The organism is Muricomes intestini (assembly GCF_004346165.1).
GTDB lineage: Bacteria > Bacillota > Clostridia > Lachnospirales > Lachnospiraceae > Muricomes > Muricomes intestini.
In genome coordinates this window covers 230687-288357 of the sequence record NZ_SLZZ01000002.1, presented here as the reverse complement: position 1 = coordinate 288357, position 57671 = coordinate 230687, and the positions used below count along the sequence as shown (strand labels likewise).

The following is a 57671-nucleotide window of genomic DNA, read 5'->3' as shown; positions in this document are numbered from 1 at the left end:
ATTAGACCTTATAGATGAAATGTTAAAAAAGGCAGAATAGAAGATGACGCCTTTTTTAGCTGTTATGTATTAATGATGTAAATGGAGGTTATGTATGAATGAATTAACAAGGAAACGCTGCGAACAGCTGATTGATAACCGTGATAAGGTGAAATCTGTGTTTGCATGGGACGGAGGATTGATTCAGCTTTGTTGTGCGGGCATCTATTCAGAAAAGGGGAAAAATGTGGATGTAGCAGAATTAAAACGGAGCAAGGAACTGCTGAAGGAGAAAGTTGGCATTTTTTCAAATTTCAGAGGTACTGCACGTTCTCCGATTGCTTCCATGCTGGCAGTCAGCGGCAACCCGGAGGGGACTTTGGATAAAGGTCTGAAAGTATATGAATTGTTAAAAAAAGAGTTCTGGAGTTCAAGCTACCTGCCGCTGGCCGCCATGGTCCTTGCACGAATGGCAGAGCCGTACCAGTATAAACAGATAGCTGTAAGAACCAGAGAGATTTATAACCGAATGAAAGCCGAACATCCATTTCTGACATCAGGTGAGGACAGTGCCCTCTGCGCTCTGATGGCTTTGTCTGAAAAAACAGATGACGAGTTGATTGAGGATATAGAATCCTGTTATCAAATTTTAAAGGGAAATTTTTTGACCGCTAATTCGGTACAATCACTTAGCCATGTACTGGCATTATATGAGGGTACGGCACAGGAGAAATGCGATAGAACTATGGCACTTTTTTATAAGCTCAAAGAATCAGGGCGCAAATATGGAACAGAATATGAACTTCCAACCCTTGGAGTCCTCGCTATGACAGGTGCAGATCTTGATGAGGTTGTCCTCGAGATGGCACAAATTGATGATTGGCTGTCCGGGCAGAAAGGTTTCGGGTTATTTGGCAGCGTTACAAGAAAACAGAGGCTGATGTATGCAGGCATATTGGCGGAAAAGGATTACATCGAGGATAGTACACTGCAGACAGCGGCAGTAAATGGAACCATTGCTGTAATTATAGCCCAGGAGGCGGCTATGTGTGCGGCAATAGCGGCCAGCAGTGCAGCGGCTGCAAATAATGGATCATCAAATTAATCTTGCAGAGGAATTTGAGATAGAATGGGGAACCGAATAGATGACGGAAGAAAAATTAAGTGAACTAAGAAGTGGATTTGATACTGCATTTATAAATGGAACTTTATCTTCTAATTTGGCGTACAAACCACAATTTGTATCAAATAATCACAAAGAAGGGAAGAAGGTTCTATCTTCCATTGAAGATGAACTTCTGGTATGTGATTGTTTCCAAATTAGTGTGGCATTTATTACGAAGGGTGGAATTACACCACTTTTACAGACTCTCAAGGAGCTTGAAAAGAAGGGGATTCCAGGGGAGATTCTCACAACAAATTACTTAAATTTTAGCGAGCCGGCTGCTTTGGAAAAGCTCAATGAGCTGCAAAATATAACATTAAGAATGTATGATGTGGAAGCAGCAGATGAAGGATTCCACACTAAGGGATATATCTTTAAAAAGGAAGAAATTTATAGGATTATTGTTGGAAGTTCCAACATAACAAGTGCTGCGTTGACAAGCAATCGGGAGTGGAATACCAGATTAATTTCTACAGAACAGGGCGAGTTTGCACAGGAAATTGTGAAAGAGTTTCGGGAGCTTTGGAATTCTGATTATGCATTGGAATTTGAAGACTTCTATGAGATGTATAAAGAGCAATATAAAATCATTGAACGCCAGAGACAAATTGCCCGAAAAGATGAAATCCCTTCTATTGAAAAGTATAAATTGAAGCCCAATTCCATGCAGGTGGGATTCATAACAAACCTCAGAAAGATTTTAGAAGCAGGTGAGGAAAGAGCCTTGTTAATATCGGCAACAGGTACGGGTAAGACATATGCCTCTGCCTTCGCCATGCGTGAACTGGGATTCAAGAGAGTGTTATTTCTTGTACATAGAGGACAGCTTGCAAGACAAACAAAAAAATCCTATGAACGTGTATTTGACAAGTCTGTATCTATGGGATTATTGGGAGCCGGCTTCTATGATTATGATAAGGATTATGTGTTTGCAACAGTTCAGACATTAAATCGTGATGAACATCTATTGCGGTATAACCCTGAAGATTTTGATTGTATTATTCTAGATGAAGCACATCATAGTTCTGCAGATATATATCAGAAAATTATGGATTATTTCATACCGAAACTGTGGCTGGGAATGACGGCGACTCCTGATAAACGAGATGATAGGATTGAGGACAGAAATATTTATGAAATTTTCCATTATCAGATTGCGTATGAAATTCGTTTGCAGCAGGCAATGGAAGAAAATATGTTGTGTCCGTTTCACTATTTTGGCATCAGTGATATATTAGTCTTGAAAGATAAGGAGCTAAAATTAAAGAAGCTTTCAGCAAAGGATTTTAGTCAGCTAGTTAGTGATCAGCGTGTAAAGAATATCATAGAACAGGCTGATTATTATGGATATAGTGGGGATCGTGTTAAAGGTTTAATTTTTTGCAGTAGGATTGATGAATCTGAGGAATTGTCTGTAAAGTTCAATGAAGCCGGTTATCGAACAATAGCTCTAAATGGAAATGCTTCTGAGAATGAACGTGCAAAAGCCTTTGAGCGATTAGCCATGAACGAGGAAGACTCGACGGAAGAGATGCAGCCTTTGGATTATATTTTTTCAGTGGAGATACTTAATGAGGGCGTTGACATTGTGGAAGTGAACCAGGTGATCATGCTTCGGCCAACAGAATCTCCGATTGTGTTTATTCAACAGTTGGGAAGAGGCCTTCGTAAAGCAGAAGGAAAGGAATATGTGGTTATTCTTGACTTCATTGGAAATTACACGAATAATTTTATGATTCCCATTGCTCTATCTGGTGACCGTACGTACAATGCGGATGTTATCCGAAAGTATGTAATCAGTGGAAACAGCACAATTCCAGGGGCTTCTACTGTACACTTTGACGAGATCGCAAAAGAAAAGATCTTTGATTCAATTGACAAGATTAAGGGTATGCGTGCAATTATTAAGGAGAGCTACATTTCACTGAAAAATAGACTTGGCAAGGTTCCATATCTTATAGACTTCTATGAGCATGGTGAAGTGGATCCTCTGGTTATAATTAGAGAATATAAAACTTATCAGACATTTCTGGAATCCGTAGAAAAGGAGACATATATTGGGGAAATTACAGAGCAGGAAAAGCTGACTTTAGAATACTTGTCCAAAACTATTTTAAGTGGAGTGAGACCCTATGAGCTGGAGATCCTTAAACAATTTTTCAATCAAGAGGAGATATCTGTAGACAAATTGCAAAGGGACTTCAAATCCGAATACGGGTTTAACATAGATTTAAAGTCTATCAAAAATGCTGTGAGCGTATTACAAGGACATTTTGTAAGTAAAGAGGAAGAATATCAAAAGTATTGCCACATCGATATCCTTCGATATAATAGAGGCTCAGCTCTTCAAAGAATGCAAAGTTATGCTGACCAATTACAGCACAGAGAGTTTTATAAGCAGCTAAAGGATATAGTTTCAGTGGGACTACATAGATACAAGGATAAATACTCAACGGGAAAGGTTGAAGAAAGTCCATTTGTTCTTTACGAAAAATATTCCAGACGGGATGTAAGTTTGCTTATGAACTGTGAGAAGGATCTCTCTTCTATAATGTATGGGATGAAACGAATAGAAGATGATGTTTTCATTTTTGTCACATATCATAAGGTCGAAAGTGAGGATAAAGAGAAACTTTATCCAGAAGGAAAACCAGACTATGCGGATAAATTTGAGAACAATAAGCTGTTTCGCTGGGATTCTCAAATTGGAAAGGGATTAGACAGTTCATACATGAAGGATGTATTGACAGCAAAGAATAAGCATCTTATGGTAACGAAGAGCGATATAAAATCAAAAAAATCTTCTTATTACTACATGGGAGAATTTGACGTAGTTGATACAAAAGAAGCACAGAAGACAAATAACAAAGGAAAACAGCAGGTAATTACTAAGGTAACAATGAAAATGCACCATGCAGTTCGAGAAGACCTGCTTCGTTATTTTGAGAGCGGATTAGAAAAAGAAGGAGAAACGATAAGATGAAAACAGTGAGAGTCGTAGCAGCTATAATCGAAACCGACGGAAAAATATTTGCTACCCAGCGGGGATATGGAGATTTAAAAGGCGGCTGGGAGTTCCCGGGAGGAAAGATTGAGGCGGGAGAAACACCTCAACAGGCGCTTAAAAGAGAAGTTATGGAGGAACTGGACGCTGAGGTTTCAGTCGGTGACCTGATAGATACGATTGAATATGATTATCCTACTTTTCATCTTTCCATGGATTGTTTCTGGTGTAAGATAATATCGGGAGACTTAGTTCTCAAGGAACATGAGGCCGCAAAGTGGTTATCAAAAGACAGGCTGGAATCTGTGGAATGGCTGCCGGCTGATATTACGTTAATTGATGCAATACGGGAGAGCATGTAATTTGGATAATTTATTTGCAAGATAGCTGCTATGGGCGAGTTATTGGATATAATCTCATGGATGTCAAGTACAAGCAGCACGCCATTGGATATATGTTTTTTAATCATATGCCAATGGCGTGCTGTCTTTTATTTACTTCTCCTAACCATTAACCTCTTTTTCTACGGCTTATGATAATTGCTACTGTTGTTCCGAGTGCCAGAGCTGCCGTTCCGGCTGCCAACGGAATTTTTGTGTTATCCCCTGTCTTTGCAGCTTTTCTGTTGTTCTTCGCTGTGGTATTTGTACCGGATATGCCATTTCCTTTGCTGTTTGTATTATCTCCATTCTGGTTTTGAACGGGAGTGTTTCCGGGGTGTTGCGGATTCTCCGGCTCTTGTGGATCTTCCGGTTCCTGAGGTCCTTGCGCCTTTTCTACGGTTACAGTGCATTCTGCTTTTATGTTCTGATCTGCTTCAGCCATTGCTGTAATGATTGCTGTTCCTTCAGCTTTTGCTGTTATGTTTCCCTGTGTATCTACCGTAGCTATGTTCTTATCACCTGATGCGAAAATTATGCTTTTATTCAATGCATTTTCCGGCAAAACAGTTGCTGTAACAGCCGCTGTTTCTCCTTCTTTTAATGTCAGCTCTGTCTTGTCCAATGTAATGCTCTGGGGTTTCACTTCTGTTTCTGTATAAGGAACATCTGCTTTATACATGGTAAGATAATCCAGATTTATACCGCCTGTATTTCCGTTGTCAACTATATATGCAATAAGATTTTGTCCCTCTTTTAATGCCAGTCTCTTTGAGCCTGTAAAGTATTCATTCCATCCAAGACTTGTCTTGTCCATCTGGAGAGTATCTGCTTTTTCTCCATTTACATAGATAGACATACTTGCCCGTGAAGGAAGCTGATTGGTTGCTCCGTCTGTGGTCGCGTTGTTTTCAAATTCCCCATAGGCATACCGCATTCCTACGATATAATCCCCTGGTTCATTTACATCCACTACAAAATTCACCGCCGCTCCTATTGTGTTCGGGACATGTACATAGCCGTTTCCCTGGTGGTTATAGTGGGATGATTCCGCGTAAGCTCCACCTTCTAGAACTGCATTTTCTGCCTGATACATAGTTCCCTGCCCTGGATCTCCTGACGGAAGTGCCATTTTTGTGTTTGGGGATGCAGGTGTTCCAAAGTCCGGAGTTCCGTCTTCATTCCATGTAAATGGTTTTATGCTTACCTGTCTCCAGGAATTTCTCCCAACTGCCTTATAGACTCTGGAATGATATACCATCCAGTCTTCTGTACCGTCTGCGGATTTCACGAAGGACGCACGTGCCGGACCGGATACAGTGGAGTTAGAAGTAAAGACATCTCTTTTTGCTTCCCACTTATCTACGTCTAATAATTCTTCTTTACTGTTGCCATTAAAACAGAGCAGCGATAACCGGTATCCATTACTCTGATAATCACCCTCCGACATGGTTATAAAGAGGTTGCCGTCTGCATTTTTTAATGCTCTTGGGCCTTCACCGCCGCCGATTGGAAGCATATCCCGGTCTTTGCTTACTGTCCACGGGTTGTCCATTTCTACAATGGCAGGGCCCGCCGGCTGATTTGATCCCAGTGTTCCCCACACGAGGAAAATTGAACCATTATACTCAAACGCCGTAATGTCGTTTGCTCCGTAGATTACACTATCTTCGCCACAGTAAAGTGGACCCATGGGTGATAAATATGTCCTAAGCTTTTCGCCTATGGGTGCAGGTGAACATACCGCTGTGTACCTGGTTGGTGATTTTGATTATGAGACGGGCAAGTTTGATTATCATGTAAGCGGTGAGATGGACTGGGGACTTGATTATTATGCACCGCAGTCTTTCCTTACACCGGACGGAAGGAGAGTTATCGTCGGGTGGGCCAATGAGTGGGAATGGATGCCGGCGTGGAAAGACTGGGGGCCGACATACAAGGAAGGCTGGTGTGGTTCTTTCAATATTCCAAGAGAAGTGTGCATGAAGGAAGATAATACATTGCAGTTTCTTCCAATAGCAGAGGTGGAAACTATACGGGAAAGTCCGGAGCATAAAGATGTACTTGTGGTGCCAGAAAAAGAGACAGAACTGACAGCCGGAGACGGAGTGTGCTTCGAACTGAAAATGAAGATAGATCTTGAGAAAACAGATGCTGATAAGCTGGAATTAAGTCTGCGCTGTGGAGAGGGCAGGAAGACAGTATGCTTGTTTGACTTCAGGAAAGCAGAATTGAGTGTGGACAGAAATGCGGCAGACGGATGGAGCAGGGGGATTTCAAGAAGTGTGATGTATCTGAAAGGAAAAAAGGAACTGGATGTGCACATTTTATCTGACCAGAGTTCTCTGGAAATCTTTACAGACCAATATCAGAATAATCATTCTAACAACATATTTGCGGGAGATGCGCAGAATAAGCTGCAGCTTCGGGCAATTGGGGGCAGTGCGCTTATTAAAGATATGGAAACCTATGGATTGAATAATTGATATTGAATTGACAGGAGGATTAATTAATGACAGATAAGAATTATTATAATGTAACGGAATGGAATGTTGGTAATCCGTATGAGGATATTGGGGAAGTAATTAACAGTATCATTGCGGATATTAAAAGCAGGCAAACAAAGTCTGATATCAATGAAGGAGGAAAACCGGGTGCAGTCATCTATATTCCGTCAGGTGATTATCACCTTACCACTCAGGTAGTTATAGATATCAGCTATCTGAGAATTGTAGGTTCCGGACATGGTTTTACATCTTCGAGTATCCGTTTTAATACTCCGAAAAGTGAATGGGCAGACTGGCATGAAGTGTGGCCGGGAGGAAGTCGTATACTTGTGGATAGTTCTCTTAAGGCTGGAGATGAGGAATCTGCGGGAGCAGCATTTTATGTTAAGCGGAGTGGAGACCCCCGCATAAGTTCGGTAGAGTTTGCTGATTTTTGTATTGATGGTCTACATTTTCTGGATGATGGTTCAGGAGAAAACAATCCGGAAAATACCTATGTGAATGGAAAAACAGGTATTTATGTTGCAAGTGCAGGGGACTCATTTCGGATTACAGGAATGGGGATTGTGTATTTGGAGCATGGAGTTACTATTTATGATGCAGACGCACTGGCAGTACATGATAATTTCATAGCTGAATGCGGTAACTGTATAGAACTCAGAGGTTCAGGCCAGGCTTCAAAAATAACCGATAACTTGATAGGAGCCGGTTACAAAGGGTATTCCATTTATGCACAAAATTTCGGAGGACTATTGATTACGGCGAATAATATTTTCCCACGGGGTGCAAGCAGTGTCCATTTTTCCGGCGTGGTACGTTCTAGTATTACGAGTAATAGATTCCATTCATTTTACCCGGGTATGCTGGAATTTAGAGACAATTGCTCAGAAAACCTGATTGCTTCAAATCATTTTCTACGGGATCATGAACCCTGGCCTCCTATGCAGAAATATGATAATGGTTTAGATGATTTATATGGTCTTTTGTATATTAGCGGTAATAATAATTCTGTGATTGCTAATCATATTTCGGAGACAATAGATACGCAGTACATCAGACCATCAGGTACGGCACCTGTGATTATACATGTTGTTTCGGGAAAGGGGAATTATATTTCTAATAATCATATTGTGGCAACAACCGAGGCATCGAAGGTACAGGATGCAGCAGACGAGTCTTGTTTCTCTGCGCAAGTAGGAGCGCTGCTGACGATTGGTAAATTGGAGACTCTTGAGGTTACAACAATTCTGGTGGAAAAGGAATCATATCAAAATACGATTCTTGATTCGGGAAGTGAAGAACAGGTCGTTTTGGACAGATCTGTAAATGCATTCAGAGCCACTCCGACTCCCGGAGTATAATATTTTCAAGCCATCATGGAGGAATTCTCTGTAGTGGCTTTTTCTGTAAAAACTTGTATGAATAATTAAGTTCACATTGATGGTATATGCACATCATTTAATCCGGTAATTCTTACGATATTCTGCCGGCGTCATCCCGGTTTCTTTCTTAAAGGTCTGTGAAAGATAGGACTGAGACGAGAAACCGGTGAGTGATGCAATCTCAATAATCGAATAATTGGACAGCGCCAGCAGCTGTTTGACGTTCTCAATTTTTACATTGCTCCAATATTTCATCGGTGAAATACCGAAACTTTTCTTAAAGCGGTGACTGAGGTGATATTTATTCATATGAAAGTATGTCGCCAGCTTATCCAACGATAGCTCATCCTTAAAGTTAATGTCAATATAGTGTCTGATAACCTGAATTGCCGGGTCATCGTCTATTTTACGCTCCCTGCCTGCTGTGATGGTGATTTTCTGCTCCCGCTCTATAATCAGAAACAGAGTCTGGACAAGGTTATTTAAAATACGTATACTGTTGAGTCTGGGGTGGGTAAATTCTTCATAACTCTGGTAAAAATAATAAGTATATTCTCTCTTATTGTCATTGAATTTAAAGTAGGGAATCTCTGGTTTGGAATCATGCACAATCTCAAAACCGCTAATCCCGATGACAAAATATTCCAGCGGTGTTTCATAGTCGGAAATCTCAGTATGTTCTGCTTGTGGTGAAATATAAACCAAATCATTTTTTTTGACCTTAGTCTCCATGTCATTAATAAGAAAAGAGCCTGTTCCGCCGGTAATGCAGAATATTTCGGAAAAGGGGTGGGTATGTTTAAAATGCAGCCATTGCTTCGTCTTTCGATCGGATCGATTAACGTAAACAATATTTGTCTGCTCAATGGGGTCTGTCATAAAAAAGCTCCTTTTATAAATATTGATTTTATAACAAGATATATAACATAATTAGCAAAAAATTATAAGATTTATGTGATTTCATATCTTATAATCAAATTATATAAAATAAATGGAGGTAAAGCAATGAAAAAGAAATTACTAGTGGGACTTTTATCTGCAGCAATGCTGAGTACGATGCTTACTGCCTGCGGCAGCGATAAGAAAAATGCCGGCACAGATGAGAGCGGAAAAAAGGAATTGAACGTTGCTGCTTTGGAGGGCGGCTATGGCAAGGACATGTACAATGAGGTCATCAAAGCTTTCGAGGAAGAGAATCCTGATGTCAAAGTTAATCTGACAATCAGTAAGAGTATTGAGGATGAAATTACGCCCAATATGAAAGCAGGAAAATATCCGGATCTTATGGTTCTCGGCCAGGGGCGTGCAGCCGGATTAACAGAATCACTTATCAAGGACAAGTCAATAGAAGATGTCAGCGATGTTCTGGACATGACGGTTCCGGGAGAAGACGTTAAGGTTAAGGACAAGCTTATTGACGGTATTGTGGGCAATCTCAACACGAACCCTTACGGTGATGATAAAACGTACCTGATGCCCATGTACTATGCACCGACAGGTTTGGTATATGATCAGCATTTACTGGCGGAAAACAACTGGGAAGTACCGGCTACATTTGATGAATTCTTTAAACTCGGCGATGAAGCAAAGGCCAAAGGAATTGACCTGTTTACTTATCCGACAGCCGGATATATGGATTCCTATTTCTTCGCAATACTGGCGAATGTCGGTGGCCTTGACTTTTATGATGATGTGATGACTTATGAAAAAGACATATGGAAATCTGACAAGGCAAAAGAAATTCTTGATGATACAGCAAAACTGCTTAGTCAGTACACTGCCAAGAGTACGGTCGGCAATGCTAACGAGCAGGACTTCACCAAAAATCAGCAGTCTATCCTGGACAACAAGACTATCTTTATGCCAAATGGTACATGGATCGTCGGTGAGATGGCTGACGCTCCGCGCAGCGACGGTTTTGAGTGGGGCTTAATGCCGCTGCCGGCAGTCAATGAAGGTGATACCCGTTACATTACAACATCAGTTGAATCAGCCTGGATTCCGTCGGAAGCAAAAAATATTGATCTGGCGAAAGAGTTTATGGCATTCCTTTACTCTGATAAAGCAGCTGAGATATTTGCCAAATCAAATGCAATCCAGCCGATAACCGGTATTACGGATAAGATTGAAGGCGAGACAAAGGCGTTTTATGAGATTTATAATGAAGAAGGTGTGGAGGCTTTAGTCGGCGGATTTGCCAGCACTGCACCGGTTGAAGGGGTTAACATTAAGGAAACCTTATTTGATTCGGCAAACAGTATTATTTCCGGCGATAAAACTGTTGAACAGTGGCAGGAAGAGCTGAACGCCGCCAGTGAAAAACTAAGCGAAGCGAAAGAATAATAGTCCCAATTGAAGTGAAGAAGGAGAGACGATGAAAAGGAATCATTCAAAACGAAAAAAGAGTAATCTGCGCTTTATCATCCTGTGTACAGCACCGGCTCTGCTGGCCTATATCGTGTTTATGATTGTTCCGACGATTAATGTGTTTCGGATGTCATTGTTTAAATGGAGCGGGTTTTCAGCAAATAAGCAGTTTGTCGGATTGGACAACTTTAAAATCCTGCTGGATGACCAGAACTTTATCCGCGCATTTCAGAACACAGTACTGCTGCTGGTGGTTGTAACGTCCGTGACAATCGTGTTAGCGTTGTTGCTGGCAGCAATCATGTCGACGAGCAGGGCGAAAGGGAAGAACCTTTACCGTTTTATCATTTTTATCCCGAATATTCTTTCGGTGGTGGTGATTGCAGCAATCTTTTCAGCAATATATGATCAGGAACATGGTCTGCTAAACGGGTTGCTGAACCTTCTTCACTTAAGCAGCTGGAAGCATATGTGGCTGGGTGATCAGAAAATTATTATTTTTAGTGTTGCCGCTGCAATGGTATGGCAGTCAGTGGGGTATTACATGGTCATGTATACCTCCAGTATTGCCAATGTTCCTGACAGCCTTTATGAGTCGGCGGCACTTGACGGGGCGACACAGAGCAAGCAGTTTTTTTCAATAACACTGCCGCTAATCTGGCAGAATATCAGAAGCTCATTGACATTTTATATCATCAGTTCAATCAATTTAAGTTTTGTACTGATTAAAGCGATGACGGGAGGAGGTCCTGACGGGGCTTCGGAAGTACTGCTCAGCTATATGTACAAGCAGGCCTACACAAATTCATCCTATGGTTATGGAATGGCTATTGGAGTGGTGATCTTCCTGTTTTCTTTCCTGCTGTCGCTAATTGTTAATCAAGTGACGAAGCGTGAAACACTGCAGTATTAGACGAGACGAGGGAAAAATGAAGAGTAATAAATTATTTAAGATACTGTCATTTATTCTAGTGACATTAATTGTATTATCGATTTTCGTGCCGGTAGTATGGGTGTTTCTGGCTTCGGTAAAAGAAAAGGGCGAGTTTTACGGCAGTCCATGGACAATGCCGGCCGGTATCTACTTTCAGAATTTTATAGATGCGTTTAAAGAAGCGAGGATGGGCGAGTACTTTTTGAATTCGGTCATCGTAACAATTCTTGCGCTGGCGATTAATCTGGTGATCTCAGTGCCGGCGGCCAACGTAATCTCACGCTTCGAATTCAAGGGGCGGGGAGTATTGAATACCTTTTTTATGGCCGGATTGTTTATTAATGTAAATTATATTGTAATCCCGATTTTTTTGATGCTGGTTAACGGCGACCGGGCGCTGGCTGAGCTTATGCCAAACGGATTTTTTATCAACAATATTTTTGTGCTTGCGCTGGTGTATGCGGCAACAACAGTGCCCTTTACTATCTATTTGCTGGGCGGGTATTTAAAGACAATTTCATCCACTTATGAGGAGGCCGCACGCCTCGATGGTGCAAGTAATTTTCAGGTGATGACACGGGTGATTATACCGATGGCTAAGCCGTCGATTATCACCGTCATCCTGTTTAATTTCCTGTCATACTGGAATGATTATATTATTTCGCTGACGTTGATGCCGGGAGAAAAGAGAACCCTGCAGGTGGGGTTATTGAATTTAATGACAGCCCAGAAGGCGGCTGCCAATTATGGACGTCTATATGCCGGAATGGTAATCGTTATGGTGCCGGCGCTGATTTTTTATGCGCTGATCCAAAAACAGATGATTGCAGGGATGGCCCAGGGCGGATCGAAAGAATAGGTTTTTAGGAGGATTTTGCTTTGAGTTATGGACGAGTAACTATACCGGGTGAGGAAAATTATTATAATGAAACTATGGCGGTTGCCAGGAGGTGGAAAGCTGATGCCATTCGTGACTGCGATGGCACCAAACTTGACGATGAGTTAAAGCAAAGCGAATTGAAGATCTACAACGCTTATTTTCCAACGAGAGCCCAGAATCAATTTATCAGGGAACATATGGAAGAATGCCCGCAGATTTATCTGATGTCGAAGCGGACACTGGCAACAAGGAGCAAGCTCACCATTGCCTTTATGGATGAGTACTATCAGAAGCAGCTGGTACCAAACTACCATGATGACCCGGCGAAGTACTGGGAAGTTATCGACCGCACAGACGGTACGGTTGTACCAAAAGAAAACTGGTCACTGGATCAGGAAGAAAACTGTGTTACAATCAGTGATGCGGCGCTTTTTCATGAGTACACTGTGTCATTTTTGGCTTATATTATCTGGGATCCGGTGGAGATGTATAATCATCTGACGAATGACTGGGGCGATAAGGAACATGAGATTCCGTTTGATGCTCTGCAGCCGCATTCACATGAGTTCATTCTGAAGACGATGAAAGAATGGCTGCAGGATAATCCGGAAATCGATGTCGTCCGTTTTACCACCTTTTTCTATCAGTTCACGTTGGTGTTTAACCAGTACGGTAAGGAAAAGTTTGTGGATTGGTTTGGCTATGGTGCCAGTGTATCGCCGCGAATGCTGAAGCGATTTGAAAAAAAATACGGTTATGCCATGCGGGCCGAGGATTTTGTGGATGAAGGCTATTACAATTCAGCCTTTCGTGTGCCCTCTGCGTCGCTGAAGAAATACATGGATCTGGTTCAGGATTTTGTCACCGGCATGGTCCGGGAGCTGACGGATCTGGTCCACGAAAGCGGCAAGGAAGCAATGATGTTCCTCGGTGACCAGTGGATTGGCACAGAACCATACGGAAAATATGCCCAACGGATGAATCTTGATGCAGTCGTCGGCAGTGTCGGTGACGGGACGACCTTGAGGATGATTTCCGATATACCAAATGTGAAGTATACAGAAGGACGTTTTCTGCCGTACTTTTTTCCGGACACCTTTTATGAGGGCAATGACCCCAGCATTGAGGCACGGGCAAATTGGGTGCAGGCCCGCCGGGCAATCCTGCGCAGTCCAATTGAACGTATGGGCTATGGCGGCTATTTAAGTCTGGCGGATAAATTCCCCAAGTTTGTTGATACTGTGGCTGAAATCACGGAGGAATTCAGAGGCATTCATGATAATATGCAGGGGACACGTGCCTATTGTGGGCTGAAGGTGGCAATCCTAAATCACTGGGGCAAGCTTAGAACCTGGCAGGCCTTTACTGTTGCCCATGCTTTGTATTGTAAAGAAGCGTACTCTTATTATGGGATTTTAGAATCATTAAGCGGTATGAATGTGGAAGTGGAATTCATAAGCTTTGACGACGTTCTGGAAAATGGCATCGACGAGAGCATTGATGTTATTATAAATGCCGGTGCTGCCGGTACGGCTTTTTCCGGTGGTGACATTTGGAGCCAAACCAGACTTTCGGAAATTCTCACCGCCTGGGTAATGAACGGCGGCGGTCTGATTGGTGTCGGTGAACCATCAGCTGTTGATTTTCAGGGACGTTTCTTCCAGCTGGCAAGTATTCTCGGTGTCGATGAAGAGCGTGGATTTTCCCTTTCCACCGATAAGTATTTTAAAACCATGAGTGACCGGCATTTTATTACTGACGGGATAGAGTATTTTGACTTTGGTGAAACTGTGAACAGCGTGTATGCCCTTGATGAAGCAACAGAAATCCTTGAATATTCCAATGACGAGGTTCATCTGGCAGCAAGGGCAGTCGGAGCAGGACGGACTGTTTACATAGCCGGTTTACCGTTTTCCTTCAGCAATGCACGGCTATTGATGCGTAGTCTCTATTTTGCAGCCCATAAAGAAGAAGAGATGCTTAACGGCTATTCAGAAAATATAAACTGTGAAGCCAGTCTCTATCCGGATGTGAGTAAGTACTGCATTGTAAATAACTCAGATGAGCAGCAAGAAACAAAGGTTCATTTTGGCGGACAGGTGATTAATTTAACCTTACAGCCGTATGAAAGTATATGGGGTGATATGAATGTCGGAATCAATTAAAGCAAAATTAAATGTATTAATTAATCTGGTTGTTTTTTTGGTCTGCTTTGCATTGGTTATCTATGGACGGCAGACCATCGGATATAAGTATCTCGGTATTCAGCTAATCGGACTGGCAGGTATCCTGATTCAGATTTGGAACTACAATCGAAAATTCAATTGAGGAGACAGATAACGTGGACATTAACTACGCAGTATCAATAAAGCCGTCTGAGCGCCAGCTTGCCTGGCAGAAAATGGAGTTTTATGGTTTTATTCATTTTGGCATGAATACAATGACTGACCGGGAGTGGGGGCTGGGTTATGAGGATCTGTCACTGTTTAATCCTCAGCACTTAGACTGCCGGCAGTGGGTACAGGCAATGAAAGCAGCCGGAATGAGAGGGGCAATCTTAACCTGCAAACACCATGATGGATTCTGCTTATGGCCAAGTAAATACTCAAAACACACTGTGGCTCAAACGCCATGGCAGAATGGACATGGTGACGTGGTAAAAGAAATGTCCGAAGCCTGCTGTGAGGAAGGTCTTAAATTTGGCATTTATCTCTCACCATGGGATCGTACGGAAGCGAGTTACGGTGAAGGCAAAGCCTATGACGACTTTTATGTCAGACAATTGGAAGAACTGCTGACCGGTTATGGCGACATTTTTGAAGTATGGTTTGACGGCGCCAACGGCGAAGGGGCAGACGGGAAAAAGCAGGTTTACGACTGGGAACGCTATTATGACACTATCCGTAAGCATCAGCCGGAAGCGGTTATCGCTGTCTGCGGGCCTGATGTCCGATGGATTGGAAATGAAGCCGGACAGACAAGGGCAGAAGAGTGGAGCGTCGTACCAAGTGCGCTGCGGGATGTTGAAAAGGTTGCCGAAAAGTCACAGAAGGTTGACGATGGAAAATTCTCACGCAAGCTTACTTCCGGTGAAGAAAACCTGGGAAGCCGGGAAGTGCTGGCTGAGTATGAAGGCGAATTAGTCTGGTACCCGGCTGAAGTCAACACCTCGATCCGCCCCGGCTGGTTCTATCATCAAAATGAGGACAGTAAAGTCCGGACAGGGGATGAATTGTTCGAATTGTACTGCTGCTCGGTCGGCGGGAACGGGACATTTCTTCTGAACCTGCCGCCGACACCGGAGGGGATGATTGCACCTGAAGATATCCGGGAACTGGAACTGCTGGGCAACAGACTTAAGAACCTCCGCAGCAATGATGAAGTTATTGCCGCAGAGGTGGAGTTTTCATCGGGCAGGACAGATAAAGCGGCACTTGATGATGAAAAAGATATATACTGGCAGCCGACAGCCGATGATAACCGGCCACAGATTACCTTACATTGGAGAAAGCCGGTTTCGTGCAATATCATCATACTCAAAGAGTATATAGCCGACAGCCAGCGAATTGAAAAATGCCAGATTTATTACCGCACAGACGGCCGGAGAAAAATGCTTGTTGAATGCGGTACAATCGGCTATAAACGGATTCTCAGGTTTGATAGAGTAGAAACCGGTGAGATAACCATCACTTTTCCAGAATATCGGATTTATCCGACAATCTCGGGGGTGCAGGTGATAAATGAAGAATAAGTAAGTACAATTTTAGAAAAGGAAGGCATTGATTGAAAAAACCAAAAAGAAAGAGACGCTTATATATAGGTATTTCAATTTTACTTGCTATTGCCATTCTTGTTATAGCTCTTGTGTTTTTGCAACGAAATACTGTATATGCAAGGGTAGGAGAATATAAGATTACTGAAAAAGATTTAAAGGTCTATTCAGACATGGAAAAAAGTACGGTTATGAACTATTTTCATAATACCCATCACAAAGAGCTGAATGAAAAAGAAGACTGGTATGAAGAGACAGGGGGAGAAAAACCGGTTGAGGTGCTGGTTTATCAAGCCCTGGAACATTGTATAACCGATAAACTGATTTTATCTATGGCAAGGGAGAACGGGATAGATGTTCCTGTAGAATATGATGAGATTGAAAAGGCAAGGGAAAGTAGAAATATAGAAAAAGAACAAGCTTTTGCTGACAAAAAAATAGTATATGGGAAAAAAGAGTTTTCAGAGAAGGAATTTTTGAGTAATCTTGTCACAAATACCAGGAATGATCTAATTAATAAACTGAGCAAAAAAGAAGGACAAAAACTTTATGTCAGTAAACAGGAGATAAAAGATTATCTTGAAGCAAATCAGGATGAATGGAAACTATATGCCACACAAGCAGAGGTTCTTGAAGTCAGACTGTACAATCATACCCATCCGGAGACTGCAGCTGCGGATATAGAAACGATGCTTCGTCAGAACCTTCCGGTGCAGGCAATCAAGGAAAAATACAAGGAGGATGTTGAAACCAATACATATACTTTTACCGGGGAAAGCTATTCGGAGGACCTCAAGGCACGTTACGATGTGAGAGTGAAAGCGGATGAAATGGAGCAGGATGAAGTTACACAAGTAACAAATGGGGATGTAGTCAGCGTAATTAAGATTTTGAATAAAACCTTTGATAAAAACAAGTCGGATGACCTGTATGGGACTCAAATCAGGTCAATACTGGCGGAAGAAAAACTAAATAAATTTTTAGATAATGAATATAAGAAATGTTCTGCAGAGTCAGTTGATAAAGGAAAACTTGAGAGACTATTTAAAGAGTAGGAGGTTCTTATGGGGAAGATTAAGAAAATATTGGCTGGTTTTCTTATTTTAGTTATGACAGTGACACTATTTCCGTCCAATATCATAAGTTATGCCGCGGATACAGGACAGGAGCAGAACCCATACGGGGGGCAGGATTATTTCCTGGATGCATCTAACGGGAATGACAACAATGACGGGACAGGCAAAGACAAGGCATGGAAAACGCTGTCCATGGCGAACCAGAAAGAGTTTCAGCCCGGGGACAGGATTCTGCTAAAGGCCGGAGAAGTATGGCAGGACCAGCAGCTTAGACCAATGGGTTCCGGCAGCGAAGGAAAGCCAATCACAATCGACATGTATGGTGATCCGGCAGATGGAAAACCGTATATTGCAACGAACGGTAAGGTAGAAGTACCTATAAGGGGTACCGGAGACCGTGACAAGATTGTTGAGAAAGTTGGACTGACCGGGGCAATTTCACTGCGCAATCAGCAATACTGGGAAATACATAATATGGAATTGTCTAATGATGATGATTTTAATACAGATATCACCAGCGGAATGGCTGTAAGAGACGGGATTCATGTTTCAATCAACGCAGATCTGTTGGAAGAAGGTGAAGATAATATCATGGATTATTTTAGAATATCTGATTGCGATATTCATGATATTGACGGCCCGTCAACATGGCAGAAGATTCATTACGGCGGAATTGTATTTCAGGTATTCGGTGAGAAAAGTTATCGCGACTACGGGACTTCCGGATATTATTTTAAGGATGTTCGTATTGAAAACAATACTTTTGACAGATGTGAACTGCATGCTATACAGCTTGCATTTAACTGGTTCTATGATAGGGATGGCAGTTCTGGTGAAACAGATGAAGCAAGAAAGTATCATGAAGGCTGGGAGCAGTTATGGGTCCGCAGCAGAGACTTGTATAGCAGAGACATATATATAGGAAATAATTACGCCGAAAACACTGGGCAGGGCGCGATTCAGCTGGCAGATGCCAAGAATCTGGTCTGTGAATACAACGAAGTAAACGGATTTCTAAAAAGATACAACCAGGTATCGGCAGGGCTTTACTTATGGGCAGGATGTGACAGTGTAATGCAGTTCAATGAATGTTATGACGGACCTGCTAATGAGTATGATGCAACTCCGTGGGATTTAGAGTTTACTAATTTTAATGTAACATATCAGTACAATTATTCACACGATAATAAGGGCGGATGGATGTCATATATGGGAAACAGCAGTAACTCCATAGCCAGATATAACTTAAGTATCAACGACAATGGAGTTATCTGGAAGAATATGCTGAGTACAAACTATTCTCCTACATATGTTCTCAATAATGTATTTGTCTATGATGGCTCAAAGCTCCAGAGTTTTCACGACGAGGTACTGAAAGATACAGTATATTTTTATAATAACGTCTTTTATAATACATCCCAGACCCCTACTAATTGGAACCGTAAAGCCAATGGGCTGGATAAAGCAGTATTCAGTAATAATGCATTCTACGAAGCTTCCGGAAAGAAATCCTCAAACCACCCGAAAGATGAACATGAATATTTCGGAGACCCGGGATTTGCAGGGGATCCACTGGATTACGATCCCAAGGGTATAGGGGCAGAAAATATACGGGATGCAGCCAAAAACTTCCGCTTAGAAGAGGACAGTCCTTTGATTGATGCAGGAAAGTATGTAGCAGCTTGCGGAGATAAAGACTTCTTTGGGACGGAGCTGTATTATGGAAATGGAATCGATATTGGGCTTCAGGAGACAGAGATAGGAGATAAGTCGGATCCTCAGGAACAGGAAAGAATTAAAGCTGTTAAAGAACTCGAAACTTTGATGGCAGAAAGAACGAAAAAAGAAGAGCTTTATCAGATGCTTCTGGAACCGTCAGAAGATGTGGAGAAGGCAAAGGATGCGTATGAAGCAGCAATCGCAGCAGGAGAAAAAGCCATCTCCGATAAAGCTAACCTTGAGAAGATTCTCAAAGTCAAAGAAGATGTCGGAAAGACAGCGGAAACTTATGATGAAAAACTATCAAAAGACCTGGCACCCGTTCCGGATAAATCGGATGGAATGGTGAAGTTTACCAATAGGGCAAATGGTGGAGACATACGGTATACAAAGGATGGTTCTGATCCGACAATAGGATCTCTTCTTTATAAAGAACAAATAACAGCATATAATCTGACATACAAAGGAGCGTTATTTGACGAAGGAAAAAGGATAAGTGATGTAAGTAGCATTAAGGTTACAGACAGTGCGGCAGACACGAGTTATGTTACCTTTCAGGAACTTAAGGATCTTATTGTACAGGCAGAGTCATATAAAGAGGAAGAGTATACAGAAGAGTCATGGAACAGCTTGGCTTCTGCACTCGCTTATGCAAAGGAACTAAATGGAGACGAAGCTGATATTAAGATTACGAATGCATATGAAGCTTTAGAACAGTGCATAAATGCTCTTGAAAAGGCATCAGAGATTAGATACAAGACATTTGAAGATTTGAAAGAACTGATTAAGACCGCTCAGGAAAAGAAAAAAGACGATTACAGGCTTTCCTCCTGGATGGATTTTCAGCAGACTTTAAAAGAGGTCAGCAAGGTGACGGCTGAGCAGGACCCCAGTGAAATACACGCAGCATATAAGAAACTGGAGCTGGCAATTAAGAATTTGAAAATAAAAGCAGATGATAATCTGGCTTTAAATAAGACGATTACTGCTAATTATACGCATCCTAAAGGTAATTACCAGGAATTAGCTGCAGATAAAATGGTAGATGGTGACTTTACAACTCGCTGGGCATGCTGTGACCCGGATGATATGAAAGATGGATATCCGATTATATTAGACCTTGATTTTGAGGAAGAAGTTGTCATTGAGGAAATATTGATGGATGAGTTTAAAGACTCTAATACTGAACTCAGGATAAAAACATGTGAATTTCAGAAGTATGATGAAGAGAAGCAAGAGTTTGAAACCTTCAAAACAGTAAATGATGGCATCGGAAGCAACAAAAAAATCAATGGCTTTGAACCGGTGACCACAAGTAAGCTGAGAGTAGTGATTGTTGATCAGCTTCAAGGCACATATTGGACTCCGACTATAAATGAATTGCAAGTATTTGGGCGTCCGGCTTCAGAGAAAGAGTTCAATCCTACACTTGACCAGAGTATTGCGGTATATGACCAAAATGAAAGCATGAGGGATGAAGAGAACAATCAGATTGTGGTTCCGGTGAAATTGGACGGTGATCTGATAGATTCGATTGAGTATTTTGGACCAGAAGGAAACAAGCTGAGAGAACTCATGGAAGGTGAAGATTATCAGGCCGAAAATGATGATTATGCATTGAGCACAAAGTTTATGTCGTCATTAAATCATGGTAAATGTCTGATCAGGTTCAATACTGTGTCGGGTGCAAAGCTGGACTTCTATGTTCAGGTGCTGGATACAACAGAATTGTGTGATCTGATCGACGAGTCAGAGAATATTTCTATTAATGAAGAAGCAGAAGAGGGCATCCAATTTAGGACTGCTCTGGAGGATGCTAAAGCTCTACTCTTAAAAGTAAATAGGGAGATTCAGGCTGTCGGAAATGATCAGGTAGATTTAGAACAACTGGGGAATGTATTCAATATCCTAAATGAAAAGAAGACGGAATACGAAAATCTTAAAGTGACAGACTTCAGTAAACTTGAGCGAAAGCTGGCTGAATGTGAAGGCAAGGCAAACAATGCAGAAAAATATACTGCATCCAGCTGGAATGCATTTATGGAATCCTATCATTATGCAAAAACTATTGTAGATGATAAAGACAGCATACAGGATGTGGTAGACGAGGCACTTGCTGCACTGGAAGACGCCGATGCCAACCTCGTACTCAGGGGCAATATGGCTCTGGTAAATCTGGGTTATGATCTGGTAAAAGATTTTGTCAGTGAAGGGTTTGCAAGTGAAGAAGAATGGGAAGCATATCAGACCATACTCCAGAAATATGCAGCTTTCTCAGAGAAGCCGGATGAGGAAATAAGTTTCACAGAAGTAGAAACAGCGGTAAATGACATGTTGGATTTATACAAAAAGTATAATAAAGAAGTGGCTGGAATTGAAATGTTGAAAACGAAGCTCCTGGCTTTGATTCAAACAGGTGATTCTTTAATAGAAGACCAAGATATTTATAATCCGGATGCTATCAACGCTTTGGTTCCGATTTTAGAAAGTGCCAAAGCTGTATATGAAAGTGGTGAGACAAATATCTCTGATGTGGATTCAGCTATACTTTCACTGTTTGATGCAATCAGGTCGGTAATTGAGAACGGTGAGAAGGCTGCTAAGAATGATTATACGATGTTAGATAAAGCATTGGAATTGGCAGGTGAATTGCTGGATAATAAGAACCAATACAGGCCCTCTTCTATCCAGGGACTGAAGGAGTTATATCAGGAAGCACTTGCAATTAAAAATAATGATACTGCTACCCAGGAAGAAATTAATGATATGACTAATCGGCTGACAGAACGTATCAATGGCGTGATAGAAAGGGCAGATGTGTCCAATCTGAAAAAGAGTATAGAAGCACTTCGTGCACTTACTACCGGGAACCTGCCAAAGGAGTTGGCACAGAAGGCGGAAACTTTACTTAAGAATGCACAGAATATGGCAGATGATCCAGAGGCTGAACAATCAAATGTGGATGAAATGACCGGAAAGATTGATAATTTAATCAGAGAGATTGAAGCAGCAGGTGACGATGAAAACGAAAATGGCGGTGATTCTGGCACGCCTCAGGATCCTGATGGTAATAATTCAGGAAATAATGGAGCAAACGGCGGTAAAGACACAATAGACGGAAATACGGGGTCAGGCAATGGCGCAGATAAAGAATCAGCAATTACCAGTCCTCAGAAAGCTGAAATTCAGAAGACTGCACAAACCGGAGATACTTCAAATCTTATGCTGGTTATTATAATACTACTTGGTTCAGCAGCAGTTTGTACCTGTACTGTAATTGGCAGGATGAAAAAAAGAAATAAATAAAGAGAAAATTTGCCATGCTACAAGTAAAAGGGGGCTGTCGGTTAATACCGATTTTTAAGGCTCTTACACCAAAACAAGCATATCCTACAGAGTTCCATGATTTTCAGCAAAGGACGCTCTGGTAGATATGCTTGTTTTTTCTTTAGCCGGCCTATTTTGGGGCGCAAAACCCCCTTTTTCCATAACCCTGGACGCACACTGTTCTCTAAGCTGTTTTCTGCTCGGCTTTTCCTGTGAATTTCTCGATTTCATGGTGAAGGAACCGATGATATTTATTTATATTTCGACCCATTGCATACAGCATGAATTCTTTATACACTTTTTCTGAACTGCGGTAATTGAATCGCCGGAAGTTTTCGTTTTCCTTGATGTCTCCAAAGTGACCTTCGGTCTGGATGGAGCGGATCTGACGCTTCAGGATTCCTTTCTCACTCTGTATATTGGCATTGGATGCTTCTTTCAGGGCTTCCCACTGCTCATTAATCTTCATCACTTTATTCCGGCCGCTATTCTTTTCCGCATCATATTTATACAGACAACGGGCTTTATGTTCACATCCGCTACAGTATCCGCTGTCTGCTGTCACTTCTTCCAATGTTTCACCAAAGGCTTTCCGATGCTTTTCCAGAACCAGAATCAGAGTGTTATAATCCGTCCGGTCGTTGCTCACATAGCCGTGAATGATGAAGTAGTTTTCCACCGCGATCTGGACGTTGTATGCTGGTTTTAACTGCCCGTTAAGCATGTGGTCTTCCTTCATCCGCATAAAGATTGCTTCCAGATCCGTTTTGGAATAACTGTTGCGGTCTTTTCCCATAATTTCAAAACACTCTTTATATCCCATCAGACGATTCCCGCATTCTTCCAGTTCTTCATACAGTTTCTGTATTTCAGTCTTCTGTTTTCCCTTACTATGGACAAATGAAATTCCCTCACCCTCTGCAATCCGCATCAGATTCTTCTGGAGTTTCAAAATCTCAAGAGGAGAGCAGTTATCAATTTCGATGACCGTATTGTTTGAGAGTTTCTTATGTTTTGTCAGCTTCCGTTTCCGATTTTCGTCAATTACACGTCTGACTTTTTCCATGCCTTCAATGAGAAACATCTGCGCATCCCCAAGATCATATTTGGGACCATATCCGTTTTCGTGCAGAAGTGTATTGTACTTTTCATAAAGGGTATCTATCGTATCCGGCAGACCGGCAAGATTGTAGTTGATACTCCCCCGCCAGACAAAGGTATAGCGGTTTGCATTCGCTTCTATTTTTGTACCATCTATAAAAAGCTCTTTGAGCGTGATAAGGCCTTCCCCGTTTCAAACTGTCTATTTCCCGACAGCCCCATGGCAAGTGTGGAGGTGATTATTACGGTTAATGGAAGAGGCGATACAGCAGTTATCGGGCTGGAGGACTATTATCAGATGAAGGCAGAGTTGGTGTTGCTCCGCAATCTGGCTGAAGCAGAGGATGATGTCAGAGAGGGCAGAGTCGGCTCCATGCAAGAGTCATTTGATGACATACGTGCCACGCTTTTGGCGAGGAAGAATGCATGAAGTACAAGATACTAAGGACTGATAAAGCAGAGGATCATTTAATCCGGTAATTCTTGCGATATTCTGCCGGCGTCATCCCGGTTTCTTTCTTAAAGGTCTGTGAAAGATAGGACTGAGACGAGAAACCGGTGAGTGACGCAATCTCAATAATCGAATAATTGGACAGCGCCAGCAGCTGTTTGACATTCTCAATTTTTACATTGCTCCAATATTTCATCGGTGAAATACCGAAACTTTTCTTAAAGCGGTGACTGAGGTGATATTTATTCATATGAAAGTATGTCGCCAGCTTATCCAACGATAGCTCATCCTTAAAGTTAATATCAATATAATGTCTGATCACCTGAATTGCCGGGTCATCGTCTATTTTACGCTCCCTGCCTGCTGTGATGGTGATTTTCTGCTCCCGCTCTATAATCAGAAACAGAGTCTGGACGAGGTTGTTTAAAATACGTACACTGTTGAGTCTGGGGTAGGTAAATTCTTCATAACTCAGGTAAAAATAATAAGTATATTCTCTCTTATTGTCATTGAATTTAAAGTAGGGAATCTCTGGTTTGGAATCATGCACAATCTCAAGCCAATGTAGAGTGTCAGTGATGCAATGCTGGGTCTTGAACTTACGGAGCTGAACTCGAAAGTGGTGGATAGTTTCATCAATAAGATTACTGTGTGGGATGAGAAGCATATTGAAATTGAATGGAAATTCCAGGATAGTAATAACGCATTGCGTAAATTGTAAAAAGATGATATTGTGAATACACAGTGAGTACATGATGAGGAAGGTAATGAAATGGAAATAAAGGATCGAGTGAGAAAATTAAGAGAAAGTACAGGTATGAATCGAAAAGAGTTTTGTGCATATTTTGGAATTCCATACAGAACTGTTACAGAATGGGAACTGGGACATCGTAAATTACCAGTCTATGTACTTCGTATGCTGGAATATCAGATTAAGATGGAAAAACTAGCGAAAAAACAAAGGAAGGAAAAAACGAATGATAAAAAATAGAGTTATTACAGTTCAAGATACTCCAATCACAGTGGCTAGAGAGGATTTTGATGATTACATTTGTATTACGGATATGGCAGCTGCTAAAAACGGTGACTCAAGGGCAGCGGATATTGTGAAAAATTGGCTTAGGAATCGTTTGACACTAGAATTTTTGGGAACATGGGAGCAGATTTACAATCCTGATTTTAAAGTGGTCGAATTCGACCACTTTAAAAATGAAGCAGGATTGCATACTTTTGTTTTGAGCGTTTCGGAATGGATAGAAAAGACGAATGCAAAAGGGATGTATGTAAAAAGAGGCCGTTATGGAGGGACTTTCGCACATAAAGATATTGCTTTTGAGTTTGCGTCAGCAATTAGTTCAGTGTTCAAGTTATATTTAATAAAAGAATTTCAAAGATTGAAAGCAGATGAGAATGATCGGATGAAAATAGAGTGGGATGCGAAAAGATTTTTGACAAAAAACAATTATCTTATTCAGACAGATGCTGTAAAGAATTACATGATTCCAAATGGTAATTACCATTCAGATATGCAATGGCTGGCATATGCTGATGAAGCAGATATTCTAAATGTTGTTTTGTTTGGATTTACAGCAAAGGCATGGAGAGATGCAAATCCAGAACTGGCTAAGAAAAATAATGTGAGAGATTTTGCGACCATTAGCGAGTTGACGGTGTTATCCAATCTTGAAACACATAATGCACAAATGATTCGAGAGGGAAAAGAAAAAAAAGAGCGATTCGAAATATTAGATGAAATTGCAAAATATCAACTGAATATTCTGAAGGAAGCAGAACGTGTAAAAGAGCAAATTGAAGACATGCAAGAAAATCAGTGAATTGAGGAAAAGTAGAAGAGATTGGCAGAACATAAACATATTAGAAAATGAAAGAGTTCAATCCTACGCTTGACAAGAGTATTGCGGTATATGACCAAATTGAAATCATGAAGGATGAAGAGAACAATCAGATTGTGGTTCCGGTGAATTTGGACGGTGATCTTATAGATATGATCAACATCATATTTCCTGCGGAGGATGGAAGGAATGGTTTCAATTCCATTTCGAAAAGCTGATATAACTTTGAATTCCCGCCGGGACACTTTGTAATACGGTTTTCCTGTTCATTGAATTCAAAATCTGCATTGATATCCGGTGCATTTTTCCCGGTAAGGTTTGTGTTCACAATGACAACGTTCTTCTCGGCAGCAAGTTCTTCATCACAGGTATATGCTCCATCTGCAATAACATAGACAGAATCTCCGGACTCTGAAGATGGCATGTCATTGAGAACATCTTCCGCAAACTTCTTGTCACTGTAATTGTTCTTCTCGAACTGATAATCCGTAACAAGGCTGTCACCAGATTCATTGATTTCTTCAACTACGTTAGCAGTATAGCCACGGTATTCCTTCCCAGCTTTGGAGCAATAGGCAGCGTCAGGATCTGCCGGGTTTTGCAGGATGTCAGAATTCATTCCGCCATCAGAGGCGGTTCTCAGGCGATAGTTCCCGTCTTCATCTGTCACTGTCTGTTCCTTTATTGCCCTGACAAAGAGAAGATACTCGCTGGAATCATCCATCTTCCCTTCGCATAGTGGAAGTAACGTTTTGATGTCCTTAAGAATGGTATCTATTTTGGAAGCCGTTTCTTCACTCCGGTTATGATAGATTACCGTATTCCTGTCATTATCCTCCGTATAATGATTCAGGTTTTCAGGGAGTGCAAGACCAAGCGATTGCATCTTTTTGACAAGATTTGAGACACAGGTATAGAGCAGTTCCAGACGCCCCATTTTTTTAATATTTGAAGCGACCATCATACTGTCCATTCTTTTTAGCTGATGATCCAGTTTCATAAGTCTTGCCATTTCATCAGTCAAGGACATCACAGCATCATGAAGAAGGTCAACTCCCGTCTCATCATAGTAAGCATTACATGTGGCACGGAATCTGCCAAGCGAGCGGTCACTTAATGGCTGTTCCTGAAAACTTGTGGTATGAAGTGCGTACTGGTAACGAATGTCAAACAATAAGGATTCATTGATTTCATCATCTGATTGATTTGTCAGCTGTTGAAGTACGGATGCGCCAACCAGAACGTTCACTGGTGTATTAGGTCTTGAACTTTTAATGCTGTATAAAGCCGCAAAAGGTGTTTCATCTATGGCCGGGAAGATAATTTCAGCAAACGGCTTTGCCCATGATTTTGACAAGACACGTTGTTCTCTTTCTGTAAGTCCGGTAAAGGAATCAAAGAGCGATAGCTGTTCGTTGTTAACATCGTTAGGAACAAATGACATGGTAATGGACCTCCTGAATAAACTAAGTCCATTATACCATTTTTATCCGTTGATTTGGGAGATGTGTTAAATTTTCAAGGTACAAATATATCATCATAAGGCATGACCTTTTGACGCTTAAATCATAAGATTAAAGAATATCAAAAAAGTAAAAAGATGTTGAAGAATACGCCGGCTTTTTATAAAAAACAGTATCCGTGGCTGAAAGAGGTGGATTCACTGGCACTGGCCAATGTGCAGCTTCATCTGGAAAGGGCATATCAGAACTTTTTTAGAAATCCGCAGAGTGGTTTTCCAAAGTTCAAATCAAAACACAGAAGCCGGGCAGGTTATACGACGAATGTAGTAAATGGAAATATCAAACTGGAAGAAGGAAAGCTGAAGCTTCCGAAAATGTCTCATGTAAAACTGGTACAGCACCGACAGATACCGAAAGGATATCAATTGAAATCGGTGACGGTCACTCAGGAACCGTCCGGAAAATATTATGCCAGTCTTCTCTATACCTATGAGAGCCAAATAAGTGCGGAGAAAGCGGTGGTAGAAAAGTTGTTGGGAATGGATTTTGCCATGGGCGGTATGGCGGTGTTTTCAGACGGAAGCCGGGCAGAGTATCCGATGTATTACCGAAAGTCAGAAAAGAAATTGTGCAAAGAGCAGAGAAAGTTGTCTCACTGTGTAAAAGCAGTAAAGAAAGAACTGGAATTATCGGAACGGATTTATGAGTGTCGTTGTGGAAACCGGATGGACAGGGATGTCAACGCGGCAATCAATATTCGTGAAGAGGAAAGAAATATATTATGTGCATAACCTCACCGAAAGAATGCCCGTAACCGGGCAAAAAAACGAGGGGCACACGGGGATAGTCTGCAGATACTTAGCCCGTTGGGGCTATTGAACAGGAAGCCCTCATTTCAAAATCATGAGATTTAAGTGGTGGAAGTATGTCACGCTCTTTATCATTAGTTTGTGGCAAACAGAACTTGGGTGGAATAGTGAATTGACTCCTCACAGTGAACGGTATATACTATGTTTATACTAAGCGAAAGGAAGGAGTTGATCATAATATGTTTGCTCAAGTTAAAAAATGGGGAAATAGCCAGGGAATCAGGATTTCAAAGGATATACTGAAAAGTGCCGGTATTCATACAAATGATATTCTCAATATAGAGCTGATAGATGGAGATATTGTGCTTAGAAAGACGTTTAAACACAAGACTTTGGAGGAAAGGACAGAGGAATTGGGAAAAGGAATCGGACCGTACGACGAATTTGAATGGAACGAGCCGGTTGGAAGAGAGGAGTGGGAGAAGATATAATGCCAGTCATCGAACAAGGCGACATACTAAAAGTAGAGAAATTAAATAGTCCGGTTCTTGTGGTAAGTAAAAACTTTTTTAATCAATCAGAAGAAGCAATTGTCTGTCCAATAATTAAAAGTGCAGGTTTAGATCCATTGCATATATGTATTAAGGCAGAAGATATTAGTGGGTTTGTACTTTGTGAGCAGATGCGTTTATTAGACTTACGCGTTAGAGGATTTAAAAAAACCGGCAGGATAAAGTATGCAGACATTATTAATATCACAGATGCAATTCAGGGTATTTTTGATTATTGAGGGGTTATACTGACTGCATATTGATTACAAATAATAATTTCTCTCTGTGGTTGTTCCGGCATTTGGATTCTGCTCAGAATCTGCTGTGCGGCGGCAATCCCCATATCTTTTTCGTTCAGGACAATTATCCCATCTTTTGTGGAAAAAGGATGGGATAAATCTTTATGCTGATATCCGAGAATCTGTACACCAGAAGATAGTTCTCTGTGGTTTGCCAGATAATTATAGGCATCAGCTGTCATAACATTATTTCCAACTACTATAGCCGTACATTCTTCCTTCAGCAGTTCACCTGTCAGATAATATGCTTCGTGGGAAAGGGAATTGGTATTTTTGATAAGGTTTTGGACAATAGGCATATTGTTCTTTTCTAAAAAGTCAAGGTATAACTGTAACCGCTCTTTGGCAGTACTCAAATGCGGAAAATCTCCGATATATCCAATGCGTGTGTGCCCCTTACGCAGCAGCTGTTCCATTCCTGTGGTGATGGCGTTGGCATCTGAGACATTTATAATATCCAGGGGACAGTTTTTTAATTTACGGTCGATCAGTACAACCGGAAAGCTTTCGGGGATATATGACTCGATTTCAGCATAATCCTGCGCAGCAGATGCAAGAACAATACCATCGGCAATACCGGAAGCGAGATATTTTAATTGCTGGATTTCATTTTCTTTTGACTCTTTTGTATTTGTCAGAATCAGATTATATCCGGACTTTCTAAGCTCATTTTCCAGTGAGTCAATAATATTGGCAAAATAGTTGTTGGATATATCCGGGACAATGAAGGCAATGATGTTTTTCCGGCCGGTCTTAAAACTCTTTGCAGTCTGATTTGGTGCATAATTCAATTCTTCAATGGCCTGTAAGACCCGTTCGCGAGTCTCAGCAGTGATAGGCTTTGTACCATTTATAATGTAGGATACGGTTGCAATGGATACACCCGCATGCTTAGCAACGTCTTTGATCGTGCTCATAGAACCCTCCAAGTGAAACGTTTATACAAATAATCTTTTATAAAAATAATCTTTTATAAAAATAATGTAGCGGTCAAAAGGAATTTTGCCCCCTGATACCTACGGATTGCTTCGCACTTTGGGACCCTGGTATCATAAACATTACTTTAATAAAAAAGAATGGGAAAGTCAACTGCGGCATGTGATAATGGACAAAAAACAGGATGGATAAATATGAAATTTTGCCAATTGACATCTGGCATCTTATAAATTAGAATTAAATCAGGATAAACGTTTAACCAGCCGTGCAATCTAAAGAGAGGAGAAGTATAGATGTATTGGAAAGAGGCCTATAAAACCCGTACAAAAGATTTTTACAGTGGTTATGCAACAATTTACAACAATGAACCTCGTTTGAATTTTGAGGAACTTTTGAAGCATATGGAAGATTTCACGGAGGTCTATCAGAAATGTAAGAATGACCATCCGGCAATCCGCGAGGCGAAATGTCTGGATGCACAATTTCCTCAGATTATGCTTGGCATTATGCCAAACGACCTTTTCTGCGGGAGAGCAGATATCTTTCCGTTGGGAATGAATGCGCAGTATATCAACAGTGAATGGGGATTTGCTATGAACTTTGACTGGTTTGACGAAAAAATAGCAGATGAATCCATTACAAAGGAGGAACGCAGCAGATTAGAAGCACTTCGTGAATTCTGGGTAGATCATACTTCAACAAAGAAATTTTTGGCGGAAATGAATCCCACAGATAAGGTCTACATGGTCACAGGCGGTGTTACGGACGGGAATGTTCTGGATTTGGCAAACTATCCTCATGCTGCGGCTGCACTGCAAAGGGTTGCGGGAATTTTCCTGGATTATCACAAATTGCTGGATTATGGACTCCGTGGTCTCTATCATCTGACGGAAGAGAAACAAAAAGAACATCCGGAAAATGATCCGAATTTCTATGAAGGCATGCGCATGGCATTAAAGACCATCATGAAAACCTTAGAATGGTATGCCGGTCAGGCAGCAGGGCTGTACCGTACAGAGACAGATGAACAGCGCAAAGAAGATCTTAAGGAAATGGAAAGAATCTGCCGGAAACTTATTACGGAAAAACCGGGAAGCTTCCGGGAGGCAATTCAGCTTGTGATTATCTACTCATTGATCGATGGTACCCGCGAGTGGGGACGGATGGATGATTATCTGGCTTTGTACTATACAGAAGATATAAAAAAAGGAATTCTTGATGAGGAAGAAGCTATCCGTTTACTTACAAGTTTTTGGCAGCTGATGATTGTAAAAGAACAGGTGACTGATGACAGGGTTATTATCGGCGGATTGGGGAGAAAACACCCAAAAGAAGCAGATGAGCTTGCTATGGTAATCATGGAAGTATCAAGAAGAGTAAGGGATATTGTACCTCAGTTAACACTTCGCATGTATAAAGGCATGAACCCAAAATTGTATGAAAAAGCGATGGATTGTATCGGAGAGGGAACGACCTATCCTATGTTATATCAAGATGAAAATGTCATTCCGGGTGTTATGAAAGTCTTTGGTATCAGCTATGAAGAGGCGCTGGGCTGGATGCCGCTGGGATGTGGAGAATTTACAATTGACCATAGGATTATCATAAGCCCAAATTCCGTTTTGAATCTGGCAAATGTTTTGTGGGGCACCATGAATGGCGGATATGATTCCACAGGAAAATACAGGCTGACTCCAAATGACACAAAACTGACAGATTATGAGACTTTTGATCAACTATGGGATACGTTTTGCAAGAATGTGGCCTATTTGACAGATGTAAGTGCACGGAATCATTCCCGTGGTTATGAGATTATTGCAGAGGATATGTCTTTAAATCTTCATAATATCTTGTATGATGGCTGTATAGATGCAGGAAAAGGTATCATTAGCGGCGGCACTGTAAAATGTGGGGGGAGCGATGAAATCTATGGTATTGTCACCTGCTCGGACTCTCTATATGCCATCAAAAAATGCGTGTATGAAGATAAAGCCATGACAGCAGAAAAACTGTTGGATGTTCTGAAGATTAATTTTGCCGGTCATGAAGAAGAGCATGCAGTCCTTTTGGGTGCAGATAAGTTTGGAAATGACCTGGAAGAAGTAGACAATATGATGAAAGCGGTTCATGAGATGGTATGCTTTATTATGCTGGACATTTCCGGAAAATATTACGGACTGGACTGCTTTGGAATGGTAAACATCAATAACCGAGACAATACAACTTATGGAAGAAACACAGGGGCAACACCAGATGGAAGGCGTGCAGGAGATCCTTTGTCAAACGCAAATAATCCAACTGCAGGAATGGACAAGAATGGAGTGACAGCATTTGTGAATTCCCTGCTGAAAGCTAGAGGAGATATCCATTTTGGTACTGTTCAGAATATGAAGTTCTCGAAAGAAACCTTTAATACTATGCGAAGGACGGTTATCTTTCCGCTGCTGGATTCTTATTTTGGCCGTGGAGGCACACAGGCAATGATTAATGTAGTAGGAAAAGAAGATTTGGAAAATGCAAGAAAAGAGCCGGAGAAGTATTCGAATCTGATTGTACGCGTTGGAGGATTCAGCGCAAGATATGTAGAGCTGGCAGATGATGTACAGCTGGATATTCTAAACCGGACATTGAACTGATAAGGTGGAAGAAGAATGGCAGAATTAATGGTGTTTGATCTGCAGAGATTCGCACTGCATGATGGTCCCGGAATCCGCACCACAATTTTTCTGAAAGGATGTCCGCTGGATTGTGTGTGGTGCCACAATCCGGAATCTAAAAAGACAAAAGCACAGCTGGGCTTTCTGGAAAAGAATTGTGTGGGATGTGGGAAGTGTCAGGAAGTATGTAAACACGATGTTCACATAATAACTCAAAAAGGCTGCCACGAAATTGACTATAGCAACTGCGTGCAGTGTGGCTGCTGTGCTAATACATGCCCAAGCGGCGCACTAAAGATTTACGGAAAAAGAATGACCAGCGAGGAAATCATTGAAACTGTTATGAAAGACTGGGATTTTTACCAGAAAAGCGGCGGCGGTCTTACGGTAAGCGGCGGTGAACCAATGTTGCAGTTTGAGTGTTTGCTGGAGTTGCTGAAAAAGGCAAAAGCAAAAGGGCTTCATGTCTGCCTGGATACGTCCGGGCAGGCACCGGAAGAAAAATATTTGACCATTGCAGAATATGTGGATTTGTTCTTGTTTGACTATAAAATGACAGATGAACAGCAACATAGACGATATACGGGAGTTGATAACCGATTGATACTGAAGAATCTGGACTCTCTTGGCAGACATAAAAGCCATGTGTATCTGCGGTGCCCGATTATTCCCGGTATCAACGATAATGAAATCCACTACCGCAGTATTGCCGAATTGTCCCGCAAATATGACAATATTGATCAAGTGAATCTGATGATGTATCACGATATGGCGAAGGGAAAGGCGGCGCAGATTGGAGAGGAGTATAGTCTGCCGGATTTAAAGTCGATTGAGGCAAAAGAAAAAAGAAGAATTTATGAAAAGGTCGAGTCTTATGGCTGTCTCAGATTGCAGGAAAGTTAACGTGCAGTTAATAGAAAATGATATAGACAGGGAGGAATAGGGATATGAAAGCAGCAGTGTTTTATGAACCAGGCGTAGTAAAAGTAGAAGAAAAAGCGGATCCGGTGATTAAGGGGGATGAAGTGCTGATCCGTGTTATGGCGGCAGGAATCTGTGGGACAGATATCCACATCTATGATGGGGCAAAGGGCGCCTCCGATTGTTTTCCACCGGTAGTGCTGGGGCATGAATTTGCAGGAGTCGTAGAGGCGGTCGGAGACGACGCAGGAAGAGTGAAGGCTGGAGACCATGTTACTGTAGACCCCAGCATTATGTGCGGTAAATGCTATGCGTGCCAAGTAGGAAAACCACATTTCTGTGAATCTTATTCTGCAACAGGGGTTACTTACGATGGTGGTTTTGCGCAGCTTTGCAAAGTAAAAGAAGAGCAGGTTTATGTGCTGAAATCAGAGGTGTCTTTTGAGGAGGCTGCTATGTGTGAGCCATTAGGATGTTGTCTGCATGGTATCGACAGGGCAGGCATCCGTACCGGTGATACGGTTCTTATTATTGGAGGGGGAACCATCGGACTGATCATGCTGCAATTGGCAAAATTGGCCGGGGCCGCTACTGTTATCGTGTCCGAACTTGTGGCGTCAAAACGTGAGATGGCAAAAAAACTGGGTGCAGACTATACGGTAAATCCTCTGGAAAAAACACCGTTTGAACTGTTGGAAGAAAAAGGAATCCGTGAGATTAACGTAACGATTGAGTGTGTAGGACGAAAAGAAACCATGCTGGATGCGTTTAAATACATTGGAAATGGCGGGCATGTGCTACTATTTGGCTTGACAGAACCAGATTGCGAGATTCCGGTAAAACCATATGAGATTTTCCAAAAGGAAATCACTGTGACAGCATCATATGTAAATCCATTTTCTCATGGGCGGGCAGCAAATCTGGTAAATACCGGAAAAATAAAGCTTGCAGAATTGATATCAGACAGACTGCCACTGGATGATATCAATAGAGTATTTGAAATACGTGGAAAGAATGGGAAGATGATGATTTTCCCAAACAAGTAGGTGGGCAGAGAGATACTGCTCCTCCTTAATCAAATGTCTGCGTGACCTTTCTGTAATCATTCGGTGCCATCCCTACATAGGCCGAAGCGAGATTGCCCAGATAGTTTCTGAAAATGATTCAGGAGGACCAACCTGGCTTGGCTGCCCTACTGAATGTCACATAATTTTTATCAGAATATTATGGATGAGTTTGGAGCGAGGGGGATTTTGACAAGCTTCTTGCGGCCGCACATCAGCATCATATCAAAATAGGGCTTTTACAATGTAATAATCTGATGCATAACTGAATAAAATGTTGAAATTATATAAAAGCAAGAGGAGATAACAGCATGGAGAAGGTAAAGAAAAAGTCATCCGGCATGAATCCTTTTGTCATTCTATTTGCAGTAATGCTGGTGTGTGCAGTTACATCCTATTTTATTTCTCCGGGAGCATTTGAACGCGTTGAGGAAAATGGACGCACTATGGTTGTTGAAGGCAGTTTTCATGAGGTGGAAAGGACACCTGTATCAATCGGAAACTTCTTCCTTGCTATACCCCAGGGGCTTGTGGGTGCCGCCAGTATTATGTTTCTTGTCATGCTCGTGGGTGGGTTTGTGCAGGTGTATCTGGACACGGGAGCTCTGGATAAGGGAATATCGAAGATATTGCGGGCATCAGATAAGTTTGGGAGCCCGGTCGTTCTTCTGATTATTATGCTGCTGTTTTCGGCAATAGGTGGATTTCTTGGCTGGGCCGAGCAAATTATTCCTTTCGTTCCCATTATCGTATCTATCTGCCTTGCGCTGGGCTATGATACCGTTGTGGGGATGGCTTCCAGCGCCTTTGTGTGTATGATGGGCTTTGCAGTATCCCCGACAAATGTCTACACTGTGGGAATATCCCATGAAATTGCAGAGCTGCCTATGTTTTCCGGCATGTGGCTGCGTCTGATTGCGTTAGTGGTTGTAGAGACTGTTATCATGATTTATATACTTATATATGCTGCCCGGGTAAAAAAGGCTCCGGCCAAAAGCATTGTATACGGCATTGATAACGGCAGTCTTAAAAGAGATTACAGCTCTCTGAAGGACAGCAGGATGACAAAGCATCAGATTTTGGCATTAATTATCTTTGGAATTACATTTGTTGTGGCTATTTTCGGAGTTTTGAATTATAGTTGGGAGATGGATCAACTTTCGGCTGTATTTTTGGCGGGCGGCCTTTTGGGAGGTCTTGTCGGGCGTTTGGGCGTAAATGGGACCACCGGCAGCATTGTGAAGGGTGCTAAGGGAGCAGTGGATGGAGCTCTGGTTATTGGACTTGCGCGTGCGATTCAGGTTATTATGACCCAGGGCGGGCTGATTGATCCTATCATCAATTTCTTTTCAAAATCGCTGGGCGGTCTTTCCCCATGGCTTGCTGCAATAGGCATATTTGTGGTTACCCTGTTGGCAGACGGCCTTATTCCCTCTGGCAGCGGTAAAGCAATCGCAATTATGCCTATTCTCATCCCACTGGCGGATATGATTGGCGTCACCAGACAAACAGCAACCTTAGCCTATCAATTTGGGGATGGATTTGCCAATATGTACTGGTTTACGAATGGGACACTTTTGATTTTCCTTGCTGTTTCAAAGATTCCCTTACGCAAATGGTATAAGTTCCTCTGGCCGCTTCAGATTGTGCTGACTGTTATCGCGATTGCATTCTTAGGGATTGCGATTGCCACCAACTATCAATAAGCCGAGGGGGATTCAAGATGAAAGCTTATGAGCGGGCTTTGGCCGAAAAACAATACATTGTCGATTTGCGCCGGCATTTCCACAGTCATCCGGAATTAAGCTGGCAGGAGTATGCAACTACAGAGAGAATCTGCGAAGAACTTGACAAATTATCAATTCCTTACAACAGACTGCCAAAGACAGGTGTGATTGCTACCCTTAAGGGTACAAAAAAGCATCCTGTCATTGGCCTTCGTGCGGATATAGATGCTCTCCCTGTTAAAGAGGTAAAGGATCTGCCGTTTAAATCGTTAAACGAAGGGGTGATGCATGCCTGCGGGCATGACTCTCATATGTCTATGCTGCTTGGCGCCGCAAAGATTTTAAGCGAGCATAAGGAGGAAGTCAACTGCACAGTTCGTTTTATCTTTCAGCCGGCGGAGGAGACAATCCAGGGAGCCAAAACCCTGTTGAATAATACTGAGGTGATGGAGTGTGATAACCTTTTTGCAATCCATATTTTCCCGTACATTGAGACAGGGGGAATATCTGTGGAAAAGGGTCCGCGTTTTACTTCTGCAGACACCATAAAATTTAAAATTATGGGCCGGGGCGGACATGGCTCCATGCCCCAGGATACTGTGGACCCAATTGTTACATCCGCAGCTGTTATAAATAATCTGCAGGCTATTGTAAGCCGCGAAATTGACCCGAGGGATACTTGTGTTATCAGTGTTTGCTCCATTCACTCAGGCTCAGCAGCCAATATAATCCCGAATAATGTGGAAATGTTGGGGACAGTGCGCACATTTAACCCCAAGGTAAGGGAAATACTGCCGGAAAAAATTGAAAGGGTGATTGCCGGGACATGTGAAACGTTCCGTACAACGTATGAGTATGAGTTCATTCGCGGAACGCCCGCAACAATCAACGAACCCGGAAGTAGTGCAAGAGCAGAGCGCGCTGTGCGGGATATACTGGGAGAAGAGGGGCTCGTCAGGTATGAAAAAACCCCGGGTGGTGAAGACTTTGCCTGGCTGCTTGAAAAGAAACCGGGATGCCTTGCATTTGTAGGGTGCCGCAATGAAGTAAATGACCAGAACTATGCACTTCACAGTGAGCGTTTTGATTTGGATGAAGAGGCAATGGTGAACGGAGCTGCTCTATTTGTACAGTATGTGTTGGTTACACAGGATGAAATATAATATGATACCAGGGTCAAAAGGTCATGCGTTTCATGCTTGCATGAAAAAGCATGACTTTGGGACCCGCAAAACATGAGAAAGTAGCCCGAATAGGGCGGATTTCGAATGTTTTTAGGATTGCGGGAGCACAAAGTGCGTAGCAACCCGTAGGTATCAGGAGGGCAAAATACCATTTGCTCCATACATCATAATATTTGAAAAATAAGAATTCCGCAGTCCTGACTTTGCAAAGCTGCGGAGTTCTTATTTTATATGATTCTTATACGGCTGCTTCTTTTCTTTAACATAAATTAGCAATCTAGACATTGGATAACTGCTATAGTCGAAAGATAGAAAAATCTGTTGACAAAAGTGATTTAATATATGATTATTAAAAGGACGACTTTAAATGTTATGGAAGGAAATGAAAATGTATAATTTTGGCGAATTTTTGGCGCAGACGAAGGACAACCCTGCCCTTTTAATTACAGTAGTGTTAACGCTGGCAGTTATCCTCGTCAACGGCTGGACTGATGCCCCCAATGCCATCGCTACGGCAGTGTCAACAAAAGCGATACCACCCCGGCCGGCGATAACTATGGCGGCTATATTCAATTTTTTGGGAATTTTAGTAATGACCGCAATCAATAAGAATGTAGCCCAGACCATTTATAATATGGTAGATTTTGGGGACAATGCCCACCAAGCACTGGTGGCATTATGTGCGGCGATGGTTGCCATAGTACTGTGGGCTGTTGCGGCGTGGGCTTTTGGCATCCCGACCAGTGAAAGCCATGCTTTGATTGCCGGCCTTACGGGGGCGGCTATAGCTATGCATGGAGGTCTTGGCGGCGTAAATGGCAGTGAATGGCTAAAGGTAATTTATGGTTTGGTACTATCTACGGTTCTGGGATTTGTTCTGGGATATGTTGTGGTAAAGCTGATCGGCCTTATATTTAGCAAGGTTGACCGGCGAAAGACAACCGGAATATTCCAAAATGCCCAGATTGGCGGAGCCGCGGCCATGGCCTTTATGCATGGTGCTCAGGATGGACAGAAATTTATGGGTGTATTCCTGTTGGGTATAGCCCTCAATAATGGAGATACAAATGCAGGTATGTTTGAAATCCCCTTTTGGCTGATTGTAATTTGCTCCCTGGTTATGGGACTTGGGACATCCATCGGCGGCTATAAGATTATTAAAGCTGTGGGAATGGATATGGTCAAACTTGAAACTTATCAGGGGTTTGCAGCGGACCTGGCGGGTGCGGGATGCCTGCTGGTTTCATCCCTTACCGGAATGCCGGTTTCTACGACCCATACAAAGACTACGGCAATTATGGGGGTAGGTGCTGCAAAAAGCATTAAGCGGGTAGACTGGAGTGTAGTGAAGGAGATGGTACTGACCTGGATATTAACATTTCCCGGTTGTGGTTTAATAGGTTTTGCAATGGCAAAACTATTTACAATGTTTTTTTAAAGGAAGGATATAAACACTATGGCAAAGAGAAAGAGTCCTTATTTTGATGACTTTAACAGAATGGTTGAATGTTCCTGCAAAGCGGCAGAGCATTTGAAGAAAACACTCAGAGAATTTTCTCCCGAAACTTTTGAAGAAAAATGTGAATTAATGCATCAGATAGAAAATGAAGAGGATGACGTTAAGCATGAGATGATGGAGCGCCTGGCGAAAGAATTTATACCTCCGATTGACAGAGAGGATATTATCGATATGTCACATCACCTGGATAATGTAACAGACAAGATTGAGGAAATTGTGATGCGGATGCACATGTATAATGTCCAGACCCTCCGGACTGACGCAAATACTTATGCAGATATCATTGTAAAGATGTGCGATAAGTTAAAGATTGCAGTGGAAGAATTTCCAAATTTCCATAAATCAACTACACTTAAGGAAAAAATTATTGAGATTAATACAATTGAAGAGGAGGGCGACCGCTTATATATGACCGCAGTCAGGGAACTCTTTGAGCAGGAAAGCGACCCCATGCAGATTTTTGCTTGGAGCAAGATTTTTGATTTAATGGAAGACTGCTGTGATGCCTGCGAGCATGTGGCGAATGTAATGGAAATGGTCATTATGAAAAATGGCTAAAAAGGGAGTGTTTTCTTGCGGTGCAACTGCCGGTTGACAAATTTCCAAGTGAGATTGGTGGCCGGCAACCAATCTTTTTGTTAAAATATCACTATCTTAAGAGAGTATTTTGCGATATCGTAAGCTATAAATTTTATGTGAGGTGAAGTTTTATGATTTTGGCGGAGAAGATAATGAAGCATAGAAAACAAAACGGTTGGTCTCAGGAAGAGCTGGCAATGAAATTGAATATTTCACGACAGTCAGTTTCAAAATGGGAGAGCACTGCAGCAATCCCGGATTTGGATAAAATTATTAAGTTGAGTGAAATCTTCGAGGTGAGTACTGATTATTTATTAAAGGATGAGCTGGAGGACGAGGCCGGCGTTGGAACAATTTCGGATGAAGAACCGGATTACAACAATGAAACCGTAAGAACGATTTCACTGCAAGAAGCCAACAGCTATATGGAACTGATTGACGGGGTATCCAAAAAAATGGCGGCGGCAGTTGCAGCATGCATCCTTTCACCAGTGCTTTTAATCTTGCTGGGTGGGTTGTCAGAATATCGGAAGACAGGTATTACAGAGGATATGGCAGGAGGGATCGGGGTGACAGTTCTGCTTTTGATAGTAGCGGGAGCTGTTGCAGTATTTATCCTGATTGGGATGCAGCTGGACAAATTTGAATACTTGGAAAAGGAGTCCCTTAACCTGCAATATGGCGTGGCTGGAATTGCAGAGACAAAACGTAATGATTTTGAGCCGGTCTATAAGAGATGTATAGCCTCTGGTGTTGCACTCTGTATCGTCAGCGCTGTGCCCATTATGATAGCAGCTGCTTTTAATTCAACGGATATGGTATATATTTATTGTGTTGTTATTCTGCTTGTATTGATAGCCTTTGCTGTTTTCTTATTTGTATGGTCCGGCATGATTTATGGAAGTTATCAAAAGCTCCTGGAAGAAGGGGATTATACACGAAGCAAAAAACTTGAGAGTAAAAGAAATGATAACCTGTCAAAGGTATATTGGTGTACAGCAACAGCTATATACCTGGGGACGAGTTTCCTTACAGGAAGGTGGGAAATTACTTGGGTTATCTGGCCCTGTGCAGGTGTTTTGTACGCCGCGGTATGCGGTATTGCTGCAATGCTTCGAAAAAGCTGAATGTAAACCAAAAAGAAGGCAGAGAAGAGAACTTATGTCCCTGCTTTTTTTATGCATAGAAATAGAAAATATGTGAAAAGTACACAAGAAATCTATAAACATATAGAAGATGTTGATTAAAGAATGTGATAATGTTATCATGGCAACAGAGGATTTAAACAAAATATAAATTAAGAAGGGGGGCTGTAGTAAGGCTTTAAACAAAATATAAATTGGAAAAGGGGGTTTTGGTGTGGAAACACTGAACAATATCGTATTGACGATCCAGCATTATCTTGCAGACTACATTTTGATTATCCTGCTTTTGGCCGGTGGTGCATGGTTCACAATACGGTTAAATTTTATTCAAGTGAGAGGTTTTAAAGAAGGAATGAAAAGGGCTTTCGGAGGATTGTTTTCCAAGAAAGGGGAAGCAGGGAAAGACGGAATGTCCTCTTTTCAGGCTCTTGCGACAGCAATCGCTGCACAAGTAGGTACCGGGAATATTGCAGGAGCAGCGACAGCCTTGGCAATTGGAGGCCCGGGTGCAATTTTCTGGATGTGGATTGCCGCCTTTCTGGGGATGGCGACGATTTTTGCAGAAGCGGTCATGGCACAGAAGTATAAGCAGGTTGGTAAGGACGGACAAGTGACAGGAGGGCCTGTATATTATATCCGGGCAGCATTTCAAGGCACATTTGGAAAAGTCCTGGCAGGGATTTTTGCTGTACTGATTACTTTGGCACTTGGCTTCATGGGAAATGCGGTGCAGTCCAATTCGATTGCATCGGCCTTTAACACAGCATTTGGCATCCCACAGCCGGTGATGGGAGTAATTGTAGCAATCATCGCACTGTTTGTATTTATGGGCGGCATGAAGAGAATTGCAAAGGTTACAGAAATCATAGTACCGTTTATGGCGGTTCTTTATATCATAGGATCACTGATTGTCATTTTCTACAACTACAAAAATATCCCATATGCATTCGCATCAATATTTGTCGGTGCATTCAAGCCTTCAGCAGTGACCGGCGGTGCAGTAGGCGCAACTATTAAACTGGCTCTCACGAAAGGCGTTGCCAGAGGACTTTTCTCCAATGAAGCAGGTATGGGTTCCACACCTCATGCACATGCTGTAGCAAAAGTGGATCATCCGGTAGAACAGGGATTCCTGGCAATGATAGGGGTGTTCATTGATACCTTTATCGTTCTGAACATGACAGCACTTGTAATTATTACTACAAAGTCAATCCCATCCGGAAAGACAGGCGCAGAACTGAGTCAGTTCGCATTTTCTACGTTGTACGGAAAAGGAGGAGACATCTTTATCGCGGTTTGTCTGTTGTTCTTTGCATTTTCCACAATCATAGGCTGGTATTTCTTCGGCGAAGCCAATGTAAAATACTTATTTGGTACAAAAGCAGTAAGGATATATGCTGTGCTGGTGGCGGTATGCGTTGTACTGGGCTCCCTGGCACAGGTAGACTTGGTATGGAACATGGCCGACTGCTTCAACTCCATGATGGTAATTCCGAACATTCTAGCGTTGTTTATGCTAAGTAAAGTAATTAAGTCGGTACACGACGACTATTACAAGAAATTTCTGAAGAAAAAATAATGCAATTCAGAACATAATGATGATAGGGGCAAAAGTCTTTTTGCCCCATAATACCTACGGATTGCTTTGTACTTTGTGCTCCCGCAATCCTGAAAACATTCGAAATCCGCTCTATTCGGGCTACTTTCCTATGAGTTTTTTCTGTATCTTGAAGGTGTCGTCCCATATTTCTCCCGGAAGATCTTATAGAAATATCCTTTATTATGATATCCCACAATCTCTGAAATTTCTTCTACACTTTTCTGTGTGTCGGTTAAAAGCTGCTCCGCTCTCTCCAGTCTGATTTGCTGGACATATGCAGAGTAGGTCAGTCCGGTATTGTTCTTAATCAGACGATTAAAATAATCTTCCTGGAAATGGAAGGTGTCCGCCAGTTCCTGAATTGTGATATGGGCATAATTGCGCTGAATATACTCTGAAACTTCTTCGAAGACGATCCAACTCATGGTCCGCCGCTGCTCTCCGGACAGTGAAAAATCGTATTCGGTACTCAGAATACGGAAAATTCTAAGCAGAATTCCTTTACATATATAGCGGTAACCAACATTTCTTTCATGCAGCTCTTTCAAAAGCAGATAAAAATAATCTTCTATCTCGTGACCGGCCGTGTTCCCCGGTGTAAAGTGCAGATATTGCCGGACATCCTTCTGCTTCATTAAAGCTGACTGGAGAAAGGCAATGATTTTTTGCGTTGTAATATTTTCATCCATAATTTCTGAAAACATGTCATTTGACATTCCAAGAAACAAAATCACAGCGGGCTCTTCGCGCAGATAGTCCTGATGCAGGCAGTTCTTATCAACCAGACACAGCTCTCCCTTCTGAAAAACAATATTATTGCCGAGGATTTTCTGGTGGAAGGCTCCCTCCACTACATAGGCCAGTTCAATGTAATCGTGGGTGTGGAGCTGAGTTATAGTGCCGGATTCAAAGGAACGATGATAACGAAAGGGCTCTGGAGAAGGGCACATGGTGGCATAAATAGTGGAATCAGAAGCAATATTCCAACAAAGTGCAAAAATACGCTCATCGGTTGGCAGAGGATAGGTCTTTACTTCCGGAATAGATTTGGAATATTCCGGGCATACCAGGCGGGGTCCAAGCCTATGCTCAGGAGCTAATTCCTTACTGCTGCTGGATATAATCTGACGGCATAGTTCTGGCAGATTTAATACTGGATCATTCATGCCGGAACCTCCTTTCTTTTTAAAATGAGTGTAACTATTCAGAACCAAGCTCAAAAACCCACAGTTTTTTCACTGTTTGGCTCTCGCCAATTGAATTTCTTATAGTATATCACAATAATTTTATAATCGGTCGGATTAGGTAACTTTTTTGAAATAATGGCAGAGTTATGAAATTGAAACTGATGTCTGGATTTTTCTATAATGAAATCATAAAACGTATTAAATCATCAGCTACGTGTAAATATACAATAGTAAAGGAGAATGAAGCTATGTTAAAGACAAAGAATTATCAATTTTGGTTTTGTACCGGATCACAGGATTTATATGGGGATGAATGCCTGGCGCATGTGGCAGCGCATTCAAAGAAAATTGTGGAGGTGCTGAATGCCTCCGGCAATCTTCCATACGAAGTGGTGTGGAAACCAACGCTTATCACAAATGAATTAATCAGGAAGACATTTAATGAGGCAAATATGGATGGGAGCTGTGCCGGTGTTATCACCTGGATGCACACATTTTCACCTGCTAAGTCCTGGATTCTCGGGCTTCAGGAATATAGAAAACCGTTGCTTCATTTACACACACAGTTTAATCAGGAAATCCCATATGATACCATCGACATGGATTTCATGAATGAGAACCAGGCAGCGCACGGTGACAGAGAGTACGGCCATATTTTCAGCCGTCTGGGCATGGAACGTAAGATTGTTGTGGGATATTGGGCTGATGAGAAAGTCCAGAAAAAGATTGGCTCATGGATGAGAACTGCAGTCGGAGTTATCGAGAGCAGTCACATCCGTGTTATGCGTATTGCGGATAATATGAGAAATGTCGCTGTGACGGAGGGCGATAAAGTCGAGGCTCAGATTAAGTTTGGCTGGGAAGTAGATGCTTACCCGGTAAATGAGATTACAGAGGCTGTGGCAGTTGTTTCTCAGGCAGATATTGATACATTAGTGGAAGAATATTATGACAAATATGAGATTCTTCTGGAAGGCAGAGATGAAAAGGAGTTCCGCAGACATGTAGAGGTTCAGGCAGGAATAGAAATTGGTTTTGAAAGATTCCTGGAGGAAAAGAACTATCAGGCAATCGTGACACATTTTGGCGATCTTGGAAATCTGAAACAGCTGCCGGGACTTGCGATTCAGAGATTGATGGAAAAAGGCTATGGATTTGGCGGAGAGGGTGACTGGAAAACGGCGGCTATGGTTCGCCTGATGAAAATTATGACAGGCGGGATGAAAGATGCAAAGGGAACTTCTTTCATGGAGGATTACACATATAATCTTGTACCCGGAAAAGAAGGAATTCTGCAGGCACACATGCTGGAGGTTTGCCCGAGCATTGCTGAAGGCAAGATCAGCATCAAGGAGCAGCCTCTTTCCATGGGTGACAGAGAAGACCCGGCAAGACTTGTATTTACAGCAAAAGAAGGGCCTGCTGTTGCAACATCGCTGATTGACTTAGGGGACAGATTCCGCCTTATCATCAACGATGTAAACTGTAAGAAAACAGAAAAACCAATGCCGAAGCTTCCGGTCGCCACAGCATTCTGGACACCGGAACCAAATCTTTTGACAGGAGCCGAAGCGTGGATTTTGGCAGGTGGTGCACATCATACAGCGTTTTCTTATGACCTGACTGCAGAGCAGTTGGGAGACTGGGCAGCGAGCATGGGAATCGAGGCTGTTTATATTGATAAGAATACAAACATTCGTCAGTTCAAGAATGAACTGCTGTGGAACAGTGTGGCATATCGCAAGTAATATTTTATAAATAGGTTCAGCGTGCATGATAAACAAAAGTATAGCATTGGATGTGTATGTATACACTTCAGTGCTATATTTTTGTATTTATGTTTGGTACAATTAATAAAAGTTAATGGCATTGACAATTATTCCTAATGAAATTAAATTGAATAGGATCTTTACTAAGACTACAACAGTAGAAAAGTTGTTTTTATTTGAAGGTCTACAGAAAGAATAGAATGCGGGCTTAGGAAGGAGAAATGCATGAAACCAGGGCGAGGCAATAAAAGTAAAAAGAAGTATTTGATTTGGCTGACAGTACTGCTCCTTTTAATTGTACTGCTTGCAGGGGGGTACTATGTTTTCAGAGAAAATCAAAACCGGACAGGTGAAAAGGAAACAAAAGAACCTGCGGAAGGGGCTTCTGATGAACAGCAAGACGATAATCCCGGCAATAATCCGGCCGGGCAGGAGGCGGAGAAGGAACCTGAACTGACAGAGGAGGAAAAGCTTGAATTGGAGATTGATAAAATACTGAAAGATATGTCTCTGGAGGATAAGGTGTGCCAGTTATTTTTTGTGCGTCCGGAAGCGCTGACAGGGGTTGACACGGCAACACAGGCAGGAGATATGACAAAGGAGGCGTTGGACTCCTATCCGGTAGGCGGGGTTGTCTTATTTTCCGAAAATATCCAGAATGAGGATCAGCTTCGAACAATGCTTGCAAATTTGCAATCTTATAGCAAATATCCGTTGTTCACCGGTGTGGATGAGGAAGGCGGCCCGCTTGTCGCACGGGTTGCCAATAGCGGAACCATCCAGGTACCCACATTTCCTAATATGCAGGAGATAGGAAGTACTCTTGAACCGGAAAAGGCGTATGAGGTGGGGAATACCATAGGAGGCTATTTAAAACAGCTGGGATTTAATGTGGATTTTGCGCCGGTGGCAGATGTGGCAGTGAACCCGGAAAATCAGGTGATCGGAGCAAGGTCTTTTGGAAATGATTCAAATCTGGTATCCCAAATGGTGGTCAGGGAAGTGGAAGGAATGCAGGAGCAGAATGTCAGTGCGGTACTGAAACATTTTCCAGGTCATGGGGACACAATTGAGGACAGTCATGAACAGGCTGCAATCTCGAATAAAACTATAGAAGAGCTGCGAGAAACAGAATTTCTGCCGTTTCAGGCTGGTATTCAAGCAGGCGCAGACATGGTGATGGCAGGGCATATCTCTGTACCTTCCATAACCGGAGACAATACACCGGCTTCGCTGTCAGAGCAGATTATTACCGGCTGCCTGAGAAATGAACTCGGGTATGATGGAATTGTAATAACAGATTCCATGAGTATGGGAGCCATTGTAAATTACTATGACCCGGCAGGGTCGGCTGTTATGGTGATTCAGGCCGGCGGAGACATGATACTGATGCCTCAGGACTTTCTTGCGGCGCGCCAGGCAGTTTTGGATGCGGTAAACAATCATACAATCACGGAAGAACGGCTGGATGAATCACTTCGCAGGATTTACAGGAAAAAGCTGGAGCGGATAGAGGGATAATTGAGAATTTTTTCCGGAAGGTGTTCAGAAGAGCAAGTTTGTGGTATCATTTAAAATATTAAAAGCCTGAAAGAGAGGTATAGTAGTATGTTGCTTTGTCCAAACTGTGGCATGGAAAATGAAGATGAAGCTAAATTCTGTGAACATTGTGGAACAAAACTGGAAGGAGCCACCATACACCTGATCCGGCAGAAGGGTGAACAGCAGCAAGGTAAGGATACGCCTGATACGGAAACCCTGGTAAGAAAACCGGGAGCCAGTAAGCGTGACTATAAAGAAAGAAGGAGAAGATGGACCAGGCTGCAGATTGTAGTGCTTGCAGAATTGGCTTGTCTGATTCTGGTGGTTGTGATCCTTTTTGGAATCGCCGGAAGCCGGAATACCGCCCAGGCATCTGTAAAACGATATTTAAGGGCGTATTCAGAAGAAAACTGGTCAAAAGTATATGACATGACAGGCTACTCTGAAGGGAAATTTCTCCAAAAGGCACGGTTCATTGAAGCTATGAGAAGTTCTGAAATTCCGAAAATCGCAGAATTTGAAATTAAAGACGGCAAGAAAGCGGACGCTGGTACTCAGAAAAACTTTACGGTAGAGTATACAACCAAGGATCAGAAATCCGATACTATGGAGCTGAATCTGACGAAACAGAAAAGGGGCTCTTTTTTCGGCACGTGGAAGGTTACCTCGGACGGACAGGTGGTAAAAGATTTCTGCATAAATGTGCCGGCCGGTGCATCAGCCACAGTGGATGGGATTGCACTGACAGATTCCGAAAAAGGAAAAAGCAAGGCAGACGGAATGGACAGCTATTATGTTACCCTGTTCACAGGGAGCCATAAGCTACAGGCAGCAGCACCATGGTTTGAAGTGTATGATACAGATTTTTATGCGGTGCAGGATAAGGAATTTACGGCAGCTGAACTGCAACTGACAGAGAAAGGTAAAAGTGCCATTCAGGCAAAGCTGCAGAAAGCACTGGAAAGGGTTTACAAAGCAGCAATGGAGAAAAAGGATTTCTCGGAGGTTTCGGATTTGTTCCTGAAGGAGTATGGAGATGCCTGCAAGAAGGAATATGACTACCTTGTTGAGGGAATGCATGATGATGAAATGAATACGCTCAATCAGGTGACATTTACAGATTTTAATTGTGAACCCTATAATGACTCCGCTTATCCGGGCATGCCAAGCGCAAAGCTGACGTTCGCATATGAGATGCAGTATACGAATTCTTATGAATTGTGGGGGAATCATACATATGATATAGAGGAAGGCGGCACAGGAAATTCCTATATGAGTGCTTCCTTTGGATATGATGGAAAAACCTATAAACTTGCATCTATGAATATTGAAAGTGTGTTGTAACAAAAAGGGGAGAATAGAAATGGCAAAGTTTTGTAACCAATGTGGGAGACCTTTGGCAGAAGGTGAGATTTGCCGGTGCCGGCAACAAACAGGAAAGGCGGCTGGGGAAAAGAGTGCTCCAGATTTAGCTGCACTTTGTGAGAAGGAAATTCCTGTGAAACAGTATCATATCTGCAATGCCCGCTCCAGAATATGCAGATTGCGGCAGGAGGGCAAGATTCAGGTAACAAACAAGAGAATTATTTTTCATTTAAGCGGCCATTCCTGGAGTAAAAAAGTAATAAGTCATATGGAATTTGGAATTGACGAGGTGACAGGAATTTCTGTTTCAAATGGAGTGAGCTTTCGGGCATGGGACTTTTTGCTTGGGCTTTTTATTGGTGCGATTGTCATGATCATTGGCTGTATGATAAGCAACCCATTTCAAACAAGGACCGACATACTTGCAGCAGTCATTGTGCTGCTGATTTATATGGTGTTGCTTTTTCTATATGCGATGAAGCCAAGTTTCTCCATTCTGATTATGACAAAACATGCATCGGATGAATTGACGTATATCGGAAACAGGCGGATGGCGGCTTCTACTATAGAGTTTCTTCCGGGCGAGGATACAGACATTGCAGTCAGAGAACTGGGAGCGGTGATTCTAGATATTCAAAAGCTCGGAGATTCCGTAGTTGAAAAGTGGAAAGTAGACTAATATTTAATAACAAGGACATAGGTATGGACAAAACGAGAGAAAATAATATACTTAAAATTTTGGCGGGTGTGCTGCCCGTGTTGATTGTTCTCACTTTAATTGTGGGAAGTGTGTTAGTGTCCGCCGCCGGGGGCAGCACGCCCGGCGATCCTGGAGAAACTGCAAAAACAGCGGAGCCTGAGACAATTAAACCAAAAGAAGATGAGCTGAAAATAGTAGACAGCATAACAGTTACTGCCAGCGGGACTTCGGGGGATGAGGCAGATAGCGGGGAGAAGCCTGAGGATGAAGACCCAGAAGATTATATACTCCCGGACAGTAATACAAAACTGTTAAAAGAGCCCGACATAAAAAGATTGTCTGCCCAGGATTTGAATTATGCCAGAAACGAAATTTATGCAAGACACGGCAGAAAATTCAGCTCCAAGGAACTGCAGGAGTATTTTGAAAGCAAGAGCTGGTATCAAGGAAAATATGAGGGGAAGGATTTTGATTCCAATTATGGTGTAAAAGTTTTGTCCGATATAGAAAAGAAAAATTCGGAATTACTGAAGAAGGCAGAATATAAAAAGGCCAGCGGCGGATATAAGTTGGAATAGTGCTGCAGTCTGGCAGATGTGGAGACGAAAATGGGGACAGTGAAAGGGGTACTTTTAGTTTTGTGTGCAGCTATGGTTCTGGCAGGCTGTTCGGGTAAATCACAGGAGGAAGAATACAAAGTAGCACAGGCAGAAAAAGAGCAGAGAGAAGCAAGAGAGAGAAATGAGGAGGAGCAGGTGCTTCGGGAGGAACAGGAGGCCCGGGAGGAAAAGACTGTACCTAAAGATGCAAAGGAAAAACAGAAAATTATAGTTCTGGATCCAGGGCACTCTGCAGTTCTTCCGGAAGGAAGCGAACCCTTGGGGCCGGGAGCCTCTGAATTTAAGCCGGCAGATACAAGCGGTACAACCGGAATCAGCACCGGGGTACCGGAATATGAATTGACACTGAATATCTCCATTAAACTGAAGCAAGAGCTTGAGAACAGAGGATATGCAGTGCTGATGACCCGCAAAACTAATGACATCCCTGTCAGCTGTGTTCAGCGCGCAGAGACAGCCAATAATGCAAAAGCCGATGTATTTGTCAGAATCCATGCCAACGGTTCGGAGGAGCAGTCGGCCCGGGGCGCAATGACAATCTGCATCACGCCGCAGAACCCCTATGTACCGGAACTGTACACAGCCAGCAGACAGCTTTCAGACTGTATTATTAATAAGCTGTGTGAAGCGGCCGGCAGTGAGAATGATGGAGTACTGGAAACGGATTCCATGAGCGGAAATAACTGGTGCATAGTTCCGGCTACAATCGTTGAAATGGGATATATGACGAATCCGGAGGAAGATAAACTGTTGCAGACACGGTCGTATCAGGAGAAAATTGTACAGGGAATTGCCGGCGGGATAGATGACTTTTTTGGGTATTAAGAAGAGAGGTATCTGATGTTAAGTGTAAATGGTGTAAAAAGATTTCCTAAAATTGAACTGCACTGTCATTTGGATGGCTCGGTGATGCACAGTGCCGTTAAGAGAATAATGAAAGGTGAGGGCGATTTGGATCAGATGGCAGATAAAATGAAAGTCCCCAAAAAGGTTTCGGATTTGCGTACGTATCTAGCATGCTTTGACTATACTCTCCCTTTTTTGCAGAGCCGGGAGAATCTGGAGATTGCCGCATATGAGCTGATTCGTGAAGCAGCAGATGAAAACACAATATACATAGAAGTAAGGTTTGCTCCCCAGTTTCATTGCAGAGAAGGACTGTCCCAAAGTGAGGCATGCCGGGCCGTTCTTAAGGGGCTGGAGCTGGGAGAGCGGGACTTTGGGGTGAAAAGCAGAGCTATATTGTGTATGATGCGGGGTGCATCCGAAGAAAATAATTTAAAAACAGTGGAGTGCGCGAAAGAGCTGTTACACTGTGGGGCAGCCGGACTTGATTTAGCCGGAGATGAAAAAAGTTACCCGCCCGGTCTGTATAAAAATATATTTGACAAAGCCGGGAACCTGGGAATACCGTTTACGGTACATGCCGGTGAATGCGGTTCTGCCCAAAATGTAAAAACAGCAATAGAAATGGGTGCATGCAGGATCGGCCACGGTGTTGCAATTGCCGGCAATCCGGAGATAAAACAAATGTGTATTAAAAATAATATTGTCCTGGAAATGTGCCCGGTAAGCAATCTGCAGACAAAGGCAGTTGACTCAATTAGAAATTATCCCTTTGTGGAAATGGCCTGCGAAAATGTTCCTGTAACAATCAATACTGATAACCGGATGGTGTCAGACACATGTTTAACCAAGGAGTGGGAGCTTCTGGGCGGCAGCTTTCAGGAAATTGATGAGCGTATTATGGAGGAAGCCGGCAGAACAGCTGTAGAAGCTGTATTCCTTCCCTCAGTTCAAAAAAGAAAGCTGGCGGAGGAATATGAACGGAAGGTGAATTTATTCAAGAAGTTAGAACAATCTGTCTAAATCCAGTTACAAACTGATTGCTAGCATTTTGCCGGTGTAATATAATGAGTGTAAACAAAATGAAGCAAAATTTACATAAGGAGGCAATGCTATGCATGAAATAAGGGACATTTTAAAAAGGGCAGAACTGGATAATCTTATATCATATTTAATTTATGATTCGGATTATGTAGGGGCGACGGCAGAGGAGTGTGAAGAAAAAATTGATGAGTCCTATGAAAAGATTTTTGACAGGCTTGAGGAGCTGTATGCGGAGGCAAACAGGGAGGATGACAGTTTGTTTGAAGCGGTGAATGACTTTGCCATACTCCATGATGAAGTCTACTTTAAGACGGGTGTACTGACAGGATTTCGGCTGTATCAAGATATGGAACTGGGATACAAAAAATATGCTGGTGATGCAGCTGAAAGATAAATAAAATGTTAAATGAAGACAGTCGGCAGCTTTCATATATTCTGGAGCAGCTTAAGGGGCTGGAGCAATTGGTGGGTGCGTTTGTCAATATTTCCAGGCTCGAAACAGGGCTGAGAAAGTTTCTATATCATCTGCTAAGTTCACAGTACTGGCTATACATTGCCATGATAATGGGATATAATCAAGCAATAGATAAAAGAAAGGCTGGTGTGCTTATGAAAATTTTAGTTTTACTCAGACACGGACAGAGTGAATGGAATCTGGAGAATCGTTTTACAGGCTGGAAAGATGTAGATTTATCTCCAAAAGGGATAGAGGAGGCAAAAAGTGCGGGCAAGGTTTTGAAAGAAGAGGGCTATGACTTTGATATTGCCTATACCTCTTACTTACAGCGTGCTATCCATACACTGCAGCTTGCTCTTGAAGAGATGGGGCGGATAGATCTGCCAGTCATTAAAAGCTGGAAGCTGAACGAGCGGCACTATGGGGCTCTACAGGGACTTAATAAGACGGAAACCGCACAAAAATACGGCGAGGAGCAAGTACACATCTGGCGTAGATCCTTTGATGTACAGCCGCCCGCCCTTAAACCGAATGACGAGCGAAATCCTGCACTGCAGGATTTATATCACGGAATCAATGCCTCAGAGCTTCCCCTTACCGAGAGTCTAAAAGATACGATTGCACGTGTGATTCCCTATTATGAGCAGGAAATTCTTCCACAGATAAATGCTGGGAAACGGGTTGCCATCGCCGCTCATGGAAATTCTCTGCGGGCGTTAATCATGTACTTTGAACAGCTCAGTGAGGAAGAAATTACAAAGGTTAATGTTCCTACAGGGATTCCGCTTGTCTATGAATTCACGGATGACGGGAAAATGCACAAGAAGTTCTATCTTGGTGATCAGGATGCTATTGAAGCTAAAATGAAAGCAGTTGTGGCACAGGGGAAAGCAAAATAAACTGGATTAATTATTGTTCAGAGGGAAAAACTACTGTAAGCAGCATTTTGAAGTCTTCTTTTGCAAATACTGCATGAGGCTTATTAGCCGGCATAATCAAGGTATTTCCTGCTTCAAGCACATATGCCGTGCCATCTACTGTAAACTGCCCGGTTCCATCCAGCACAAGTACCATGGCATCACCGGTGGAATCGTGAGTTCCAATTTCTTCTCCCTTAGAAAAGGCAAAAAGGGTAATGCTTACGTGTTTATTCTGGGCAAGGGTCTTGCTGACAACCTGCCCCGGCTGGACAGTAACCTGGTCTGCCAGATGCAGCTGCTCTTCATGGTTTATGTTTTTGATATAAGGCATGTTAAAAGCTCCTCTCATATGAATACATCTTTATAGGGTTTTCACTTTCTGTGCCAAACATACCATGTTTATTCAAAAAAATCTGTTGTTATAACAACAAACCTGCTGATTTTTAAGAAATTTAGTGCTAATATATAGTGGCTCAGTTGTCAAGACAAAAATTTAAGATTTTTATAATGAACTGATATGGTTGATAAGTGACAAGGAACAGGGGGAGAATAGTGGAACACTCTCCAGATCCAAATATGCATTAAGCTACATATGGCAATAGCATTGCCGGATAGTAGCATTCAGCCGGTATTTGATAATCAAGTGCAGAATGACGTCGTTCAAAGTTATAAGTGTGGATATATCGCCCAATAGCGGATCTGGCTTCCTTGATGTTATTGTACTGTGTCAGATAAGCTTCCTCATACTTGAAGCTGCGGAACCATCGCTCAATCATGATGTTATCAGCCCATCTGCTCTTACCGTCCATGCTCTGTCGAATTCCGTTTTGTTTTACGAAGTCAATGTATTGTTGGCTTGTAAACTGGCAGCCCTGATCTGAATTCAGGATTTGCGGCTTAGCCACTTTGAAGGCCTTTTTCAAGGCGTTGATAACCATTCTGGTATCAAGAGTATCATCGACTTCCCAGCCAACAATACAGCGGCTGTGCCAGTCAATTATAGCAGTCAGATACAAGAATCCGTGTCTGATCGGAATATATGTAATGTCAATAGACCATGCCTGATTTGGCGCATCTATGACGGCGTTACGAAGAAGATAAGGGCATACCTTTGCCTGCTGCATTCGTTTTGATAGGTTCATCTTTGGATAAATTGGAAAGATGTCCATTTCATTCATGTAGCGACGTGCCTTGCGGCGACCTACAAGGTATCCACGTGCTTTGAGCTGTGCAGACATTTGTCTTGTACCCCAGGTCGGATTTTCGGTGTGAAGATGATCAATAATCTCTTTACACGTCAATTCTTCTTCTGATACTGGATTGCCCTTGTAATAAATGCTTGTGCGATTGATATCAAGAAGCTTTGCACCAACAGAAGCAGGTATTTCTTTAGTCGTCAAAAGGTTTTGGACTAAACTTACTCTCGTAGTCAGGTCCACAAAGTTCTTCAGATTTTTTTTTCAGCCAGTCAACCTGCATGGTTAACTGACCAACCTTTTTGGCATACTCCGCTTTCTCCTTGCGTTCTTCGGCAAGCTTGTCTTTGAAGTTTTCCTCACGTTTGTCGTCGAATATTGCAGAAGCATTGTTAAGGAATTCTTTTTTCCAGTTGCGGAGTAGATTTGGCTGGATATTATTTTCAGTTGCTAAGGTATTGAGATCTTTCTCGCCCTTAAGCAGCTCGATTACAAGGTCTGATTTAAATTTAGCACTAAAGTTTCTTCTTTGTCTGGACATAGCAATGAATCCTTTCTTTCATACTGGTTTTAGTATATCAGATTCATTAAAATCTGTCCGAAAAAGTGTCTTAAATTATGAGACCATTATAGTTGATAGGTGGTTTGGTACTGGGGACACTTGGCAGATGCAAAAAGCGAATTCTGTTAATGTCGGTATCGATTTTCATGATGGGAGCCAGTTTGGCCATTTCGGGGCTGCTTCCACCAAGTGGCTTTGTGATATTTGCAATCTGCTGTGCAATCATGGGCTTTTCGGTACCCTTTTACAGTGGCGTGCAAACGGCACTTTTCCAGGAGAAAATTAAACCTGAATTTTTAGGCCGTGTATTTTCTCTTACAGGGAGTATCATGTCACTGGCTATGCCCGCAGGGTTAATTCTTTCGGGATATTTTGCTGACAGAATTGGTGTAAATCATTGGTTTTTGCTATCCGGTGTTCCGATCATGGGCATTGCTATAATATGCCCGAGAATAACTGAGGTAAGAAAATTAGATATAATATCTGTCATGAATGAGAAAGAATAAAGAAATGTTAAAGTAAAGGTTATGATTAATAAACTTTATATCTGAGAGGTGTTTTAAACAGAGAACCTCTTTTGCGTGGTATTATATACTCAAATAAGTGATTAAGCTCCATAAGCGTGATACAGGCACTTGTGGAGCTTAATGAAATAACTGTCCTTACACTCTGGGAGTGAAGAGGGTTTTATAAAAATTGTTTATTGGTCATCATGCCCGGGTTTCTTATTTTTTTTAATATAGAGTAACAATCCTGAGATTCCAATAAAAATTCCTCCAAGGGAAATGATCAACTCCGGGGAGAGCTGATCCCCGGTTTTTGAAGATTTCCCGGCTTTGGATGTCGCTTTTTTAGAGTGCACAGTGTCTCTGCCCTTTACTTTATCCTTCGTATCAGAGCTATCTTTCGTATCAGCGCTATCCTTCGTATCAGTGTTATTGTCGTCAGATGAACCAGACTTCTGCTTATCAGTGCTTTTGGTATATACATAGGTTATTTCTTGAGCTGCCTCTGTATAGCTGCCATCTGCATTGCCTTTGATTTTCTTAAAAGTATAGCCAACGATATTTTTCTGCTCAGATTTGTATGATTCACCGACATTTCCTTTTAACTGAACAGTATCGGCAATCTGGCTGCCATTTTCGTCTGTATACTGAACATTGACAATACCCTGTACAGCCGCTGTGGGATTTTTGGTATACACATAGGTTACTTCTTGAGTCTCATCTGTAAAACTACCTGTCTCACTGCCTTTAATTTCTTTAAGAGTATAACCGTAAATATCCTTTTGCTCACAAGCGTAATTCATGCCTGTATATCCCTGAAGTTGAACGCTGTCGGCAATTTGCCCGCCGCTCTCATCCTTATAATGAACATTAACAATTGTTGAGTCGTCAATAATGTGAACTGTCTTATAAATTTTGCCTTCAAGATCAACGGGTAATGCAATAATAGTATCTGCTGCCTCTCCCTCTGTAATATTTAAGGAAAACTGTGCAGATTCAAAAGTGATTGTGAAGTCAAGAGGAGACGTTTTATCAGCAGTACCGATTATATTATTATCTACATAATCCAACAATTGGGGAGACCAGGTAACTGTTAAAAGAACACGATTCCCATCACTTAATTTGTTATCGTGATAGGAAGTGAAATTTTCTCCATTCACAGAATATGGAATCCCCGCCAGGGTATCATACAGCGCATCAGTTGAGCCGCTGTCATGGTATATCTGCCATAATTCACTTCTGGTGAATGTTTCTTCGTATGGGCTGATCTCTAAAACATATATACCTGCAGAAATGCTATAAGGCGGATAATCTGGCGAAGAAAATTCTTCAGCAGAAACATCCAGAGGCGAAACGATAAGTTGTGCCCCTGTGATTATTAGTCCAATTAAACTTAAAGTAAGCAGTTTCTTCTTCACACCTTGCAACAAAAGAGAAGCTTTAGTATGAAAAAGTTGTCCTTTCATAAATTAAATTCCTCCTAAGCTATAACTCTGAATTATATTTAAAGTATCAACTATTAATATGATATCACCTGCACAGTTTCGAGTAAAGAAAAATCTGTATATTCTTGACACTCTATGTAACAGTTCAGCCATCAGCTCGATTTCGCTGCGCTTTATCTCGCTGTGACAGCCGGTAAAAATTGACGGTTCTGCAGATAAAGCATGGTTTTTGGCGAATATTGACATTGCAAATTGTCAATGCTAGAATGAGTGTAGTTAAAAACATAGAGGAGGTATTTAAAATGGCAGTAAAAAATGCAATGACATCAGATTTTCTTCATTCCGCATACGGCGGGGAAAGTATGGCACACATGCGCTACCTCATCTGGGCCGACGTGGCAGACAAGGAAGGCTTCCCGAATGTAGGAAGGCTTTTCCGCGCGATCTCTTATGCAGAGAGAGTACATGCAAGCAATCATTTCAAGGAGATCGGCGGTACTGAGCCAGCAGATGCAACAGTGCCGGCAGGCGGTGTATTCGGTTATGGGAAAACAGCAGAAAATCTGCAGGGCGCAATTAATGGAGAGCTTCATGAAGTAGAGCAGATGTATCCGGTTTACCTGAATGCGGCAGAGTTCCAAAATGAAAGCGGAGCAAAACGTTCATTCCATTTTGCCCTGGAAGCTGAGAAAATCCATGCGGACCTGTTCCAGAAAGCATTGGATGCGGTAAAAGCAGGCAAGGATATCGAGTTGAAAAAGATTTATATTTGTCCTGTCTGTGGACATACTGTCCTTGACGAAGCGCCGGAGAAATGTCCGGTCTGTGGTGCAAAACGGGAGATGTATAAAGAATTCTAAATTTATCTAAAGAAAACCTCTGAACTGATGTAAATAAATTACAATAGTTCAGAGGTTTTTTGATTTACGCAGGTCTATCTTATTCCACTGGGTCTCTTTATCAATGCAGTTCCCCTCCTCCACGGAAGCAAATCAACTACATAGGACAATAATTTTGAAATCTGCTGGATAAAAGTTTAAGAAAAATGAGAATGCAGGCTTCTTTTGTTGTGAATACTTAAATATTGACGGTTATAAATAGGGGATGTATTCGAAATGCAAAACAACAAGCAGGGAGCACAGATACGCTACTACCAGTCCT

Annotated in this window: 50 protein-coding genes and 2 pseudogenes (2 of these 52 running past the window's edge); 41 read left to right on the top strand and 11 right to left on the bottom strand. The window is 42.2% G+C overall.

Features of this window, described 5'->3' with window-relative positions:
- The 4 genes in view from EDD59_RS02955 to EDD59_RS02940 are tightly spaced (at most 54 nt apart) and all read left to right on the top strand, a layout consistent with a single transcriptional unit that may run on beyond the window.
- Positions 1-40: the final stretch of a PadR family transcriptional regulator gene (locus EDD59_RS02955; RefSeq protein WP_132378723.1), read on the top strand. It extends 479 nt beyond the left edge of the window; the window shows 40 of its 519 coding nt (coding positions 480-519); the start codon falls outside the window, past its left edge; its stop codon occupies positions 38-40.
- A 54-nt stretch (positions 41-94) separates the two neighbouring features.
- Positions 95-1084, top strand: a complete 990-nt coding sequence (locus EDD59_RS02950; RefSeq protein WP_132378721.1) for a DUF4003 family protein — start codon at positions 95-97, stop codon at positions 1082-1084.
- Positions 1085-1124: 40 nt separating this feature from the next.
- Entirely contained in the window at positions 1125-4127 is a 3003-nt protein-coding gene (locus EDD59_RS02945) for a DEAD/DEAH box helicase (protein ID WP_132378719.1), read from the top strand.
- The gene (locus EDD59_RS02940; RefSeq protein WP_132378717.1) at positions 4124-4510 is read left to right on the top strand and encodes a (deoxy)nucleoside triphosphate pyrophosphohydrolase; all 387 of its coding nucleotides are present in this window, start codon (positions 4124-4126) and stop codon (positions 4508-4510) included. The genes EDD59_RS02945 and EDD59_RS02940 overlap by 4 nt, the downstream gene beginning before the upstream one ends.
- Positions 4511-4658: 148 nt before the next feature.
- Here EDD59_RS02940 and EDD59_RS02935 read toward each other — a convergent pair whose 3' ends face one another.
- The gene (locus EDD59_RS02935; protein ID WP_132378715.1) at positions 4659-6221 is read right to left on the bottom strand and encodes a family 43 glycosylhydrolase; all 1563 of its coding nucleotides are present in this window, start codon (positions 6219-6221) and stop codon (positions 4659-4661) included.
- On the opposite strand from EDD59_RS02935, the gene EDD59_RS02930 reads away from it, so the two are divergent.
- Both EDD59_RS02930 and EDD59_RS02925 read left to right on the top strand, forming a co-directional pair.
- On the top strand, positions 6220-7014 hold the full coding sequence (locus tag EDD59_RS02930; protein ID WP_132378713.1) for a glycoside hydrolase family 32 protein: 795 nt from the start codon (positions 6220-6222) through the stop codon (positions 7012-7014). The genes EDD59_RS02935 and EDD59_RS02930 overlap by 2 nt on opposite strands.
- 26 nt (positions 7015-7040) lie before the next feature.
- On the top strand, positions 7041-8396 hold the full coding sequence (locus tag EDD59_RS02925; protein ID WP_132378711.1) for a NosD domain-containing protein: 1356 nt from the start codon (positions 7041-7043) through the stop codon (positions 8394-8396).
- 93 nt (positions 8397-8489) lie between these two features.
- On the opposite strand, the gene EDD59_RS02920 is transcribed toward EDD59_RS02925, so the two are convergent.
- Complete coding sequence (locus EDD59_RS02920; protein ID WP_132378709.1) at positions 8490-9296, bottom strand: AraC family transcriptional regulator; 807 nt, start codon at positions 9294-9296, stop codon at positions 8490-8492.
- Between the two features lie 126 nt (positions 9297-9422).
- Here EDD59_RS02920 and EDD59_RS02915 point away from each other — a divergent pair, with 126 nt between their 5' ends.
- Genes EDD59_RS02915 through EDD59_RS02880 form a run of 8 tightly spaced genes read left to right on the top strand, consistent with a single transcriptional unit; the run spans position 9423 to position 22471 of the window.
- Positions 9423-10760, top strand: a complete 1338-nt coding sequence (locus tag EDD59_RS02915; RefSeq protein ID WP_132378707.1) for a carbohydrate ABC transporter substrate-binding protein — start codon at positions 9423-9425, stop codon at positions 10758-10760.
- A gap of 31 nt (positions 10761-10791) precedes the next feature.
- Positions 10792-11697, top strand: a complete 906-nt coding sequence (locus EDD59_RS02910; protein WP_132378705.1) for a carbohydrate ABC transporter permease — start codon at positions 10792-10794, stop codon at positions 11695-11697.
- Between the two features lie 16 nt (positions 11698-11713).
- The gene (locus EDD59_RS02905) at positions 11714-12577 is read left to right on the top strand and encodes a carbohydrate ABC transporter permease (protein ID WP_132378703.1); all 864 of its coding nucleotides are present in this window, start codon (positions 11714-11716) and stop codon (positions 12575-12577) included.
- A gap of 20 nt (positions 12578-12597) precedes the next feature.
- The gene (gnpA, locus tag EDD59_RS02900; RefSeq protein ID WP_132378701.1) at positions 12598-14763 is read left to right on the top strand and encodes a 1,3-beta-galactosyl-N-acetylhexosamine phosphorylase; all 2166 of its coding nucleotides are present in this window, start codon (positions 12598-12600) and stop codon (positions 14761-14763) included.
- On the top strand, positions 14747-14926 hold the full coding sequence (locus EDD59_RS02895; protein ID WP_132378699.1) for a DUF6903 family protein: 180 nt from the start codon (positions 14747-14749) through the stop codon (positions 14924-14926). The genes gnpA and EDD59_RS02895 overlap by 17 nt, the downstream gene beginning before the upstream one ends.
- A 13-nt stretch (positions 14927-14939) precedes the next feature.
- Positions 14940-16349, top strand: a complete 1410-nt coding sequence (locus EDD59_RS02890; RefSeq protein WP_243117324.1) for an alpha-L-fucosidase — start codon at positions 14940-14942, stop codon at positions 16347-16349.
- Positions 16350-16381: 32 nt separating this feature from the next.
- Positions 16382-17425 (top strand): hypothetical protein, encoded by a 1044-nt coding sequence (locus EDD59_RS02885; RefSeq protein WP_132378697.1) that lies wholly within the window; start codon positions 16382-16384, stop codon positions 17423-17425.
- Positions 17426-17434: 9 nt separating this feature from the next.
- Complete coding sequence (locus EDD59_RS02880) at positions 17435-22471, top strand: chitobiase/beta-hexosaminidase C-terminal domain-containing protein (RefSeq protein ID WP_132378695.1); 5037 nt, start codon at positions 17435-17437, stop codon at positions 22469-22471.
- 205 nt (positions 22472-22676) lie between these two features.
- Here EDD59_RS02880 and EDD59_RS02875 read toward each other — a convergent pair.
- Positions 22677-23780: pseudogene (locus EDD59_RS02875) on the bottom strand (transposase); the annotation flags it as partial.
- On the opposite strand from EDD59_RS02875, the gene EDD59_RS18380 reads away from it, so the two are divergent.
- Positions 23661-24023, top strand: coding sequence for a hypothetical protein (locus EDD59_RS18380; protein WP_408632276.1), 363 nt, complete (start codon positions 23661-23663; stop codon positions 24021-24023). The pseudogene EDD59_RS02875 and the gene EDD59_RS18380 sit on opposite strands and share 120 nt — an antisense overlap.
- A gap of 34 nt (positions 24024-24057) precedes the next feature.
- Here the strand turns inward: EDD59_RS18380 and EDD59_RS02865 are convergent, their stop codons facing one another.
- On the bottom strand, positions 24058-24594 hold the full coding sequence (locus tag EDD59_RS02865; protein WP_165920843.1) for a helix-turn-helix domain-containing protein: 537 nt from the start codon (positions 24592-24594) through the stop codon (positions 24058-24060).
- A gap of 222 nt (positions 24595-24816) precedes the next feature.
- Between EDD59_RS02865 and EDD59_RS02860 the strand changes: the two genes are divergently transcribed.
- Both EDD59_RS02860 and EDD59_RS02855 read left to right on the top strand, forming a co-directional pair.
- Positions 24817-25035 (top strand): helix-turn-helix domain-containing protein, encoded by a 219-nt coding sequence (locus EDD59_RS02860; RefSeq protein ID WP_132378691.1) that lies wholly within the window; start codon positions 24817-24819, stop codon positions 25033-25035.
- A complete protein-coding gene (locus EDD59_RS02855; RefSeq protein WP_207670363.1) occupies positions 25022-25879 on the top strand; it encodes a KilA-N domain-containing protein in 858 nt (285 codons plus the stop codon). The genes EDD59_RS02860 and EDD59_RS02855 overlap by 14 nt, the downstream gene beginning before the upstream one ends.
- Positions 25880-26006: 127 nt before the next feature.
- Here the strand turns inward: EDD59_RS02855 and EDD59_RS18035 are convergent, their stop codons facing one another.
- Positions 26007-27341: a transposase gene (locus tag EDD59_RS18035; RefSeq protein ID WP_243117323.1), complete on the bottom strand. Its 1335-nt coding sequence runs from the start codon at positions 27339-27341 to the stop codon at positions 26007-26009.
- 129 nt (positions 27342-27470) lie between these two features.
- Between EDD59_RS18035 and EDD59_RS02845 the strand changes: the two genes are divergently transcribed.
- From EDD59_RS02845 to EDD59_RS02835, 3 genes are all read left to right on the top strand, one after another.
- A complete protein-coding gene (locus tag EDD59_RS02845; RefSeq protein ID WP_279233322.1) occupies positions 27471-28151 on the top strand; it encodes an RNA-guided endonuclease InsQ/TnpB family protein in 681 nt (226 codons plus the stop codon).
- 257 nt (positions 28152-28408) lie between these two features.
- Complete coding sequence (locus tag EDD59_RS02840; protein ID WP_132378687.1) at positions 28409-28660, top strand: AbrB/MazE/SpoVT family DNA-binding domain-containing protein; 252 nt, start codon at positions 28409-28411, stop codon at positions 28658-28660.
- Entirely contained in the window at positions 28660-28959 is a 300-nt protein-coding gene (locus EDD59_RS02835) for a type II toxin-antitoxin system PemK/MazF family toxin (protein WP_243117322.1), read from the top strand. The genes EDD59_RS02840 and EDD59_RS02835 overlap by 1 nt, the downstream gene beginning before the upstream one ends.
- On the opposite strand, the gene EDD59_RS02830 is transcribed toward EDD59_RS02835, so the two are convergent.
- Positions 28953-29936 (bottom strand): LacI family DNA-binding transcriptional regulator, encoded by a 984-nt coding sequence (locus EDD59_RS02830; RefSeq protein WP_132378685.1) that lies wholly within the window; start codon positions 29934-29936, stop codon positions 28953-28955. The genes EDD59_RS02835 and EDD59_RS02830 overlap by 7 nt on opposite strands.
- A gap of 312 nt (positions 29937-30248) precedes the next feature.
- Here EDD59_RS02830 and EDD59_RS02825 point away from each other — a divergent pair, with 312 nt between their 5' ends.
- The 9 genes from EDD59_RS02825 (at position 30249) to EDD59_RS02785 (ending at position 42330) form a co-directional block, all read left to right on the top strand.
- The gene (locus EDD59_RS02825; protein ID WP_132378683.1) at positions 30249-32591 is read left to right on the top strand and encodes a pyruvate formate lyase family protein; all 2343 of its coding nucleotides are present in this window, start codon (positions 30249-30251) and stop codon (positions 32589-32591) included.
- Positions 32592-32606: 15 nt separating this feature from the next.
- A complete protein-coding gene (locus EDD59_RS02820; RefSeq protein ID WP_132378681.1) occupies positions 32607-33515 on the top strand; it encodes a glycyl-radical enzyme activating protein in 909 nt (302 codons plus the stop codon).
- Positions 33516-33559: 44 nt separating this feature from the next.
- Entirely contained in the window at positions 33560-34579 is a 1020-nt protein-coding gene (locus EDD59_RS02815) for a zinc-dependent alcohol dehydrogenase family protein (RefSeq protein ID WP_132378679.1), read from the top strand.
- A 329-nt stretch (positions 34580-34908) separates the two neighbouring features.
- Positions 34909-36303 (top strand): YfcC family protein, encoded by a 1395-nt coding sequence (locus EDD59_RS02810; RefSeq protein WP_132378677.1) that lies wholly within the window; start codon positions 34909-34911, stop codon positions 36301-36303.
- Positions 36304-36320: 17 nt separating this feature from the next.
- Positions 36321-37487: a M20 metallopeptidase family protein gene (locus tag EDD59_RS02805; protein ID WP_132378675.1), complete on the top strand. Its 1167-nt coding sequence runs from the start codon at positions 36321-36323 to the stop codon at positions 37485-37487.
- Positions 37488-37875: 388 nt separating this feature from the next.
- The gene (locus tag EDD59_RS02800) at positions 37876-38946 is read left to right on the top strand and encodes an inorganic phosphate transporter (RefSeq protein WP_243117321.1); all 1071 of its coding nucleotides are present in this window, start codon (positions 37876-37878) and stop codon (positions 38944-38946) included.
- 18 nt (positions 38947-38964) lie between these two features.
- On the top strand, positions 38965-39585 hold the full coding sequence (locus EDD59_RS02795) for a DUF47 domain-containing protein (RefSeq protein WP_132378673.1): 621 nt from the start codon (positions 38965-38967) through the stop codon (positions 39583-39585).
- A gap of 173 nt (positions 39586-39758) precedes the next feature.
- The gene (locus EDD59_RS02790) at positions 39759-40733 is read left to right on the top strand and encodes a helix-turn-helix domain-containing protein (protein WP_243117320.1); all 975 of its coding nucleotides are present in this window, start codon (positions 39759-39761) and stop codon (positions 40731-40733) included.
- A gap of 232 nt (positions 40734-40965) precedes the next feature.
- Positions 40966-42330, top strand: coding sequence for an alanine/glycine:cation symporter family protein (locus EDD59_RS02785; protein WP_132378669.1), 1365 nt, complete (start codon positions 40966-40968; stop codon positions 42328-42330).
- Positions 42331-42458: 128 nt separating this feature from the next.
- Here the strand turns inward: EDD59_RS02785 and EDD59_RS02780 are convergent, their stop codons facing one another.
- The gene (locus tag EDD59_RS02780; protein WP_132378667.1) at positions 42459-43517 is read right to left on the bottom strand and encodes an AraC family transcriptional regulator; all 1059 of its coding nucleotides are present in this window, start codon (positions 43515-43517) and stop codon (positions 42459-42461) included.
- Positions 43518-43786: 269 nt separating this feature from the next.
- Between EDD59_RS02780 and araA the strand changes: the two genes are divergently transcribed.
- From araA to gpmA, 9 genes are all read left to right on the top strand, one after another.
- Complete coding sequence (gene araA / locus EDD59_RS02775) at positions 43787-45286, top strand: L-arabinose isomerase (RefSeq protein WP_132378665.1); 1500 nt, start codon at positions 43787-43789, stop codon at positions 45284-45286.
- Positions 45287-45532: 246 nt separating this feature from the next.
- Positions 45533-46828 carry a glycoside hydrolase family 3 protein gene (locus EDD59_RS02770; RefSeq protein ID WP_132378663.1) on the top strand — a complete coding sequence of 432 codons (1296 nt, stop codon included), beginning with the start codon at positions 45533-45535 and terminating at the stop codon, positions 46826-46828.
- Positions 46829-46915: 87 nt separating this feature from the next.
- Complete coding sequence (locus EDD59_RS02765; RefSeq protein ID WP_132378661.1) at positions 46916-48193, top strand: zinc-ribbon domain-containing protein; 1278 nt, start codon at positions 46916-46918, stop codon at positions 48191-48193.
- 19 nt (positions 48194-48212) lie between these two features.
- A complete protein-coding gene (locus EDD59_RS02760) occupies positions 48213-48893 on the top strand; it encodes a hypothetical protein (protein WP_132378659.1) in 681 nt (226 codons plus the stop codon).
- A gap of 23 nt (positions 48894-48916) precedes the next feature.
- The gene (locus tag EDD59_RS02755; protein WP_132378657.1) at positions 48917-49492 is read left to right on the top strand and encodes a YARHG domain-containing protein; all 576 of its coding nucleotides are present in this window, start codon (positions 48917-48919) and stop codon (positions 49490-49492) included.
- A 30-nt stretch (positions 49493-49522) separates the two neighbouring features.
- Positions 49523-50359 (top strand): N-acetylmuramoyl-L-alanine amidase family protein, encoded by an 837-nt coding sequence (locus tag EDD59_RS02750; protein ID WP_132378655.1) that lies wholly within the window; start codon positions 49523-49525, stop codon positions 50357-50359.
- Between the two features lie 15 nt (positions 50360-50374).
- A complete protein-coding gene (add, locus tag EDD59_RS02745) occupies positions 50375-51403 on the top strand; it encodes an adenosine deaminase (protein ID WP_132378653.1) in 1029 nt (342 codons plus the stop codon).
- A gap of 91 nt (positions 51404-51494) precedes the next feature.
- Entirely contained in the window at positions 51495-51818 is a 324-nt protein-coding gene (locus EDD59_RS02740) for a hypothetical protein (protein ID WP_132378651.1), read from the top strand.
- A 5-nt stretch (positions 51819-51823) separates the two neighbouring features.
- On the top strand, positions 51824-52780 hold the full coding sequence (gene gpmA, locus EDD59_RS02735; protein ID WP_330571854.1) for a 2,3-diphosphoglycerate-dependent phosphoglycerate mutase: 957 nt from the start codon (positions 51824-51826) through the stop codon (positions 52778-52780).
- Positions 52781-52790: 10 nt separating this feature from the next.
- Here gpmA and EDD59_RS02730 read toward each other — a convergent pair whose 3' ends face one another.
- The 3 genes from EDD59_RS02730 to EDD59_RS18030 all read right to left on the bottom strand — a co-directional run bounded on the left by EDD59_RS02730 (position 52791) and on the right by EDD59_RS18030 (position 54538).
- Positions 52791-53132: a cupin domain-containing protein gene (locus EDD59_RS02730; protein ID WP_132378649.1), complete on the bottom strand. Its 342-nt coding sequence runs from the start codon at positions 53130-53132 to the stop codon at positions 52791-52793.
- Between the two features lie 250 nt (positions 53133-53382).
- Positions 53383-54240, bottom strand: coding sequence for an IS3 family transposase (locus tag EDD59_RS02725; RefSeq protein WP_243117319.1), 858 nt, complete (start codon positions 54238-54240; stop codon positions 53383-53385).
- Complete coding sequence (locus EDD59_RS18030) at positions 54191-54538, bottom strand: transposase (protein WP_242862757.1); 348 nt, start codon at positions 54536-54538, stop codon at positions 54191-54193. Before EDD59_RS18030 ends, EDD59_RS02725 begins: the two co-directional genes overlap by 50 nt.
- A 92-nt stretch (positions 54539-54630) precedes the next feature.
- Here EDD59_RS18030 and EDD59_RS02720 point away from each other — a divergent pair.
- Positions 54631-55065: pseudogene (locus tag EDD59_RS02720) on the top strand (MFS transporter); the annotation flags it as partial.
- A 194-nt stretch (positions 55066-55259) separates the two neighbouring features.
- Here EDD59_RS02720 and EDD59_RS02715 read toward each other — a convergent pair.
- The gene (locus tag EDD59_RS02715; RefSeq protein ID WP_132378647.1) at positions 55260-56531 is read right to left on the bottom strand and encodes a MucBP domain-containing protein; all 1272 of its coding nucleotides are present in this window, start codon (positions 56529-56531) and stop codon (positions 55260-55262) included.
- 281 nt (positions 56532-56812) lie between these two features.
- Here EDD59_RS02715 and EDD59_RS02710 point away from each other — a divergent pair, with 281 nt between their 5' ends.
- Positions 56813-57370: a rubrerythrin family protein gene (locus EDD59_RS02710; protein ID WP_132378645.1), complete on the top strand. Its 558-nt coding sequence runs from the start codon at positions 56813-56815 to the stop codon at positions 57368-57370.
- Between the two features lie 255 nt (positions 57371-57625).
- A protein-coding gene (locus tag EDD59_RS02705) for a lysophospholipid acyltransferase family protein (protein ID WP_132378643.1) crosses the window boundary here: on the top strand, positions 57626-57671 show its 5' portion. The gene runs 737 nt beyond the window's last position; only the first 46 of its 783 coding nucleotides appear in the window; it begins with the start codon at positions 57626-57628; its stop codon lies off the right edge, out of view.

What these genes read in the sequence shown, in the direction of transcription:
- EDD59_RS02950 (WP_132378721.1), top strand. Translation starts at nt 95, where the DNA reads ATGAATGAATTAACAAGGAAACGCTGCGAACAGCTGATTGATAACCGT.
- EDD59_RS02945 (WP_132378719.1), top strand. Translation starts at nt 1,125, where the DNA reads ATGACGGAAGAAAAATTAAGTGAACTAAGAAGTGGATTTGATACTGCA.
- EDD59_RS02940 (WP_132378717.1), top strand. Translation starts at nt 4,124, where the DNA reads ATGAAAACAGTGAGAGTCGTAGCAGCTATAATCGAAACCGACGGAAAA.
- EDD59_RS02930 (WP_132378713.1), top strand. Translation starts at nt 6,220, where the DNA reads ATGGGTGATAAATATGTCCTAAGCTTTTCGCCTATGGGTGCAGGTGAA.
- EDD59_RS02935 (WP_132378715.1), bottom strand. Translation starts at nt 6,221, where the DNA reads ATGGGTCCACTTTACTGTGGCGAAGATAGTGTAATCTACGGAGCAAAC.
- EDD59_RS02925 (WP_132378711.1), top strand. Translation starts at nt 7,041, where the DNA reads ATGACAGATAAGAATTATTATAATGTAACGGAATGGAATGTTGGTAAT.
- EDD59_RS02920 (WP_132378709.1), bottom strand. Translation starts at nt 9,296, where the DNA reads ATGACAGACCCCATTGAGCAGACAAATATTGTTTACGTTAATCGATCC.
- EDD59_RS02915 (WP_132378707.1), top strand. Translation starts at nt 9,423, where the DNA reads ATGAAAAAGAAATTACTAGTGGGACTTTTATCTGCAGCAATGCTGAGT.
- EDD59_RS02910 (WP_132378705.1), top strand. Translation starts at nt 10,792, where the DNA reads ATGAAAAGGAATCATTCAAAACGAAAAAAGAGTAATCTGCGCTTTATC.
- EDD59_RS02905 (WP_132378703.1), top strand. Translation starts at nt 11,714, where the DNA reads ATGAAGAGTAATAAATTATTTAAGATACTGTCATTTATTCTAGTGACA.
- EDD59_RS02895 (WP_132378699.1), top strand. Translation starts at nt 14,747, where the DNA reads ATGTCGGAATCAATTAAAGCAAAATTAAATGTATTAATTAATCTGGTT.
- EDD59_RS02880 (WP_132378695.1), top strand. Translation starts at nt 17,435, where the DNA reads ATGGGGAAGATTAAGAAAATATTGGCTGGTTTTCTTATTTTAGTTATG.
- EDD59_RS02860 (WP_132378691.1), top strand. Translation starts at nt 24,817, where the DNA reads ATGGAAATAAAGGATCGAGTGAGAAAATTAAGAGAAAGTACAGGTATG.
- EDD59_RS02855 (WP_207670363.1), top strand. Translation starts at nt 25,022, where the DNA reads ATGATAAAAAATAGAGTTATTACAGTTCAAGATACTCCAATCACAGTG.
- EDD59_RS18035 (WP_243117323.1), bottom strand. Translation starts at nt 27,341, where the DNA reads ATGTCATTTGTTCCTAACGATGTTAACAACGAACAGCTATCGCTCTTT.
- EDD59_RS02840 (WP_132378687.1), top strand. Translation starts at nt 28,409, where the DNA reads ATGTTTGCTCAAGTTAAAAAATGGGGAAATAGCCAGGGAATCAGGATT.
- EDD59_RS02835 (WP_243117322.1), top strand. Translation starts at nt 28,660, where the DNA reads ATGCCAGTCATCGAACAAGGCGACATACTAAAAGTAGAGAAATTAAAT.
- EDD59_RS02830 (WP_132378685.1), bottom strand. Translation starts at nt 29,936, where the DNA reads ATGAGCACGATCAAAGACGTTGCTAAGCATGCGGGTGTATCCATTGCA.
- EDD59_RS02825 (WP_132378683.1), top strand. Translation starts at nt 30,249, where the DNA reads ATGTATTGGAAAGAGGCCTATAAAACCCGTACAAAAGATTTTTACAGT.
- EDD59_RS02820 (WP_132378681.1), top strand. Translation starts at nt 32,607, where the DNA reads ATGGCAGAATTAATGGTGTTTGATCTGCAGAGATTCGCACTGCATGAT.
- EDD59_RS02815 (WP_132378679.1), top strand. Translation starts at nt 33,560, where the DNA reads ATGAAAGCAGCAGTGTTTTATGAACCAGGCGTAGTAAAAGTAGAAGAA.
- EDD59_RS02810 (WP_132378677.1), top strand. Translation starts at nt 34,909, where the DNA reads ATGGAGAAGGTAAAGAAAAAGTCATCCGGCATGAATCCTTTTGTCATT.
- EDD59_RS02805 (WP_132378675.1), top strand. Translation starts at nt 36,321, where the DNA reads ATGAAAGCTTATGAGCGGGCTTTGGCCGAAAAACAATACATTGTCGAT.
- EDD59_RS02800 (WP_243117321.1), top strand. Translation starts at nt 37,876, where the DNA reads ATGTTATGGAAGGAAATGAAAATGTATAATTTTGGCGAATTTTTGGCG.
- EDD59_RS02795 (WP_132378673.1), top strand. Translation starts at nt 38,965, where the DNA reads ATGGCAAAGAGAAAGAGTCCTTATTTTGATGACTTTAACAGAATGGTT.
- EDD59_RS02790 (WP_243117320.1), top strand. Translation starts at nt 39,759, where the DNA reads ATGAAGCATAGAAAACAAAACGGTTGGTCTCAGGAAGAGCTGGCAATG.
- EDD59_RS02780 (WP_132378667.1), bottom strand. Translation starts at nt 43,517, where the DNA reads ATGAATGATCCAGTATTAAATCTGCCAGAACTATGCCGTCAGATTATA.
- araA (WP_132378665.1), top strand. Translation starts at nt 43,787, where the DNA reads ATGTTAAAGACAAAGAATTATCAATTTTGGTTTTGTACCGGATCACAG.
- EDD59_RS02770 (WP_132378663.1), top strand. Translation starts at nt 45,533, where the DNA reads ATGAAACCAGGGCGAGGCAATAAAAGTAAAAAGAAGTATTTGATTTGG.
- EDD59_RS02765 (WP_132378661.1), top strand. Translation starts at nt 46,916, where the DNA reads ATGTTGCTTTGTCCAAACTGTGGCATGGAAAATGAAGATGAAGCTAAA.
- EDD59_RS02760 (WP_132378659.1), top strand. Translation starts at nt 48,213, where the DNA reads ATGGCAAAGTTTTGTAACCAATGTGGGAGACCTTTGGCAGAAGGTGAG.
- EDD59_RS02755 (WP_132378657.1), top strand. Translation starts at nt 48,917, where the DNA reads ATGGACAAAACGAGAGAAAATAATATACTTAAAATTTTGGCGGGTGTG.
- EDD59_RS02750 (WP_132378655.1), top strand. Translation starts at nt 49,523, where the DNA reads ATGGGGACAGTGAAAGGGGTACTTTTAGTTTTGTGTGCAGCTATGGTT.
- add (WP_132378653.1), top strand. Translation starts at nt 50,375, where the DNA reads ATGTTAAGTGTAAATGGTGTAAAAAGATTTCCTAAAATTGAACTGCAC.
- EDD59_RS02740 (WP_132378651.1), top strand. Translation starts at nt 51,495, where the DNA reads ATGCATGAAATAAGGGACATTTTAAAAAGGGCAGAACTGGATAATCTT.
- gpmA (WP_330571854.1), top strand. Translation starts at nt 51,824, where the DNA reads ATGTTAAATGAAGACAGTCGGCAGCTTTCATATATTCTGGAGCAGCTT.
- EDD59_RS02730 (WP_132378649.1), bottom strand. Translation starts at nt 53,132, where the DNA reads ATGCCTTATATCAAAAACATAAACCATGAAGAGCAGCTGCATCTGGCA.
- EDD59_RS18030 (WP_242862757.1), bottom strand. Translation starts at nt 54,538, where the DNA reads ATGTCCAGACAAAGAAGAAACTTTAGTGCTAAATTTAAATCAGACCTT.
- EDD59_RS02715 (WP_132378647.1), bottom strand. Translation starts at nt 56,531, where the DNA reads ATGAAAGGACAACTTTTTCATACTAAAGCTTCTCTTTTGTTGCAAGGT.
- EDD59_RS02710 (WP_132378645.1), top strand. Translation starts at nt 56,813, where the DNA reads ATGGCAGTAAAAAATGCAATGACATCAGATTTTCTTCATTCCGCATAC.